Source organism: Empedobacter sp. GD03797 (assembly GCF_029842105.1).
Lineage (GTDB): Bacteria > Bacteroidota > Bacteroidia > Flavobacteriales > Weeksellaceae > Empedobacter > Empedobacter falsenii_C.
This window is the reverse complement of the sequence record NZ_JAOCFS010000003.1, coordinates 115344-172271: the sequence shown is the minus strand read 5'-3', so window position 1 is coordinate 172271 and position 56928 is coordinate 115344. Positions and strand designations below refer to the sequence as shown.

At 30.6% G+C, this 56928-nt stretch carries 63 protein-coding genes (2 of these 63 running past the window's edge); 12 read left to right on the top strand and 51 right to left on the bottom strand.

Features of this window, described 5'->3' with window-relative positions:
• The 9 genes from N5D90_RS04195 to N5D90_RS04155 form a co-directional block, all read right to left on the bottom strand.
• A protein-coding gene (locus N5D90_RS04195) for a hypothetical protein (protein WP_280061670.1) crosses the window boundary here: on the bottom strand, nucleotides 1–225 show its 5' portion. Its footprint begins 6 nt before the window's first position; the window shows 225 of its 231 coding nt (coding positions 1–225); the start codon lies at nucleotides 223–225; the stop codon falls past the left edge of the window.
• Between the two features lie 10 nt (nucleotides 226–235).
• Nucleotides 236–469: a hypothetical protein gene (locus N5D90_RS04190; protein WP_038332233.1), complete on the bottom strand. Its 234-nt coding sequence runs from the start codon at nucleotides 467–469 to the stop codon at nucleotides 236–238.
• Nucleotides 466–1221, bottom strand: a complete 756-nt coding sequence (locus tag N5D90_RS04185) for a prolipoprotein diacylglyceryl transferase (protein WP_280061669.1) — start codon at nucleotides 1219–1221, stop codon at nucleotides 466–468. The genes N5D90_RS04190 and N5D90_RS04185 overlap by 4 nt, the downstream gene beginning before the upstream one ends.
• Before the next feature lie 94 nt (nucleotides 1222–1315).
• A complete protein-coding gene (locus N5D90_RS04180; RefSeq protein ID WP_280061668.1) occupies nucleotides 1316–2149 on the bottom strand; it encodes a 1,4-dihydroxy-2-naphthoyl-CoA synthase in 834 nt (277 codons plus the stop codon).
• A 94-nt stretch (nucleotides 2150–2243) separates the two neighbouring features.
• The gene (locus N5D90_RS04175; RefSeq protein WP_280061667.1) at nucleotides 2244–3266 is read right to left on the bottom strand and encodes an isochorismate synthase; all 1023 of its coding nucleotides are present in this window, start codon (nucleotides 3264–3266) and stop codon (nucleotides 2244–2246) included.
• A complete protein-coding gene (locus tag N5D90_RS04170; protein WP_280061666.1) occupies nucleotides 3259–3681 on the bottom strand; it encodes a hotdog fold thioesterase in 423 nt (140 codons plus the stop codon). The genes N5D90_RS04175 and N5D90_RS04170 overlap by 8 nt, the downstream gene beginning before the upstream one ends.
• A gap of 3 nt (nucleotides 3682–3684) precedes the next feature.
• Nucleotides 3685–4245 carry a 1-acyl-sn-glycerol-3-phosphate acyltransferase gene (locus tag N5D90_RS04165; protein WP_038332240.1) on the bottom strand — a complete coding sequence of 187 codons (561 nt, stop codon included), beginning with the start codon at nucleotides 4243–4245 and terminating at the stop codon, nucleotides 3685–3687.
• 147 nt (nucleotides 4246–4392) lie between these two features.
• Entirely contained in the window at nucleotides 4393–6189 is a 1797-nt protein-coding gene (locus N5D90_RS04160; RefSeq protein WP_038332241.1) for a PspC domain-containing protein, read from the bottom strand.
• Entirely contained in the window at nucleotides 6182–6523 is a 342-nt protein-coding gene (locus N5D90_RS04155) for a PadR family transcriptional regulator (RefSeq protein ID WP_038332243.1), read from the bottom strand. The genes N5D90_RS04160 and N5D90_RS04155 overlap by 8 nt, the downstream gene beginning before the upstream one ends.
• A gap of 305 nt (nucleotides 6524–6828) precedes the next feature.
• Here N5D90_RS04155 and N5D90_RS04150 point away from each other — a divergent pair, with 305 nt between their 5' ends.
• From N5D90_RS04150 to N5D90_RS04135, 4 genes are all read left to right on the top strand, one after another.
• A complete protein-coding gene (locus N5D90_RS04150) occupies nucleotides 6829–7620 on the top strand; it encodes a S1/P1 nuclease (RefSeq protein WP_038332246.1) in 792 nt (263 codons plus the stop codon).
• A 170-nt stretch (nucleotides 7621–7790) separates the two neighbouring features.
• Complete coding sequence (locus tag N5D90_RS04145) at nucleotides 7791–8252, top strand: Hsp20/alpha crystallin family protein (protein WP_114999694.1); 462 nt, start codon at nucleotides 7791–7793, stop codon at nucleotides 8250–8252.
• Between the two features lie 242 nt (nucleotides 8253–8494).
• Nucleotides 8495–9526 carry a hypothetical protein gene (locus N5D90_RS04140; protein ID WP_280061665.1) on the top strand — a complete coding sequence of 344 codons (1032 nt, stop codon included), beginning with the start codon at nucleotides 8495–8497 and terminating at the stop codon, nucleotides 9524–9526.
• A 128-nt stretch (nucleotides 9527–9654) separates the two neighbouring features.
• Nucleotides 9655–11217, top strand: coding sequence for a M20/M25/M40 family metallo-hydrolase (locus tag N5D90_RS04135; protein WP_280061664.1), 1563 nt, complete (start codon nucleotides 9655–9657; stop codon nucleotides 11215–11217).
• A gap of 58 nt (nucleotides 11218–11275) precedes the next feature.
• Here N5D90_RS04135 and N5D90_RS04130 read toward each other — a convergent pair whose 3' ends face one another.
• The 31 genes from N5D90_RS04130 to hutH are packed head-to-tail and all read right to left on the bottom strand — an operon-like array spanning nucleotide 11276 to nucleotide 41486.
• Nucleotides 11276–12562 (bottom strand): Ig-like domain-containing protein, encoded by a 1287-nt coding sequence (locus N5D90_RS04130; protein ID WP_280061663.1) that lies wholly within the window; start codon nucleotides 12560–12562, stop codon nucleotides 11276–11278.
• Nucleotides 12563–12597: 35 nt separating this feature from the next.
• Nucleotides 12598–13902, bottom strand: coding sequence for a phenylacetate--CoA ligase family protein (locus N5D90_RS04125; protein WP_280061662.1), 1305 nt, complete (start codon nucleotides 13900–13902; stop codon nucleotides 12598–12600).
• Complete coding sequence (locus tag N5D90_RS04120) at nucleotides 13881–15542, bottom strand: C45 family autoproteolytic acyltransferase/hydolase (protein ID WP_280061661.1); 1662 nt, start codon at nucleotides 15540–15542, stop codon at nucleotides 13881–13883. The genes N5D90_RS04125 and N5D90_RS04120 overlap by 22 nt, the downstream gene beginning before the upstream one ends.
• Nucleotides 15529–17100, bottom strand: coding sequence for an NAD(P)/FAD-dependent oxidoreductase (locus tag N5D90_RS04115; protein WP_280061660.1), 1572 nt, complete (start codon nucleotides 17098–17100; stop codon nucleotides 15529–15531). The genes N5D90_RS04120 and N5D90_RS04115 overlap by 14 nt, the downstream gene beginning before the upstream one ends.
• Nucleotides 17075–20734 (bottom strand): 1-acyl-sn-glycerol-3-phosphate acyltransferase, encoded by a 3660-nt coding sequence (locus N5D90_RS04110; RefSeq protein ID WP_280061659.1) that lies wholly within the window; start codon nucleotides 20732–20734, stop codon nucleotides 17075–17077. Before N5D90_RS04110 ends, N5D90_RS04115 begins: the two co-directional genes overlap by 26 nt.
• Nucleotides 20727–21911, bottom strand: a complete 1185-nt coding sequence (locus tag N5D90_RS04105; RefSeq protein ID WP_280061658.1) for a DUF2062 domain-containing protein — start codon at nucleotides 21909–21911, stop codon at nucleotides 20727–20729. The genes N5D90_RS04110 and N5D90_RS04105 overlap by 8 nt, the downstream gene beginning before the upstream one ends.
• 3 nt (nucleotides 21912–21914) lie before the next feature.
• Nucleotides 21915–22397, bottom strand: a complete 483-nt coding sequence (locus tag N5D90_RS04100) for a hypothetical protein (protein ID WP_280061657.1) — start codon at nucleotides 22395–22397, stop codon at nucleotides 21915–21917.
• On the bottom strand, nucleotides 22397–22768 hold the full coding sequence (locus N5D90_RS04095) for a 3-hydroxyacyl-ACP dehydratase (protein ID WP_280061656.1): 372 nt from the start codon (nucleotides 22766–22768) through the stop codon (nucleotides 22397–22399). The genes N5D90_RS04100 and N5D90_RS04095 overlap by 1 nt, the downstream gene beginning before the upstream one ends.
• A 56-nt stretch (nucleotides 22769–22824) precedes the next feature.
• Nucleotides 22825–23448: a DUF3261 domain-containing protein gene (locus N5D90_RS04090; protein ID WP_114999676.1), complete on the bottom strand. Its 624-nt coding sequence runs from the start codon at nucleotides 23446–23448 to the stop codon at nucleotides 22825–22827.
• Nucleotides 23426–24052 carry an outer membrane lipoprotein carrier protein LolA gene (locus N5D90_RS04085; protein WP_375730943.1) on the bottom strand — a complete coding sequence of 209 codons (627 nt, stop codon included), beginning with the start codon at nucleotides 24050–24052 and terminating at the stop codon, nucleotides 23426–23428. The genes N5D90_RS04090 and N5D90_RS04085 overlap by 23 nt, the downstream gene beginning before the upstream one ends.
• Nucleotides 24042–24815 (bottom strand): polysaccharide deacetylase family protein, encoded by a 774-nt coding sequence (locus tag N5D90_RS04080; RefSeq protein ID WP_280061655.1) that lies wholly within the window; start codon nucleotides 24813–24815, stop codon nucleotides 24042–24044. Before N5D90_RS04080 ends, N5D90_RS04085 begins: the two co-directional genes overlap by 11 nt.
• On the bottom strand, nucleotides 24812–25801 hold the full coding sequence (locus tag N5D90_RS04075; RefSeq protein WP_114999670.1) for a beta-ketoacyl synthase chain length factor: 990 nt from the start codon (nucleotides 25799–25801) through the stop codon (nucleotides 24812–24814). The genes N5D90_RS04080 and N5D90_RS04075 overlap by 4 nt, the downstream gene beginning before the upstream one ends.
• Entirely contained in the window at nucleotides 25798–26994 is a 1197-nt protein-coding gene (locus N5D90_RS04070; protein ID WP_280061654.1) for a beta-ketoacyl-[acyl-carrier-protein] synthase family protein, read from the bottom strand. The genes N5D90_RS04075 and N5D90_RS04070 overlap by 4 nt, the downstream gene beginning before the upstream one ends.
• Nucleotides 26994–27251, bottom strand: a complete 258-nt coding sequence (locus N5D90_RS04065; RefSeq protein ID WP_114999667.1) for a phosphopantetheine-binding protein — start codon at nucleotides 27249–27251, stop codon at nucleotides 26994–26996. Before N5D90_RS04065 ends, N5D90_RS04070 begins: the two co-directional genes overlap by 1 nt.
• 30 nt (nucleotides 27252–27281) lie before the next feature.
• On the bottom strand, nucleotides 27282–27821 hold the full coding sequence (locus tag N5D90_RS04060) for a 3-oxoacyl-ACP synthase (protein WP_280061653.1): 540 nt from the start codon (nucleotides 27819–27821) through the stop codon (nucleotides 27282–27284).
• A complete protein-coding gene (locus N5D90_RS04055) occupies nucleotides 27814–28962 on the bottom strand; it encodes a beta-ketoacyl synthase (RefSeq protein WP_280061652.1) in 1149 nt (382 codons plus the stop codon). The genes N5D90_RS04060 and N5D90_RS04055 overlap by 8 nt, the downstream gene beginning before the upstream one ends.
• The gene (locus N5D90_RS04050) at nucleotides 28935–29372 is read right to left on the bottom strand and encodes an acyl-CoA thioesterase (RefSeq protein WP_280061651.1); all 438 of its coding nucleotides are present in this window, start codon (nucleotides 29370–29372) and stop codon (nucleotides 28935–28937) included. The genes N5D90_RS04055 and N5D90_RS04050 overlap by 28 nt, the downstream gene beginning before the upstream one ends.
• Nucleotides 29347–30624 (bottom strand): ABC transporter permease, encoded by a 1278-nt coding sequence (locus N5D90_RS04045; protein WP_280061650.1) that lies wholly within the window; start codon nucleotides 30622–30624, stop codon nucleotides 29347–29349. Before N5D90_RS04045 ends, N5D90_RS04050 begins: the two co-directional genes overlap by 26 nt.
• Before the next feature lies 1 nt (nucleotide 30625).
• On the bottom strand, nucleotides 30626–31351 hold the full coding sequence (locus N5D90_RS04040; protein WP_280061649.1) for an ABC transporter ATP-binding protein: 726 nt from the start codon (nucleotides 31349–31351) through the stop codon (nucleotides 30626–30628).
• A 6-nt stretch (nucleotides 31352–31357) separates the two neighbouring features.
• On the bottom strand, nucleotides 31358–32359 hold the full coding sequence (locus N5D90_RS04035) for a BtrH N-terminal domain-containing protein (protein ID WP_280061648.1): 1002 nt from the start codon (nucleotides 32357–32359) through the stop codon (nucleotides 31358–31360).
• Nucleotides 32343–32747, bottom strand: coding sequence for a hypothetical protein (locus tag N5D90_RS04030; protein ID WP_280061647.1), 405 nt, complete (start codon nucleotides 32745–32747; stop codon nucleotides 32343–32345). Before N5D90_RS04030 ends, N5D90_RS04035 begins: the two co-directional genes overlap by 17 nt.
• A complete protein-coding gene (locus tag N5D90_RS04025; protein ID WP_280061646.1) occupies nucleotides 32744–33199 on the bottom strand; it encodes a hypothetical protein in 456 nt (151 codons plus the stop codon). The genes N5D90_RS04030 and N5D90_RS04025 overlap by 4 nt, the downstream gene beginning before the upstream one ends.
• Nucleotides 33200–33203: 4 nt before the next feature.
• Complete coding sequence (locus N5D90_RS04020; RefSeq protein ID WP_280061645.1) at nucleotides 33204–33644, bottom strand: hypothetical protein; 441 nt, start codon at nucleotides 33642–33644, stop codon at nucleotides 33204–33206.
• Between the two features lie 2 nt (nucleotides 33645–33646).
• Nucleotides 33647–34786, bottom strand: coding sequence for a beta-ketoacyl-ACP synthase III (locus tag N5D90_RS04015; protein ID WP_280061644.1), 1140 nt, complete (start codon nucleotides 34784–34786; stop codon nucleotides 33647–33649).
• 1 nt (nucleotide 34787) lies between these two features.
• Complete coding sequence (locus N5D90_RS04010) at nucleotides 34788–35699, bottom strand: dialkylrecorsinol condensing enzyme DarA (protein ID WP_280061643.1); 912 nt, start codon at nucleotides 35697–35699, stop codon at nucleotides 34788–34790.
• Between the two features lie 50 nt (nucleotides 35700–35749).
• The gene (locus tag N5D90_RS04005; protein WP_280061642.1) at nucleotides 35750–36619 is read right to left on the bottom strand and encodes a lipid A biosynthesis acyltransferase; all 870 of its coding nucleotides are present in this window, start codon (nucleotides 36617–36619) and stop codon (nucleotides 35750–35752) included.
• A 5-nt stretch (nucleotides 36620–36624) separates the two neighbouring features.
• Complete coding sequence (locus N5D90_RS04000) at nucleotides 36625–36873, bottom strand: phosphopantetheine-binding protein (protein ID WP_114999643.1); 249 nt, start codon at nucleotides 36871–36873, stop codon at nucleotides 36625–36627.
• 1 nt (nucleotide 36874) lies between these two features.
• Nucleotides 36875–38101: a beta-ketoacyl-[acyl-carrier-protein] synthase family protein gene (locus tag N5D90_RS03995; RefSeq protein ID WP_280061641.1), complete on the bottom strand. Its 1227-nt coding sequence runs from the start codon at nucleotides 38099–38101 to the stop codon at nucleotides 36875–36877.
• 5 nt (nucleotides 38102–38106) lie between these two features.
• Nucleotides 38107–38838: a 3-oxoacyl-ACP reductase FabG gene (fabG, locus tag N5D90_RS03990; protein ID WP_280061640.1), complete on the bottom strand. Its 732-nt coding sequence runs from the start codon at nucleotides 38836–38838 to the stop codon at nucleotides 38107–38109.
• Nucleotides 38839–38857: 19 nt separating this feature from the next.
• The gene (locus N5D90_RS03985) at nucleotides 38858–39970 is read right to left on the bottom strand and encodes a WG repeat-containing protein (protein WP_114999639.1); all 1113 of its coding nucleotides are present in this window, start codon (nucleotides 39968–39970) and stop codon (nucleotides 38858–38860) included.
• Nucleotides 39971–39980: 10 nt separating this feature from the next.
• Complete coding sequence (gene hutH, locus N5D90_RS03980; protein ID WP_114999637.1) at nucleotides 39981–41486, bottom strand: histidine ammonia-lyase; 1506 nt, start codon at nucleotides 41484–41486, stop codon at nucleotides 39981–39983.
• Between the two features lie 88 nt (nucleotides 41487–41574).
• Between hutH and N5D90_RS03975 the strand changes: the two genes are divergently transcribed.
• Complete coding sequence (locus N5D90_RS03975; RefSeq protein WP_114999635.1) at nucleotides 41575–42816, top strand: NAD(P)/FAD-dependent oxidoreductase; 1242 nt, start codon at nucleotides 41575–41577, stop codon at nucleotides 42814–42816.
• An 84-nt stretch (nucleotides 42817–42900) separates the two neighbouring features.
• On the top strand, nucleotides 42901–43767 hold the full coding sequence (locus N5D90_RS03970; protein WP_038332299.1) for a cupin-like domain-containing protein: 867 nt from the start codon (nucleotides 42901–42903) through the stop codon (nucleotides 43765–43767).
• A 79-nt stretch (nucleotides 43768–43846) separates the two neighbouring features.
• Here N5D90_RS03970 and rplS read toward each other — a convergent pair whose 3' ends face one another.
• The 4 genes from rplS to ppk2 (N5D90_RS03950) form a co-directional block, all read right to left on the bottom strand.
• Nucleotides 43847–44197: a 50S ribosomal protein L19 gene (rplS, locus tag N5D90_RS03965; protein ID WP_019975296.1), complete on the bottom strand. Its 351-nt coding sequence runs from the start codon at nucleotides 44195–44197 to the stop codon at nucleotides 43847–43849.
• 115 nt (nucleotides 44198–44312) lie between these two features.
• Nucleotides 44313–45116, bottom strand: a complete 804-nt coding sequence (gene ppk2 / locus N5D90_RS03960) for a polyphosphate kinase 2 (RefSeq protein ID WP_280061639.1) — start codon at nucleotides 45114–45116, stop codon at nucleotides 44313–44315.
• Between the two features lie 17 nt (nucleotides 45117–45133).
• Nucleotides 45134–45952: a polyphosphate kinase 2 gene (gene ppk2 / locus N5D90_RS03955; RefSeq protein ID WP_280061638.1), complete on the bottom strand. Its 819-nt coding sequence runs from the start codon at nucleotides 45950–45952 to the stop codon at nucleotides 45134–45136.
• A gap of 17 nt (nucleotides 45953–45969) precedes the next feature.
• Nucleotides 45970–46776, bottom strand: coding sequence for a polyphosphate kinase 2 (gene ppk2 / locus N5D90_RS03950; RefSeq protein WP_407932333.1), 807 nt, complete (start codon nucleotides 46774–46776; stop codon nucleotides 45970–45972).
• A gap of 248 nt (nucleotides 46777–47024) precedes the next feature.
• On the opposite strand from ppk2 (N5D90_RS03950), the gene N5D90_RS03945 reads away from it, so the two are divergent.
• The 3 genes from N5D90_RS03945 to N5D90_RS03935 all read left to right on the top strand — a co-directional run bounded on the left by N5D90_RS03945 (nucleotide 47025) and on the right by N5D90_RS03935 (nucleotide 48350).
• On the top strand, nucleotides 47025–47336 hold the full coding sequence (locus N5D90_RS03945; protein WP_280061636.1) for a hypothetical protein: 312 nt from the start codon (nucleotides 47025–47027) through the stop codon (nucleotides 47334–47336).
• A 68-nt stretch (nucleotides 47337–47404) separates the two neighbouring features.
• Nucleotides 47405–47701: a YHS domain-containing protein gene (locus N5D90_RS03940; RefSeq protein WP_280061635.1), complete on the top strand. Its 297-nt coding sequence runs from the start codon at nucleotides 47405–47407 to the stop codon at nucleotides 47699–47701.
• A complete protein-coding gene (locus tag N5D90_RS03935; protein WP_280061634.1) occupies nucleotides 47694–48350 on the top strand; it encodes an SCO family protein in 657 nt (218 codons plus the stop codon). The genes N5D90_RS03940 and N5D90_RS03935 overlap by 8 nt, the downstream gene beginning before the upstream one ends.
• Nucleotides 48351–48388: 38 nt before the next feature.
• Here the strand turns inward: N5D90_RS03935 and N5D90_RS03930 are convergent, their stop codons facing one another.
• From N5D90_RS03930 to N5D90_RS03920, 3 genes are all read right to left on the bottom strand, one after another.
• A complete protein-coding gene (locus N5D90_RS03930) occupies nucleotides 48389–48904 on the bottom strand; it encodes an SH3 domain-containing protein (RefSeq protein ID WP_280061633.1) in 516 nt (171 codons plus the stop codon).
• Nucleotides 48904–49968, bottom strand: coding sequence for a type I restriction endonuclease (locus N5D90_RS03925; RefSeq protein WP_280061632.1), 1065 nt, complete (start codon nucleotides 49966–49968; stop codon nucleotides 48904–48906). Before N5D90_RS03925 ends, N5D90_RS03930 begins: the two co-directional genes overlap by 1 nt.
• 134 nt (nucleotides 49969–50102) lie before the next feature.
• Nucleotides 50103–50717: an NAD(P)H-dependent oxidoreductase gene (locus N5D90_RS03920; RefSeq protein ID WP_280061631.1), complete on the bottom strand. Its 615-nt coding sequence runs from the start codon at nucleotides 50715–50717 to the stop codon at nucleotides 50103–50105.
• Nucleotides 50718–50809: 92 nt separating this feature from the next.
• Between N5D90_RS03920 and N5D90_RS03915 the strand changes: the two genes are divergently transcribed.
• The gene (locus tag N5D90_RS03915) at nucleotides 50810–51196 is read left to right on the top strand and encodes a hypothetical protein (RefSeq protein ID WP_280061630.1); all 387 of its coding nucleotides are present in this window, start codon (nucleotides 50810–50812) and stop codon (nucleotides 51194–51196) included.
• A gap of 12 nt (nucleotides 51197–51208) precedes the next feature.
• Nucleotides 51209–52120 carry a LysR family transcriptional regulator gene (locus N5D90_RS03910; protein ID WP_038332317.1) on the top strand — a complete coding sequence of 304 codons (912 nt, stop codon included), beginning with the start codon at nucleotides 51209–51211 and terminating at the stop codon, nucleotides 52118–52120.
• Here the strand turns inward: N5D90_RS03910 and N5D90_RS03905 are convergent.
• The 3 genes from N5D90_RS03905 to N5D90_RS03895 form a co-directional block, all read right to left on the bottom strand.
• The gene (locus N5D90_RS03905) at nucleotides 52117–52782 is read right to left on the bottom strand and encodes a response regulator transcription factor (protein WP_125348814.1); all 666 of its coding nucleotides are present in this window, start codon (nucleotides 52780–52782) and stop codon (nucleotides 52117–52119) included. The two genes, N5D90_RS03910 and N5D90_RS03905, sit on opposite strands and share 4 nt — an antisense overlap.
• A gap of 14 nt (nucleotides 52783–52796) precedes the next feature.
• Nucleotides 52797–54482: a tetratricopeptide repeat-containing sensor histidine kinase gene (locus tag N5D90_RS03900; RefSeq protein WP_280061629.1), complete on the bottom strand. Its 1686-nt coding sequence runs from the start codon at nucleotides 54480–54482 to the stop codon at nucleotides 52797–52799.
• A 63-nt stretch (nucleotides 54483–54545) separates the two neighbouring features.
• The gene (locus tag N5D90_RS03895) at nucleotides 54546–54701 is read right to left on the bottom strand and encodes a hypothetical protein (RefSeq protein WP_280061628.1); all 156 of its coding nucleotides are present in this window, start codon (nucleotides 54699–54701) and stop codon (nucleotides 54546–54548) included.
• 356 nt (nucleotides 54702–55057) lie between these two features.
• Here N5D90_RS03895 and N5D90_RS03890 point away from each other — a divergent pair, with 356 nt between their 5' ends.
• Nucleotides 55058–55840: a hypothetical protein gene (locus tag N5D90_RS03890; RefSeq protein ID WP_280061627.1), complete on the top strand. Its 783-nt coding sequence runs from the start codon at nucleotides 55058–55060 to the stop codon at nucleotides 55838–55840.
• 58 nt (nucleotides 55841–55898) lie between these two features.
• Here N5D90_RS03890 and N5D90_RS03885 read toward each other — a convergent pair whose 3' ends face one another.
• On the bottom strand, nucleotides 55899–56928 hold the 3' portion of the coding sequence (locus N5D90_RS03885; protein ID WP_280035569.1) for a TSUP family transporter. 413 nt of this gene lie beyond the right edge of the window; only the last 1030 of its 1443 coding nucleotides appear in the window; its start codon lies beyond the right edge, outside the window; it ends in the stop codon at nucleotides 55899–55901.

Below are 56928 nucleotides of genomic sequence, written 5' to 3'. Positions count from 1 at the left end.
TCCATCAAAAATGAGATAGATTAAAGCTATAAATAATAAAAACAATCCTATAAGTGATCCAAAAAATAATATCACTAATCGTTGTATATTAATTTTCTTTTGAATTGATTGATAAATTAAACTAATAAGAGCAATAAGACTTGCTCCAATAAATGCTACAAATAATAAAAACATAACAATATCATCTGTATGAATAAATTGTTGCGCAAAAATAACTGCTAACATTGGCTAAGATTTACATTGAACCACAAACCATTCCCGAAATAATAAGTATTATCAAAGCACACATTCCGAAAACCATTAAATAATATTTTGTTTCTTTTTTATGTCCAGAAATTGAGTTAATAATTAGTGAAATTAATGTACCAACAGCACCACCAATAATCGCAATCACTAACAAAATCGCAATGATAATATAAATAAAATCACTTCCAAGACCGCCTTCTGCAAAAATAACTGCGTAGATCATTTTATGTATTTAGGTTTAGTTTGTAATAACTTAAAGATATAATAAATTATGACACAAACGCATGTTAATTGTATAGAACTTAAACCTAAAAATAATGGATGAATTGGTTTGATAAAATCTAAACAAAAACGAAATAAAAAATAAGCCAACATAAAGACTTGAAATAGATATCCGGAAGGATAAATATATTTTTTCTGAATAATCTTCAAAACTATCCAAAGCAAAAGAAGGTAAACAATTTCGTACAACGCAACGGGATGACGCATCAATCCATCGCCTAAATTCATTCCAAAAATTGAAGTTGTTTCTATACCATACGTTTGTTCGTAAACACCTGTTAAAAAGCAACCAATTCGACCAATTATCATTGCTAAAATTAATGGAAAAACAATCAAATCGCCCGTACTTTCTTTATGTTTAATTATTTTTTTGGTTAACTCAACACCGATTAAACCAAAGGTTAATCCGCCTATGATTGTATTACTCGTCCAAAAATAAAGAAAGGGATTTTTTGCCTCTAAAAAAGCTTGTAGATTTTCTAATGTTCCAATTATTTTAGACCCCAAAAGTGCTCCAATTAAAGCGCCAATAATAATCCCGAAAGATTGAATTGTAGACAAACTTGATTTGTTGCGTTTTCTTAGAAATGCATAATAACGCATCGCAATAAAAATTCCGACCGATTCGAGAATAGGATGAATTAAGACCGAATGTCCAAAAATTTCGATGGATACAGGAAAATCTATTGTCACAGATTAATTAGGTTTTGAGTAAATGTAATTGATTTTATAGAAATAAAAAAAGCGATGTTAAACATCGCTTTTAGTTTATATTTTGAAAATTTTCTTATCTAAATTTAGAAAAATCTCTCGGACGTTTTTCTAAGAACGCATTACGACCTTCTACAGCCTCTTCTGTTCCATATGCAAAACGCGTAGTTTCACCAGCAAAAATTTGTTGTCCAACTAAACCATCGTCCACTAAATTGAAAGCAAATTTCAACATTTTAATTGCTGTTGGCGATTTTGTTAAAATCTCTTGTGCCCAATCAAAAGCAACTTGTTCTAACTCATCATGCGGAACAACTAAATTTACCATTCCCATATCGTAAGCCTCTTGTGCAGAGTAATTCAATCCTAAGAAAAAGATTTCACGCGCACGTTTTTGACCAACCTGTTTCGCCAAATAAGCCGAACCGTAACCACCATCAAAAGAAGCTACATCAGCATCAGTTTGTTTGAAAATTGCGTGCTCTTTAGAAGCCAACGTCATATCACAAACCACGTGCAAAGAATGTCCTCCGCCTACTGCCCAACCGTTTACCACAGCCACAACAACTTTAGTCGAAAAACGAATCAAACGCTGAACTTCTAAAATATTCAAACGTCCAACACCATCTTGTCCTTCATAACCTTTTGCTCCACGAACGCGTTGATCTCCTCCTGAACAGAAAGCCCAACCACCGTCTTTTACAGATGGTCCTTCTCCTGTTAATAAAATTACACCAACTTCACGATCTTCTTCTGCTAATTGAAAAGCATCTAATAATTCGAAAACAGTTTTCGGACGAAATGCATTACGAACTTCAGGACGATTAAATGCAATACGCATTACACCATCACATTTCTTGAACGTGATATCTTCGTATTCCTTTACCGTTTGCCAATTGATTGTTGCCATTATATATTTTGTTTTTTGATTAAAAATTTAACTTTTCGAAATTAAGGCTTTTCTATTAATTAAGAATAAAGTTAATAAAACTATAGGTTATTTTTTAATTTGATTTCACCAACAACTCTCCTATTGTTTTTGACTTCAGCTCTGTTTCTCTCCATTCATTTTCAGGAATAGAATCAGGCATTATACCTCCTCCAACATATAAATTGACTTTATTAGAAAAGATTTTCGCACATCGAAGATTCACAAAATACTCTGATTCTGTTTTATTTTGAAAGCCCATAAAACCAGCATAAAAAGTACGATCATATCCTTCATTTTTTAAGATAAAATCTTTTGAAAGATCTTTTGGCATTCCTCCTACAGCAGGTGTTGGATGCAAGGCTTTCAACAAATCATATAGCTGCGATTTGTCTTTTAATTGAGCTGAAATAAATGATTTCAAATGTTCAAAAAAGCCAGCATTTACAGAAAATGGACCATCAACATCGATATAAGATGTATAAGGTTCTAAAGTTGACGAAATATAATCGGTTACCACTTCTTGTTCGTAATATTCTTTTTCCGTCCATTCATCTTCTTTTGCTTTTGTTCCAGCCAAAGAAACAGTTTGTATAAATTGGTTATTTTCTTTCAATAAAAGCTCTGGCGAAGCTCCAATCCAACAACCTTCTTCTATATCAAATCGCAAATACACATAGGCATTTGGATAATGTTGATGTAAATTTTTGAAAGTTTCAACCAAATTAATATTCGTTTCTGAAAGTGAATTGATTCGACTAATTACAATTTTTTTAGTTGGTGAATCACTTTGTAATTCTTGAACTGTTTTTTGAATTAAATCAATATAATTTTCATACGAAATCGCTTCATTTTGATCAGATTCTGGTAAAGAAAGATCGAAATTTGGTAATTCATCAATCGAAATTTCTATAACCTCACCGTCATTAAATTCAACCAATTTTGTATTATCGAAACTATTACAAATAAACTTGTTAGCCGATTCTAAACTTTTATTTTCCCACAACTCCACTTGTGTAGAATTTGGTTTTCTAAAAAGTAGAAATGGTTTTTGATTCTGAATTAATCTTTCAAGTTTATCTTGAAATTTTTTAAACATGTTTTTTAGAAATAATGGCGTTTGTTAAATGTGTATAACAGATTAATTTATCGTTTTCATCTTTGATTTCAATCTTAATCAAATGCGAAGTGCGACCTTGTTTTACAACTGTTGCATGCCCAAAAATTATTCCTTCCTTCTTTGGACGAAGATGATTTGCGTCAACATGTTGACCAACCGCCACAAAATCATCCGAATTTAGAATAATATTAGACAATGTGCTTCCCAACGTTTCTGCCAAAACGATAGAAGCGCCGCCGTGCAACAAACCAAAAGGCTGATGAACTTTAGGCGTTACAGGCATTTTTCCTGATAAAAAATCTTCTCCAACTGCCGTAAATTCTATATCTAAAGTTTCAAGTAATGTATTTTTCGACATTTCGTTGAATTTCTGTAAAATATCTTGTTCGTTCATGATTTAATGTATTTTTGGGTTATAAAGTGCTGGATGTTTCGCCGTAACATCTTTGTAAAAATCTTGAATTTCATCCATCACATCTTCTAAAGTTCTGTTTTCTGTATCCACAATTTTTGAAATTCCAGCTCGTTTTTTCTTGAAATCACAATAAGCCAAAACAATCGGAACATCTGCTTTTTGAGCGATATAGAAAAATCCATTTTTCCATTTTTCTGCACGAGAACGTGTTCCTTCTGGTGTATTGATTAAATATAATTTATCTGATTTTTTTAAAATATCCGAAGCAAAATCAACCATATTATGTCGTTGAGAACGATCAATTCCGATTCCGCCCATTTTCTTAATAAAATATCCATACCAAGGCTTTGTCCAAGCATCTTTGATAAACATTTTCATTGGAATTCCCATTTGCCAAAAAGCCAAAATAGTGTAGTAAAAATCCCAATTGGAAGTGTGCGGAGCGCAGACCAAAACGCATTTATCTACTTTCGATAAATCGAGATGATTATCTAATTTCCAACCTCCTAATGAGTACAAAAGTTTACCTAAAATTTTTTTCATAAAATGATGCTTTATGCATTTGCAAACATACAAAACTCGAAACGGATATTAGCGAATGTAACCAAAAATAAAAAGAGACATTCCGAAATGAAATGTCTCTTTTTGAATATTATTAATTAAAATACTTCTTAAGTCTATGCAAAGAAATCAACGATTATTTGAATGATTTCTGTAGTTAATGTTAATAGAATCTGTATCATCTTTATAGTGTATTTCTTGGTTTGATTTTTCTTTTTTGTTTTCAGTTCTTGGTAAATTTAGTCCTACTGAACCGTCTTTACTTTCGACACGAATACCATTTTTATCAATTCTAACTCTCGCCGAATCGTTTCCGTCATTTACATTTATGTTTAGATCCTCTGAATCAAGATTGATATCGTCCTCAGAATCTGAATCTTTTTGACAATTCAAACATACGAATTTTTTTCCATTATATCCAAAATAATTGTTATTCACATCGTTAATATAATCTGTATCATATTGTCCAGAACGCAGATTTACTGAGTTAGATTTTTTAACAAATACTACTTTATTTTTAGGAACATAAATTTTGATATCAACTGTTTGCTCTCTAAACTTACCATCTTTAGGAATTTTAACGAAATTATCTAAATTTAACTTGTTTCCATTCAATTGATAATTGTATTTAATCGACTCTAAATTACGCTTCGCTTCTTCCTTGCTTCCTCCTTTTGATGAGTAACGAATTTCTAAATGAATGTTATTATCATTGCTTTCTTCGATATCAAAAGTTTTATAAATCGGAATAACTAAATTTCCATTTTCATCAATCAATTGTTCTAATTTATTAAAACCGCTGTATTTGTAATTACCGTCTTCGTTATTTACAAATTGAATTTGAAGTGTATCTGATGGAATATTTAAAATTTTATCCTCAGTCATTTCAACATTACTTCTAAATTTACTTGCTGTACTTACCGAAATTCCAATGATTGCAAATAATGCAACAAACCAAAGAGCGATTGATCCAAAGATAACTGCTTTGCTTACTTTAACTTTATTCCAGAAACATTTTACACCTAAAATTGTCAATAAAACACCTGGAATTACCATTAATATTCCTCCAAATATTTTGGCTGCCATACTCATCCATTCTTCTTCAACAAGGTAACCGAATAATTCTGTTGGCATTTCTGTCCAAGTTGTAAAGAAGAAAAAGAATCCTCCAATGATTAATCCAATTCCTGAACTTAAAATGATAAATCCGATGAACCAAAGTAAAATTCGACCAAAAACGCCAAAGGCTCCACCTAATTTATTACTTAATTCTTTGCTTCCGCTTACTACAGCTTCACTGGCTTGTTCTACGTTTTTTTTTAATGTATCAATGTTTGCTGGTTGTCCGTACATCTGTAACTTCTCTGATGTAGTTTTTGCTTTTGGAACAAAAATTAACAAGATAAAGTAGCAAAACAAAACCAATAAAAATGATACACCAGCTGTGAAAATTCCTAAAATTCCCAGAACTAACCAAATAGAACGTACAAACCAAGGATCTACACCTATGTAATGCGCCAAACCAGAGGACAATCCTGTTACAATTGTATCATCTGGATCGCGGTACAAACGTTTCGCACCAGTTTGTTGTCCTCCATACGATTGATTATTTGACGAATAATTGTACGATGAATTTGTAGACGTTTTTTCGTTCTCTTCATCTTCTTCAACTTTGTATTGATCTGGATGTCCCATCGTAGCAATTACAAAATTGATATCATCTTCGTTTACGACTTCTCTAAATTTTAATCGCTCACGAAATAATTCAGAAATACGGATTTCTACATCTTCAATAATATCTTCTACACCTTCCGTTCCTCTCAACGAAGTTTTTACATCTTGTAAATAGGTCTTTAATTTATTATAGGCGATTTCGTCTAACACGAAAGAAAATCCTCCTATACTTATTGATACTGTTTTATCCATTTTTGTGCGTTTCTGTGGTTACTTTATTCACGGCTTCAATTAACTGTTCCCAAGTTTCAGCTAATTCTTTTAAAAAATTTTCACCTAACTCTGTAAGTGCATAATATTTGCGAGGTGGTCCTGACGTTGATTCTTCCCAGCGATACTGTAAAAGGTCATCATTTTTAAGTCTTGTCAAAAGCGGATATAATGTTCCTTCAACAACAATCATCTCTGCTTTTTTCAATTCGTCTATGATATCAGATGCATACGCATCTCCTTTTTTGATAATGCTGAGAATACAATATTCCAGTACACCTTTTCGCATCTGAACTTTTGTTTTCTCTATATTCATAAGAACGGCTTGTTTTATTTTGTTATACAAATATATATAAAAGTTTTAGTATTATGTAAAACAAAGTACTGAATTATTTTTAGTATTATAAATAAAAAACACAACAATCGGTCTGTTTATCAAGGTTGTTGAATTAATATTTTTTAAAAGTTTTTTAAGAATCTTTTAAAATCGATATTTTTTTGATGAAAAAGAGCCTTATTTTATTTTGAAAATTATTAACTATCATTTAAAAATCACCTTCAAAAATCACTCATTCTACTTGAATTAGTTTTATTACCTTTGTCAAAAATCGAGCTCACACAATGAAAAAAATTATAGGAAGTGCAATGCTTTTAGGTGCATTTTTAGCTTCAGAAAGTGCTTTAGCTTGGGGATTAACAGGTCACCGAGTGGTTTCTCAGATTGCAGAACAACACATTAGCAAGAAAACTCGTAAAGAAATTACAAAAATTATTGGTCCACAAAAGTTAGCTTATTGGGCAAACTGGCCAGATTTTATCAAGTCTGATGATTCTTGGAAACATGCAGATTCTTATCACTATGTTAACATTCCTGGAGATTTAAATCGTCAACAATTTGATGCTGCTTTAGAGCAAACTTCAGATGAAAACATGTACAAAAAAGGTTTGTTTTTAATGAATGAATTAAAAAACAATAAAAACCTTACAATCGAGCAAAAACAACACGATTTATATTTCTTGATTCACATTCTTGGAGATGCACATCAACCACTTCACGTTGGTCGTCCAGATGATTTGGGAGGAAATCGTATCAAAGTTGAATGGTTCCGTGATAAAGTAAATATCCACACCGTTTGGGATTCTAAATTGGTAGATTACGAAAACTATTCGTACACAGAATATTCTAATTTATTGGATATTGCGTCAAAAGAACGTCAAAAAGCAATGAAAGAAGGGACTTATGCTGATTGGATTTATGGTTCGTACATTCTTGCAAACAATATCTATGCAGGAGTAAAAATGGACGATAAATTAGGTTATCGTTACCATTTTGATAATAAATTTATCATCGAAGATCAACTGTTAAAAGGAGGAATTCGTTTAGCAAAAGTTTTAGACGATGTATTCAAATAAAATAGATTTTTAGATCATTCTAAAATAAATTCAAATCCTGAAAAGTCAATTTTTCAGGATTTTTTATGCGTTAAATTTAATACTTCGGACTTTTTGACATTAAGCAAACTACAAAACAAGTCATTTTGTCCGGTAAAATCATTTTGCATGTAATTTGAAAAGAAGTAAGCATGAACAATGAAATCAAAAATTTAAACATACAAGACATGAATACAGTTAGAAAAAACAGAGCAAATTATTTTCCTTTTGGATTTGAAAATGCAATGCGTCCAAAATTTGAAACTTTTGTAAATTCTCAAAATCAATTTCCAGCAGTAAATATCAAAGAAAACGAAGATAGTTTCGAGATTTTATTAGCTGCACCAGGTTTAAACAAAGAAGACTTTTCAATTGAAATTGATGAAAATATTTTGAAAATTTCATCAGAATTTAAACAAAATGAAGAAGTAAAAGATGAAAAATTTTCGAGAAGAGAATTTAATTTTTCAAGTTTCAAAAGAGCATTTACATTGCCAGAAACCATAAACGAAGACAAAATAGAAGCTTCTTATGTAAACGGAATTTTACAATTAGTTTTACCTAAAAAAGAAGAAGCTTTACCAAAAGAAAAACGTAGCATACAAATTTCATAGATATAGTTAATTTTAGTTGGTTATTAAATCCTCAATTCTTCGGAGTTGAGGATTTTTGTTTAAATCAAATTTATAATTTTATCATTTCCTCAAAAACAATGTTCAAAAAAGTAACTATTTTATCGAAAACGGAATGAAAAAGTTCTTAACAAAAACACTTAATAATTTTTAGAAAAAAGTGCTTTTTAGTGAAAATTATTAAAAACTAATCTTTTACATTTACAAAAGACTAAAATTCAACTATGCACAAAAACATTTTATCTACAATAACTTATGTTGTAAAAACACGTTTTTGCACAAGCTCAAAAGAATTTCAAATAACTGAATTTAATTCGGATAATGGATTAAAAAACAGGTTGGATGCTTTTAGTTTTCTTGAAAATTACATCGAAATTATTTCAAATGAAGGTTTGCTACAAATTGAAAGTAATTTTATTCAACCAAAAGCAATTGATCGAATAAATACTGAAATCAATTATCCTAACGGAAATAATTACAAACGTTTAAAACTAGTTAATCAAGAAGCTATTTTTATCACTCCAAATGAAACTATTTTTCCTTACGGAATTAGTTTGTCTTTTGTTTTAAATGAAGATTTCGATACTTTAAAAAAAGACAACGAATATGAAATTTATTCTTTAAAAAATTTTGAACAAATTAATTATTCTGAACAACTTAATCATTTAATAATCGAATATAAATTACTGAAAAACTTAGGTTTTGAAGAACAAATAGATGCAATAAAATTAAATAAATATCTATTCTCAAATTTTGATATTGAAGATAATCATTTTGAAATTTTAGACACACCTTTTTTGTGGAATAACCCAACAAGACAATTTTTTATAAATAATATTTCGAACCGCGAATTTATTCTAGATTGTCTTTACGATCATCTTTTTCATTATCAAGATTTTGATTATGTTCAGTTTTTAGAAAAGAATTGTCCGAAAGAAATTGAAAAAAATATTTATGCAATGCTGCATGGTCAGGGAGGTTTATTATTTGTTGGTTATCATCCAGAAAATTTAACCGAAAGTATTATGAGCGATATCGAATTAATTAATTATTACAATTTACTTGATGCAAATTTTTCTCAGGACGAATATTTGTATAAAAATATTAATTTACAAATATTTAGTTTCAATGATTTTCCTGTTTTAGCAATTACGGTTTTTCCATTAAATGAAGAATCAAAAAAGAGTCATGCGTATAACCCTGATAAAATATTTGTACTGCAAAATAATCGATTCATTAAGATGAAAGATAATTAAAAAACAATATTATATTTTCAAAAAAACACAAATACATGAAAGACATCTACGGATGTCTTTTTTTATTTCACAAAATATTCTATTTTAGACCTAATTTGTAAAATTTATCACACGAAATTACTTTAGTTATGAAATTGATTAACACATTAACCTACTCTACAATCGTATTATCGTCTATTGCAGTGCATGCGCAAGCACAAGAGAAATTAGATCCAACTGTACAAAGTTTTGTAACCGAAATTCAAAATAATTCGCAGTTGAAGAAAATTTCGCACGAATTATTAGATGGAATCGGACCTCGTTTAGTAGGAACTCCGCAAATGGATCAAGCAGGAGAATGGGCAATTAAAACGTTGAAATCTTGGGGAATTGATGCACGCCGTGAAGATTATGGAACATGGAAAGCATGGGAGCGCGGAATAACGCATGTTGATATGACGTATCCAAGAGCAAAATCTATCGAAGCTACGCAATTAGCATGGTCACCATCAACTAAAAAAGCTGTGAATGCAGATGCTATTGCAATGCCAGTTTTCAAAACAAAAGCCGAATTTGATGCGTGGTTACCTTCTGTAAAAGGAAAAGTTGTTTTGATGTCTCAAAACCAATCATATGGACGTTCTGATTATCAATACAAAGATTTTGGTTTAGAGGATTTGTATAAAAAAGTTACTGAAACAAGAAAAGCTGAAGCTGAAGCTTGGGCAAATTCTATCAAAGTAACAGGTTACAACAACAATACACTTCCAGAAGTTTTTGAGAAAAATGGAGCTGCAGCAGTTGCAATTTCTTATTGGACAGGAATTATGGGTGCAAATAGAATTTTTGGTGCAAAAACGAAAACGATCCCAATGTTAGATATTTCTAATGAAGATTACGGAATGTTATATCGTTTAGCTGAAAATGGAACTGCTCCGAAATTGACTGTTAATGCACAATCTAAACACAATGGAGTTGCGAAAACATTCAATATTATTGGAGAAATTAAAGGAAAAGAAAAACCAAACGAGTACATTATTCTTTCTGCTCACTTCGATTCTTGGGATGGTGCGCAAGGTGCGACAGACAACGGAACTGGTACTATCACAATGATGGAAACGATTCGTACAATCAAAAAATTATATCCAAATAACAAACGTACAATTTTGATTTGTTTATGGGGAAGTGAAGAACAAGGATTGAATGGTTCTCGTGCTTTTGTAGAAGATCATCCAGAAATTATTAAAAACACTCAAGCTGTATTTAATCAAGATAATGGAACTGGACGTGTAGTAAACATCAACGGTTCTGGATACGAAAAATCATACGAATATATGACGCGTTGGTTACAAGCTGTTCCTAATTTTATTACGAAAGAAATCAAGACAGATTTCCCTGGAATGCCAAGTGGTGGAGGTTCGGATCATGCATCTTTTATCGCTGCAGGAGCGCCAGCTTTCGGACTTAGTTCGTTAAATTGGGGTTACGGTACGTATACTTGGCACACAAACAAAGATACGTATGATAAAATCGTTTTTGAAGAAGTACAAACAAATGCAATTTTGAGTGCAACTTTAACGATGATGGCAGATCAAGAAAAAGATTTAGTAAGTCGTGAGCGCCGTGTTTTACCTACTGGTAGAGATGGAAAACAGCAAGAATGGCCAGAGGTTAAAAGCCCTGCAAGAAATTCTGATGCTTACATGAAATAAGATATTTTTCAAAATAAAAAGTCCACTGAAAGTGGACTTTTTTGATTTTACTCTAAATTTATTCTTTTGTTTTAAACTCTATTTTATATTCTTCTTCTATAAAAGGATAACCATCTAATGATCTAGTCGAACGATTAGTGATATAAAAATCATATAAAGTATTTTCTTGTAAATTAACCGTTTCTAATATTAAAATTGTCTTATCAGCATTTAATCCAACAATTTTATTTAATGGAAAATGGTCCTTACCATTTTTAGAAAAATTGATTGAAACTTTATCATTCAAAGGCTTTGAGAAAACAATTTGTATTTGCTTTAATGTTGTATCAACATTTTGCGCTCCATTTTCAAACTCAATAATTTTTACTATGCGAGGTTGATTCTTTTCATAGTTTGATTTCAATTCTTCTATATTCAGTACTTCTGAATAATATTTTGATTGATTTAATACTTCAAATACAGCTTTTTCATCTTCATAATTCAGTTCAATCAAGTCTTTTATCGCCTGTTTCTTATTCTTCGAATTCGCATAATAATTCTTAGAAATTGCATAACCTACAAAATATCCCAAATCAGGATGTTCGTTTGTTTCGCTATTATAAAACCAATTTTGAAAATTTTGACTGAATAGTTGATTTTTGAATTGATTTCTTACTAAATCATAATTCTTAAAACCATAATCTAAATAATGTGAATTATACTTTTCTTTAAGAGCTAATTCTGCTATAAAATCTGCCGAACCTTCTTTTACAGCTTTCGCAAGCACATTTACTTCACTACCTTTCTGAAAAGTATGGATAAACTCGTGTACACTTACAAAACCTAACAACGAAGGATTAGAAAACTGAAACATATTCTGTAAAGTCTTATTCTCAAATTCAGATGTATTAGTTGTTTTATCTCCAACGACTTTCTCTAAGCCTACAATTAAATCCTCTCCATTTGGCATTCCTCCAGAACGTAAAGCTCCAATTGTATAATAAATATTTCCTTTCGATTCGTTAGGATAAAGTTTTCTAAATTCTTTTAGAGCTTTCTTCGTTTTTTGAATTTGTTCACTTGAAACAAGTGTATTTTTTCGAATACTTTTCCAAAATTCAGGATATTTCTCAAAAGCTGTTACATAATTAGTTTCATTAAAATCTTTGTTTTTCGCAAAATCTTTCAATCCTATTGTACCATTATCTAAATACATTTTTTTAAACGTTGAAGCTTTTTCATTACTCATTTTATTGATACTATCATAAGCGTTCCAAAAATTATCAATATCAGTTGTAATAATTTGTTGAGCATTTATCTTTATCGATAAAACAATCAACAAAGTTAATTTTAGTAATTTATTCATGTAGTGTTTTAATTATTAGAAATATATTAAAATAATTATTCTCTATAATCAACAAATGTAATTGGCTTTCTACTTTCTGGTTTGAAAACAATTGATTGTAATTCTTCGAAAGTTTCAAATTTTATAGAAGGCGTTACGCGTAATTTTGCTCTGAAATAATCTTTTATTTTCGCTAAAAAATCATCGGTTTCGTCTGTCGAAACTAATCGAATTAAGATTTCATCTGTACCAAATTCGTTCGAATAAATTTCGATTAAATGTAATTTGATTTCATCAAAATGATTCAAAATATCATGTAAAGCTGGCGGATACAAAGTTGTCCCTTTGTACTTTATCATATGTTGTTTTCGTCCTTCAACTGGTCCTAATCGATACGAATTACTCCCGCATTTACATTTATCGGAATGTTTTCTTAACAAATCACCTGTTTTGAAACGCAATAAAGGCATTCCTTCTATTCCTAAAGTTGTAATTGTCAATTCTCCTAATTCACCATCTTGTACAACTTCATTATTCTCATCTAAAATTTCTGTGATAATCAAATCTGGCTGATGATGCCCTCCAACCGATTCATTACATTCTGTAAACGCAGTTCCCATCTCGGTTGAAGCATAAGTCGAAAAAAGTTGAATATCCCATTTCGATTTTATTTTTTGAGTTAACAAAGACGGATTCAAATCTTTATCACGCAAAGATTCACCAATACACAAAACCGATTTTACGGATGAATTTTGATAATCGATGTTATTTTTCTCTGCGTAATCTAACATTTTTAGCAAAAAAGATGGAACAGCAACCAAAAATTTAGGTTGATATTTTAGAATAGAATCCCATTGCAATTGCGGAACACCAGCGCCAACACGAATAATGCCCGCGCCTATTTTTCTCAAACCAAGAAAATACGCCAAACCAGCCATAAAACGACGATCAATCGTTGTCATCAATTGTACAACATCACCTTTTTGAACACCAATTCGTTGAAAAGAATTCATTTCATTTGTTGCTAAACGATCCAAATCCTTATCCGTCAAACCAAAGGTTACAGGATCACCTAACGTTCCAGAAGTTGTGGAATAATCAATGATTTCAGTTGGCGGAACACATAAAAAATCAAAATTACATTGCTGCAAATCATTCTTTGTTGTAACAGGAATTAATTTTAAATCTTCTGTTGTTTGAATAGATTGCCAATCAATTTGATATTTTTTGAATAAATCTTGATAAAATTTGGAATGCGTCGCAAGATATTTAATCTGTTCTTGAAGTTTCTGATTTTGAAATTCTTTAATCTCTTCTATAGATTGAAGTTCTATGGATGTTAACGCGTTTTTCGAGAACATTTGGATAATTTTTTCTGAATTTTATTTCGATCAGGAACTGTAGTCACCTCCTTTGTCAATGCTAATTTATAATAAAAACTCGCTTGTTGATAATCTTTCTGCTGAAAATAATAATCACCAACTTTGTCATAAACCAACCAAAAATCAGGATTATTCTGAATATAACTTGTTAAAAAAGTTTCCTCAATCTTCTTATTTTCTTTTATCAACTTGTTAATTTCATGTGTTTGCTTACGATATTTTTCATAATTAGAATAATTATCAGATAAGACAAACGCATCTTTTTCAATTCTCAAACTATCTACATTTAACGTATAATTTGAAATAGAATCATTAAAAATTTTATTCAAATCATAAGCTGTAAATTCGCCTAATTGATATGGATTTGACGAAACCCAAACCAATCGTTTATCTGGTTGAAAAACAACTGCGTGATGCGCTAATAATTGATTCAAAGCCTTTTCATTTCCGTAACCTAATTTGGTATTTTTCAAACCATTTGTATCTCGTAATAATTCAACCATTTTAGTTGGATTCAGTTTATTTTCATTCGAAAGATGCTCTTCAATTTTTTCAAAACGATAAACTGAATGACTTTCCTCTTTCTGCGTATTATTTCGCTTATCATCCGAATAAACATCACTCTGAAAATGATTCGTGCAAGCTAAATAAGGCTGATTTTGAACCTCATAAACACCAAACTTTTTAGGAGAAATTTCTATCAACACCACACGATGATCTTTTGCACTACCAATCATCATACTCTCAGAAACGAAAACCTTTTTAGTTTTTGCTATTTCAATCGCTTTATCAATCGTTGAGGCATATTGTAAAACCTCTAAAGCAACGAGAGAAATGGGCGTTTTTGCTTTAAGTGGAATAGAAGATTTTCCCGCATTTATCGTTACTGTAAGACCTTCCAGATTCATTCCAGACGAAACACCAATCATTCCGCCCCAAGTTACAGACATGTATGGATAACCAGAATTTGGCTTGACAAACGAAATTATTTTATTCTTGGCAAAATCATCATTTGCATAAAAATCAAAATTGCGACCAATCAACAAGCCTCCATCTTCAGATTTATTATCCCAAACAGCCAAAGATGAACAACCAACCAACATCAAATCATGCATAGCATGTCCTATATCGTGCGCACCATGTAAAAAAAGATTACGATTATATTTGTCTATTAACGAATCGTAGCGACTATTTGCAGACTCAGAAAGTCCATAAATTTGTGCTTTATATTCATTGTTGACATATTTATGTAAATCTCGATTATAATATTTGAGTACTTTAAAAAGAAATTTTCTACGCTTTTCGGAAGGAATAAAATCAGTTATCAAATTCATAAAAGATTGCTCTTGAAAAGCATATAATTCTTTCGTTAAAACACCTGTTTTTTGACCAATTTCTAACGGATCTCCAGAAACAAAAAGTTCCCAATTCTGGGTTTTAGTTTTCTTTAAAAAATTATTATCAATGTAAAAAAGTGAATCATTGATTTCATATCTACTGTACTGTTTTGATCGAAAAGTAGACAAATCAGGACGATTTTCTAAACTTTTTCTAACACCACAAGATATAAGCGTAAAAAAAATAAGCGTAAAAAAGTAAATGGTTTTATTCATTCGCATTTAGTTTTATTTCACGATGAACTTTGTTCATTAGATAGTCAGCGCCAAGGATTTCACAACAGGTTACAAATGCACCAACCGTTACACCCAAAACTCCATGAACACGGACATTTTGGCCAGTAAAAAACACATTTTTCACTTTAGATCTTGGTGAAATAAATGTTTTCATCGGATGATTACTATCTTTCAAATACCCATACATATTTCCTTTTTCAGAACCTATAAAATCGCGATAAGATAAAGGCGTAGAAGTATGAATTGAAGAAATTTTTTCTCTAAAATTAGGAAATTTTCTCTCTAATTTACGAATGATTAATTCCGTTTTCTGACGTTTAAATTCTTCATATTCCTCTCCTCTTTTCCCATAATTATCGTTAGCCTCAACATTATACGATTCTTCCCATTTTTGTACTTCATCAAACGTCATATACGTCATAACCGTCATACTTTCTGAATATTCTTCATCTTTTTGATCCATACTAAATGTTGCAATATATGTATTTGGCCAATCATTTGTAGGTTTTTCGTAGCTATCCCACACATCATTTATTGAGTTAAAATGATAAATATTATGATTGATATAGGAAAAACTTTTTGGCTTAAAAACAATATAAATAGTAAATGCAGATGGCGTTACTTCTAAGCTTTTGACACGTCGAGAAAATGGTTTACCAAACTTACGCTCGCCTAACATGTCTATTGTTTTTTTTATGTCAATATTCGAAATGAATAAATCACCAAAGAAACGTTTTCCTTTTATTGTTTCACAACCAATTAATTCTTCATTTTCGTTCTGAACAAATGATTTTATTTCTTGGTATTTATAAATTTCACCGCCATATTTCTTCAATTCTTTGATCAAAAGTTTTGCAATTTGACTTCCTCCATTTACACATCGCCAAGCCGAATGTATATAAGAGTTAACCGAAAGCGCATGAATATACAAAGGTGTTTTCTCTGATTGCCCTACATAAAGAAAATTATTTCCCACCAAAACCGCTTTCAAACGCTCATCTGCGAAAACAGAATCGATGTATTCTTTCGCATTAATCGACAAAAAATCTTCTTCATCAGCAAAGGTTCCAATATTCAAATTATACATTGGAAAAGCAGAACAAATTTCCTCTAATTTTTTGCTATATTGGATTAAATTTTCTCGTTCTTTAGGAAAAAAAACAGCTAGTTGATCAACAAAATTCTGATACGTTTGCGCTATTGGATATTCTTGAGAATCATCATCAAACGAAATCATATCAAAACCATTTTTATCCAACTGACGCAACTTCAATTTGTCGGATATATTCAAATAACTGAAATAGTTATACAAATTTTCTCCTTTATCTAAACCTCCAATATAATGAACACCAGTATCAAAAATAGTTTTATTTCGAACAAAAGTTTGTAAGTTTCCTCCAAACTGATTGTTCTTTTCCAACACCACAACTTTTTTTCCTTCTTTTGCCAAAATAAGCGCAGAAACAAGTCCACCCAAACCGCTACCAATCACGACTACATCGTAATGAGGTTCTGAATTATTTTGTGTAAACTGTGTATTCATTCGTTTCTGTTTGTTGGGCAAAACTTGTAAAAAGTGATTCGTCAATATTTCTATTCTTTAAAACAACAATTTTCTCAAATTGATTTATTGTTTCTTGATAAATATTTTCAATATCAGTTGAAATTAAAAGCGTCTTATATTCATCTATAACGTCAAAGTTAGGACGATATTCTAACGAACGGATTTTTGTAATGTAATTTGTTCCAGCAACCTCTCGCTTTTCCTCCTCTTTTACAAACGTTATTATTTTTCGGTTGACTTGTTGCATCAATAATAAAAAATCAATTTGTCCAAAATCATTCGAAAAATGAACAATTTTTTCATCTTTTGTAAATGCATTATTAAGTTGATGATAAACAAATTTATTCAACCTAAAATCCTTTTTTACAGCTTGAATAATTTCAGATTCTTTGTATAAAAAGCTTAAAAATAATTTCTGTTTCCAATAATTTTCATCTTCATATTGATTTCGAATTTCTTGAAAATTAGCTTTAAATTCTTTACTAATTTTTTTCGTTCGCTCAGAATAATTCAAACCATAATTTTCATCGTTCCAAGCAATTCTTTTACCTATTATTGAATAAATATGTCCATCAAAAATTAAAAATTCTCCTTTCGGAATAATTTCAGAATTTCCATGAATATAAATTGGTAAAATATCAAGTTCCAATTTCTCCGCCAAATAAAATGCACCTTTGTGAAAACGATTGATATTATTTGTTCGAGAACGCGTTCCTTCAGGAAAAATCATCAACGAAAACTCATTCCCAATTCGAGTTTTAATCTCTTTAATATTATTTTCAACACCATTCGAAACAGGATAAAAACCAGCTATTTTCACAGCACGACCAAAAATCGGCGATTTGTAAACCCAATCGTTCACTAAGAACACAATTTTAGGCGTACACATTCCAATCGCTAACGTATCCAAGAACGAAGTGTGATTCGCGATTATGATTGACTGTTTCTTGAAATCTTCTTGATTTGGATTAATAATTTTCTTGACAACCGTTGGCTTTAACATCAACACAGATTTCATAAAAGTTGACATTCCCCAACCAAAAAGTTTATATTTTTTTTCTTTCGAGATTGGTAAAATAAGCATCAAAAATCGAAGGATTAATGAAGTTATTGTACCAAATAATCCAAAATAAATGAAGAAAATCCCACTTTGTATTGCCAACCACAACGTCATTGGACTTTTACCTTGTTTTGGTCGATTCGAGATGAAAAATCGAAATAAAATTGGGTAGAAAATAAATGTAATCACTAGTGCTGCTACAACTCCAACCAAAGAAACTGATGCAATTGATTTCAACGCTGGATGTTTAGCAAAAATAAGTGCTCCAATAGCTAAAATTGTCGTGATAACTGCTAACAAAATCGAAGTTCGATAAGTAGGCATTTCATCTTTTCCAGTCGTATATTCTTTTTGTAAAGCACTCGTCATAAAAATACTAAAATCTACACCATGACCAAAAACCAACGTACAAACAATACTACTAAAAATATTGAATTTAATATCAAAAAGTCCCATCAATCCAGCTGTCACCAAACCTGATAATGCGATAGGAATCGCACTAATAATAACCAATTCGATACGACGAAAGAAATACCACAATATCAATAAAACAGCAATAAACGAATAGTTGACAAGATTATTAAAATCAGTAACTAAATTTCCTAAAAAATTTTCGTTTAACTGTTTTCGATCAATTACAATTGTTTCTTTATTATGATATTGTTTGATAAAGTTTTCTCGGCTTTCTTCCTTTAATTTTACTAAAGTCGAAATCGTATAAAAACCATTTTTTTGCGAAACAAATTCTTCAAAAAGCGATGGATTAAATGCGCGATAATCTTCTAATTTTAAAGGTTGATATGCTTTATCAAAAATTGAAAAAAAATGATTATAAATTTCTTCTTTAAAACCATATTTTTTTCCATCCTTGATAAATTCATTCTTTACAAAATTCACTTTTTCTGAATTCCAGAAATTTTCCCAATCTTTTATTTTTTCTAGTTGAACAGAAGTTGGCAAAACCAACGATTGAATGGAATTATAACTTAAAATTTCATCCTTATTTTCTGCTTGCTCGAGCTTATTTGTTAACGCAATATTTTGACTCAAAACATCTTCTACATTATTTCCATAATTGACTACATACAACGATTTTGAGATAGAATTTGAAGAAGTTTCTAACTTTTGTTCCGCTATTTTTTGATCGGTTGGAACGTAATTTAATTTAGATAAATCTTTATCAAAATTCACATTATTAAACGTAAAACAACTTACTAAAATCAAAAGAACACAAGCACCAATCAATATCTTGTTATTATGAAATGAAAAGAACGCTAACTTCTCGATTATTGAAGAATTATTTTCAACAGCATCTTCTTTCGGATGATACAAATGTGGAATAATCAATAATGAAAAAACACCAGAAACAATAACTGTTATTCCAGCAAAAATCCCTAAATCTTTCAACACATCCGATTTCACAAAAAGTAAACACAAAAATGCAATCGCTGTAGTTGTACAGCTCATAATAAGCGGTTTCGTAATCTCTCTAAACAATGTTTTAGAATCGCTATTGTGCTTATAATGCGTCATGATATGCAACGAATAATCAATCGTTATTCCTAATAAAACTGCTCCAATACTCAAAGAAATTGCAGAAATTGTACCTTGAATAAAATACAAAAGTGCCAAAGCAAAGAAAAAACCAAAAACGGAAGGAATAAAAATAATTATCGGAATGTAAATTTTTCGATAAAATACAATTAAAATGACCATTAATGTAATCATCGAAATCAAAACAGTTGTAATAATATCTTGTTTAATTTGCTCTGCATTTGCTACCGCAATAAAACTTGAACCGAAATAACTTAATGTTGATTTTCCGCTATATTCAGGATTTAAATGCTGTTGAATTTCCTCTAATCGATTGACAAATTCGGTATTATGTTCTGTTTCACTTCCTGAAAATTTAGGATTGATAAAAAGAAATAATTTCGAATGATCTTTCGTTACAATAAATCCATTGTAAACCTCGAAATCATCCGTCAAATTCTTTTCTTTTAAACGATTTAACGCAACAAAAGTCAATCCAAGCGGATCTTTCAACATAAACTCTTTCGAAACTATTCCAGTCGGCGTAATTAAGCTTTTGTAATTACTTTCAACAATAGAAGCTATCGAATCTTTAGACAATTTTTGCTCTAACGTTTTATAATCTTCTTTCTCTAAAAAAAGCGGTAAATTTTGATGAACAAAATCAAAAGTAGAAGCAAAATTATCTAAATCATATTGCCCCTGAATATCATTATAATAGTTATTTAACGGTTGAATACTATCTAAAAAATCAGTTGCCTGTGCCGTCATATCATCAAGCGTTCCAGCTTTATCTTTTTCGATAATCACCGCAACTTTATCCGTAAATTTTAATTGAGCAATAACCTTTGCCATTGCATCATTTTTCTCATCTTTCGGAATGATTCGCGTAATATCTTCTTCAAATTTTAGTCGATTTGCAAAAAATGCACAAGCAACTAAAAAGAGAATAAAAAACAATACACTCAACCATTTATTCGCTTTGATTTGTAAAAATATGTTATAGAAAAATTTATGCATTCTTAACCTTCTTTTGACTGAAATAAGTTAACAAAAAATAACTTACAATTCCACTAACAATACTACAAAAAGTTGCTAAAACTAGGCTTCCGACAATATAACGAAGCAGATTTTTTTTAATAATTTCGAAAGAAACTAAACTCAAATCTAAATGAAAATTGTCCTGCAAAATAAATCCACCTGTCAACAAAGAAAGATAAATAATTATCGGAATCATTGGCGGAATACTAATATTGGAACAAAAGAAACTGATCACTTTATTTAGGCGAAACATTGATGCTAAAAAAATGGATAAAAAAGTTTGAAAGCCCCAAAATGGTGCAATTCCAAGGAAAATCCCCAAAGCAATTGAAAGCGCTTTTACTTTATTACTATCATTACTTCCTAAGATATCCTCTTTAATGAATGTTCGAATATTTTTTTTTTTGAAACTGAAGAAAAAATTACGAGGTTTAATGTAAAAAATCGTCAAAAAAACCAGAAAAGTATTCAAAATACTAATTCGTGTAAAATCTTGAAATGGACGAAAATGAGATACGCGTTCGTTTGGATCGTACAAAATATCAATTGGAATATTCGTCACCTCAATTCCTTTCCAAGCTGTTCGCACAATGATTTCAATTTCAAATTCAAATTTATTTGTCCAAAACTTTTTCGGAATAAATTTCAACGGATACAAACGATAACCAGATTGCGTATCATTCAGCTTAATTCCTGTCTCAAACCAAAACCAAAAATTAGAAAACTTATTTCCAAAACTACTTTTCTTCGGAATGCCATCTTGCTCCATTTGACGACTTCCAATAATTAAAACAGGCTTATTTTTTTGCTCTAATTCTGTAATAAAATTTGGAATATCATGCGGAAAATGTTGACCATCCGAATCGATTGTCAATGCATAATGGTAGCCTTTTTCTCGCGCAGTTTTGAAACCAGTACGCAATGCATTTCCTTTTCCTTTGTTTTCGGGAAGTTCAACTACAATAAACTGATTATGGTAATCTTTTAAAATTTCGGAAGTAGAATCCGTCGATCCGTCATTTATAACTATAATTTGATTCGCGTACTCCAAAACTCCATCAATCACACGCTTCAATGTTTTATGATTGTTGTAAGTCGGAATAAGTACACAAACTTTTTGTTCGTCTATTTTATGTCGAATAATCGAAAAATCCATTGATTAATTTAGTTTTTTCAGCTGTTGCGCTGTAAAAGTATTGTATTTTTTGGCGTAAGATTTCACCAAAGTTTTTACTTCTTTTGGCGCAGAACTATAATTTTCGACAATAAATGTTTTATCTTCTTGTATATTTTGATTGTATTTGATAAATTTTGGAATATTCTCTTGCACAATCAATCGAATTAAACGATTTTCAACATCTTTCGAGTCTTTTTTTATCGAATTATTGATCAAAGTTGCACCATCTGTAAAATATTGTTTCTTCGTTTCCTTATCTTTTATATACCTTGCTTTCAGAATTTTAGACGCTCCTTTATAGGCAATAATTGTTTGATTATCACCTGAATAATCATCTAATTTATTATACAAAATAGATACATTATTTGATGATTTCGAAGCGTTTTCAAAATCTGTTCTCAATTCGGATAAAGTTAATCCAAAAAAAAATGAAGCCGATAAAAAGATAGATAATAGAGTTTTCATTAATCCAGAACTTTATAAATTGCACTAAATTTCAACGCATTTGTCGTTTCAAAAAATGAAGAATTTTTCACTTTCACTTCATTATTTTCACAAACAACATTCAAACTCAAATCCAAAATAGGATTGATAAACGGATTTATTGTCGCCATAAATTTCACATTCGAAACTTTGGACAAAAACAAATCTTTTAAAACAAAACCTTCTGTTACTTCCTTTATAATCTGCATCATGCAAACACCAGGTGTAATTGGATTATTTGGAAAATGACCTTCGAAAACTTGATGATTTGGATTCAATTCAATTTGAACTTTAAAATTATTTTCATCAATTTTCTCAGTATTTTTAATGGTATATAGATTAGGAATAAGCATTTGTAATAGTTTTGAATTACAAATATAATCTAAAAAAAGATGATTTGTACGTTAGTTTACTCTTCCTCTAATTGTATATTTACTTTTGTAAGTGTAATACTTAAATTGAAGTGATTATGTTTAATTGAAATCTGTTTTGGAAAATCTGTTAAATCTGTCGAAAATTGGTTAATTGTTTTTATTTTATTATTCTTTAAATGAACCAATTCATTGAAATAATTTGATTCTTTCTTAGCAAAAATTAAACTCACTTCTTTTGATTTTAAAATCGTTTGATTTGTCGTTTTTATACACTCATCAACTGGAAAATCATTTTTAAAAATAGCTTGTAAATCTTCTGCAAGAGTTTTTACAACCACTTTTTTATTCAAATCTGGCATCGCATAATTCAATGTATAATCGTGGTCCGTGACTGACAAATCGAATAACGTATTCCCAAAATCAGACGTCATCACCACACGATGCGAGTTGTAACCCAATTTTTTCACAACAAAATTACCTTTCATTTCCTTTTTCATGAACGTAATCTTGAAACGGTAACTATATTCTTTATCAATTGAACTAAAATATGGATTCAAAAACTCTCTTTCATCCTTTTGTTGTTCTTGTATATCAGCAATTTTGTAAGTCGTTCCACAAGAGGTTAAAATGAAAAAACTAAGGATTAAAAACAGACGCATTTATTGTTTTATTTAAAGATTTGTTGGTAAATAAAATTTTTGTGTAATCATCCGAAGGTTCAATTAATTTGACTTCCGTAACTGTCGATTGACCTGAATAAAACGTCAACTGAATTTCTTTAATGTACTTTTTTACATCCTTTATTTTTGGTTGTAATTTCGCAATTCGAGATTTATCTGTTTTTACATAAGTTATTACAAAATCGTTTGTATCAAACAAATTTCCACTTACACTTCCTACGATTAATTGATTTAATTTTTCAAATTTTTTATTTCCTTGTAAATCTACACTCGATTTTTTTCCTTCATCATTAATATAGATTTTTCCATTGTTAAAAATCACATTATAATCAATTGGTTGAGTATAATTCCAACGCATCGCTTTCGGATTTTGCAAGTACAATTTTCCTTTCGAAACAATTGGTTTATCCAAGAAACTCATTACTTTATATTGCGTAAAATCAGCCGTCAACGTCTGTATTTTCTTAGAATCAGCTATAATATCTTTTTTGAAATTTTCAATTTCAACATTACTCATTTTACTTTCTTGCGCAAATATTGTCAAGTGAAAAAAAGTAAATAAAATGAAGATTTTAGTTTTCATATACATCAATTTTCAAGAGTTCATTTAACGGAACTACTTTATAATTTTCCTTTTGTAAAAATACGAATAATTGCTCTAAAACATTCACCGTTTTGTCCGAAGTATCATGCATCAAAATAATCGAACCAGGCTTTATTTGACCAGTAATTCGATTCAATAATTTTTTTTCATCATTGATAACTGTATCCAAAGAACGAATGCTCCAACCAATTACATTATGTTGAGTTTTATTTAAAGCCTTTGCTATATGTGGATTCGTTACACCAAAAGGTGGTCTAAAAATTTTAGTTGTAACGTTTATTTTTTCTTTAATAAGTTGATTGGTAGAAACAATTTCTTCAACAATTTTTTCAGCAGAATAAAATCCATTTTTAGAAGAATGATGAAATGTATGATTTCCTATCAAATGCCCTGACTGATGAGTTTTTTGAAGAATTTCAGGATACTTTTCGATTTGTTTTCCAATGCAAAAAAAAGTTGCTTTTGCATTATTTTTTTCTAATATAGATAAAATTCTTGGCGTAAATTCTGTAGGTCCATCATCAAAAGTTAGAGAAATTATTTTCTCTGTATGATTATTTCCTCGATGATAAGCTTTCAAAAAATAGTTAAATCGAATTTCAAAAGCACCAAAAATCGTCAATGTTAACCATACAAAAAAAGGTTTCAATAAATAAAAAAAAGACAAACCTTTTGTAAAACAACCAATTGATAAGCAGATTAGTATAATTACAAAAAGGATTGTAGCAACTCTGAATTTCATATCGATTGAAGCAATACTAAACTTAAATCCTTGCCTTTATGCTCATTCACCAAAAGTACGTTTTTATAACTTTCAGCTTTTACATCATTCATTTTGAATTGATTTGGTAAAGTTTGATTTTTCAGCAATTCACATCCTAACACAAATCCGAAAGCAGAATAAGTTCCAAATTCTCCAATAAAATCTTTGTATTCAAATAACTCAATTTCATTTAAGTTATTAATATTCAATGAATTTTCACCAGAAATAATTGCATCAATATCGGTTAAATTTATATGATTCAATTGAATAAATTTTAGAATTTCGGAATATAAATCTTCATAGTAATTTAAAATAAAAACATCTAAAACTTTCGCGTAAGAGTTTTCTTTTCTCTCATTCGATAAAACACAAAAATGTGCGCCTTCACTATATTTAATTCCTTGATTATCTTTTGATTCAATCTCACCAATTAATTGTAACAACTGATATGTTCTTTCTCCAATTTCATCAATTCCACCAACCAAAACGTTGTTTACTTCTTGATTTTCTACTTGTAAAAACCCATCTAAAAGCGCATTTTCAAAGGAATTAAAACCATTTGTATACGTAAAATTGTATGCATTACAACCAAGATGCAAAGCTATTTGAGAGCCAACCGTATTATGTGTAGATTGAATAAAAGCTGTTGGTGTTAAAAACTCTTCTTTATTTTGAATAATATTCGTCAAAAACTTTTCAGAATCTACCAAACAACCTAAAGCCGTTCCTGTAATTATTGCCTCTAATTGTTTAATTCCTGCATCATTTAAAGCTTTTAGAGAAGAATAAATTCCCATTTTAACTCCCGAAGCCATTCTACGACTCATCGCTGCCGAAATCATATCTTTAAGAGAAGGAGATTTTGCCTTTGTTATTGAAGTTTCTAAAGGAAGAAAATCATTTGTAATTTCATCTATAAATTGCGCATTTACAAAACCTAATCCGTTTACAAATACTTCTTTCATGATTTAGAAAAAATTAAAGTTGAACAATTTCCTCCAAAACCAAACGAATTTGATAACACATATTCAATATTTTTCTTTTCCAATTTAGTAGTCGGAAAGATATTCAACTCTTCAATCGGAGATTGAAAATTAAGATTTGGATATACAAGATTATGTTGAAGACTCAACAAGCTAAAAACCGCTTCTACACTCGCAGCAGCAGCCAACGTATGACCAGTAAATGGTTTCGTAGAACTGAAATTAGGAACATTTTCTCCGTAAATCCTCTTCAAAGATCGACCTTCTGTTAAATCATTATTGTTCGTAGCAGTTCCATGAACATTGATATAATCAATTTCGGTTGGTTGAATAGCTGCTGTTTCTAATGCTTTTCTCATCGCCAAATACGCTCCTTCTCCATTTTCAGAAGAAGCTGTTTGATGAAATGCATCGTTCGAATTTCCTACACCAATCAAATAACCATGGACTTTTTTGTTTGATTTTTGAACAGATTCTTCCGACTCTAAAACCAAATAAGCAGCTGCTTCTCCAAGATTCAAACCTTTTCGATTTTTATCAAATGGTTGATTAAATTCATCACTCAAAATCATCAAACTTTTGAATCCATTAATGGTAAATTTTGACAAAGCATCCGTTCCGCCAACAATCACTCGATCCAATTTTCCTGAATTAATCAAGCGCGCGCCATACATAATCGCATTTGCAGCTGAAGAACAAGCCGTACTAATAGTCGATACAAAGCCTTTCAAACCAATTTCATTTGCAATTTGATTAGAAGAAGCACCAGCATCATGACTCGAAATATACTTTTGTTTTTCAGGCAGATTTTCATAATCCAAAAAGTAATTTTCTGTCCTATCCATTCCTCCTACACTTGTTGAAGAAATCAGTCCTGTTCTGACTTCATTTACATTTTCGATTCCTGCATTTTGCAGAGCTTCTTTCACAGCAATTAGTCCTAACATCGCTGTTCGAGAGAAATTATTATCCGGAGATAAATTTAAAAAAGTTGCTAATTCATCGTTCGATAATTTAATTTCTCCTACAAAAATTTCGTTTTTATGAATAGAATCAAAATTTTCGAGGCGTGACAAACCATGCTTTTGATGAATTAATGAATCGAAATTCTCTTCGACATTTTTACCAATTGCCGAAATAATTCCCATTCCTGTTATTGCAACTTTTTTATGCATTATTTTGTTCTATTTTTCTCAATATAATCTGCCATTACTTCAACCGATTGAAAGATCGTTTTTCCTTCTTTCGGATCTGTAATTTTGATTCCATATTCTTTATCCAATAAAACAATCAACTCCAAAGCATCGATTGAATCTAATCCCAAACCATCTCCAAATAAAGGATCATCATTTCTGATATCCTCTACTGATACATCTTCAAGATTTAAAATTTCAATGATTTTAACTTTCAAATCGTTAATTAAATTTTCCATAGTATTTTTTATTGTTAACTAATATTGTTTTTAATCTATTAAGTACATTTTCGCTTCGTAATCACCTTTTAAATAATCTACCCAAGCCAAAACAACTTTCTTTGCTTTATTTTTTTGAATTAAATAATTCGCATACTTTTTTAATTGTTCTTCATTAAAATTTTCCGAAATAAAAAAAGCATTTTCAGTCTTCAATCGATGACGAATACTCACCTCACCCAAACAAATATTTGCTAATGTGTAAACAAAAACTGCTGGACTCGGAAAAATTTCATCAGCAGATTGAATACTTTGTTGATGTTTCAAATCTGATTCTAAGCTCGAATTTCGATTCGCAAAAACCAATGCAATATCTTGATTTTCGTTCAATGTATTTTCATCTTTCAACAAAATTTCGGCAGCTAAAAAAGCTAATTTACTCTGATGATCCATTTTATAAAATTTTGGATAATCAATCTGGAAAGATTTGAAGAAATTTTTCGAAAATATACCAAAATCTCCTGAAGAATCTTCAAAATAAAGTTCATCATTCAACCAAACTTGTTCGTTTTTAATCTCAACTTTAGTCATTTTGAACTTTTTTTAGAATAATTACTGCATTACTTCCTCCAAAACCAGAAGAAGTTTTCAAAATAATATTGACTTCTTTTTGAAGATTTTTTTTCAAAATATTTAATGGAACTGATGTTCCTATTTCATCGAAATTATGACTTTTCAAAAGCAAATTTTCTTGTGCTTGCTTCATCGAAATAATCAATTCTAACAATCCAGAAGCTCCCAATGTATGTCCGTAAAAAGCTTTCAAACTATTTGTCGGAATCGATTCCAATTGTAAACGATTAAAAGCAATTGCCTCCATTTCATCATTATACAATGTAGCCGTTCCATGAGCCGAAATATAATCTATTTCATTTGATGAAATATTTGCCTCTTTCATTGCCGATTCTATACTCGATACCAAGCCTTCACCCGTTCGAGATGGTCCAGAAATATGATTTGCATCGTTGATTGAAGCTTCACCTAAAATCAGAAAACTATTTTCGTCTTTATTTTTTGAAAGATAAACACAAGCCGCAGCTTCGCCTAAATTTACACCTTTTCTATCTTTGTCAAATGGTTTACACAACTCAAAATCCATTGCCTGAAAAGAATTGAAACCTGTTAAAACAAAATCTGTCAATTCATCCAAAGCCAAAACATAAGCATCATCAAATTCATCCATTTCGATGAAACGTTTTGCAACATTAACTGCTAAAACTCCCGAAACACAAGCATTTGAAACAATAATTGGTTCTGTTTTAAACTCAAAATAGTTTGCAATCTTCTTTGCAAAATTTGGAATTGAAGCTTTTTCTAACGAATTAGAAAGTTGATCAATATTACCTTTTGTTGTTGAAATTATAAAAGCAGTACGTTGTGAAATTTTCGATTTATCAATAATAGATTGAAGAGCTAAAATCCCAAATAATTCTAATCGCGTATAAATCTGATTATCTTCAACTTGATCTTTTAAATTTAAGAAAATTTCATCATCAATTTTTCCAGCATAAAAATTCTTTAAATGTCCAAAAGAATCAATTTTAGAAACAGCAGAATTTCCTTTCACTAATTCATTCCAATTCGCTTGAATAGAATTTCCGAAAGGCGTGAAAATATTTGTACGATTAATGTAAACTTTTTCCATTACAACAATCCTACTTTTTTCTTCCATTCTTCAAAAAATGGCGGTAATGTTAACATTAAATCTCCTTCGTTGTCTAAAAAAACTTGAATCGTTTCTCCAATACAAACTAACTTTTCATCTTGATTAAAAATCTTGAATTTATATATCATTTTAGCCGCCAAAGTATTTTCAAAAATCGTTTCTATTCTACATATATCACCATATTTCAACGGAAATTTGTGTTCACAAACCGACTTAATAATTGGTGTTACAAATCCACTTTTCTGAATATCCAAATAACTAATCCCAAAATGACGTCCAAAAGCTTCCCTTCCATCTTCAAAATACGTAATATAATTCCCATGCCACACAATTCCCAACGGATCGGTTTCATTGAATCGTACTGCGAAATTGGAATTATGTACTAATGTTTTAATCTTCTCTTCTGAACTTATCATAATATATAGCGGCAAACAAGGTAATAATATAGAACAAAGTTAACAAAATAATATTCGGAACAATCTGAAGAAAAGATTGATTTCTCAGGATTAAACTATAATAGCCATCGAGTGCCCAATTCATCGGTGATATTTTCGCGAAATGTTGCATAAAATCTGACATCGCAAAAACTGGAATCCAAACACCGCCAATTGCGGCTAAAATCACGACCAAAGTCGCTCCAAAAGGTGCAGATTGTTCTTGGGTTTTCGCAATTGTACCAATTAAAAGTCCTAATCCAATTGCTGCTAAAGAAGCGAATAAAGTCAATCCGTAAATCGAAAATAATATGCCATCCGTTTTGAAACCTGGTAAATCAATCAATGGAAAAACTAATTTAGCGACACATAAAATCATAGTAAATTGTAGTAAACTTATGATTAAATACGTGATCGTTTTAGCGATAATTTGAACAGAATAAGGCATTGGACTTGTTAATAATCGAATGTGCGTACCTAAACTTTTCTCTTTTACAATATTGATTGACAGCGGAACTACGATAAAAAATATCGCAAATAATGTCCATGCAGGCACATTATGTTGTGTTACATTTGGTTTCAAAACTGATTTAGAGTCCTCAGGAACAACCTCTTGAAAATGAATAAACTTCTCATTTTGAAATCCTAAATCATTTGATCCCATTTCTTGCTGAAATGCTTTGTAAATACTTTTATTCTCAGTATCTGTAATTAATTTATCCAAAACATTCGATACATTTTCTTTGAAAGCAAGCGAAGTTGCAGGATCAAAGTATAATTTAATCGTTTTTGGATCGACTTGTTGATTATATTTCACTTGCGTGCTATCAAAAGCAAATTCGTTCAGAATTTTCTCAACATTTTGATTGATTTTATAATTCAAATCTTTTGATAATCGCACTGGTATTACAATTCCGACTTGATATTTACCTTTAAAAACTTCGGATTTCAGTTCATCTTCCGTTAATTTTTTTCCATTTAATTCAGTTACAATTTTTAAATTTCCTGAATGTGAAATATGTTTTTTTACAATTGCGGAAATACTATCCTGATCATGATCAATAAATAGAACAGGAATACTCGCTTCTGCAAAAGAATCGTAAGTACTTTTCTGAATTTTAGTCACCGTAATAACCAAAATCAAAGGCATAATAAAAAGAATTACCAATCCGCCAATATCGCGAATGAGTAATAAAATTTCTTTCTTAATACATGCTAAAAGTTGGCTCAACATATCACGATAATTTAGTTAGATTAACAAAAGCTTCCTCCAAATTATACGCATTCACTTGCTTGATTAATTCTTTCGGTTCGGCTGTTACAATCGATTTTCTTTGATTCATAATTGTAACTTGCGTACAAAAATCTTCGGCTTCTGCCATGTGATGCGAAGTGTAAACAATCGACATTCCTTGTTGATGCAATTCTTGTAAATAATCCAATAACGCAATTTTTGATTGTATATCAACACCAACGGTTGGCTCATCTAAAAAGAGGATTTCTGGCTGATGAAGAATTCCTGCCAATAAATTAATACGCCGTTTCATTCCGCCCGAAAAAGAATCAATTTTTTTATCCAAAAACTTACTCATTCCTACTTTTTCTGTCAAAAGTTGAATCTTTTCGTGTAATTCTTTTGAAGGAACTTTATAAATTTTTCCAAAAAATTCTAAATTTTCTCGCGCCGTCAAAGTTGGATACAAAGCATATTCTTGCGGAACAATTCCAATGATTTTCTGAATCTTTTTTAAATCCATTTTTTGATTTAAATTCTGAATCACAACATTACCAGAAGTTGGTTTAATCAATCCAGAAAGTATCGACATCAAGGTTGTTTTCCCTGCTCCATTTGGACCAAGTAAACCGTGAATTTCGTTCTGTTTTATCGTCAAAGAAAAATCTTCTAACGCAAAAACATCAGAATTTTTATATTTTTTATATAATTTTTCAATTTCAATCATCTGTTGCTAAATTGCTTTTCTTAAACGTTTAAAAAACGATTCTTCCAAATCGGCTAATTCCAACAATTGATTCGAAATCACATCGTAAATATCTTGCGCATTATTTCTTTTTTTATAAACTCTTGATGCATTTAGAGCAAAATCTCGCCATTTATCTCCTATTTCAGATATTTCTATAGCAAAATCATTCAAATTTGGTTGACTCAATTTTTGTGAAGCTTCTTGTAAAAAAGCAGCATAAATATATCGAAAACCACCACCTCCTGTTCCAATTTCTTCTTGCATTCGAATCATTTGCGCCAGAAAATAATTTGTCTTTGCGTTCCCAATTTTCTTGGGCATTTTTTTGATTCGTTTCGCAACCATTCTAATTCCACGAACACCAACAATCGGAACTGGCGCTAACATTTCACGACACGTTTTTTTAATTCCTTTTTTTATTGCTTTCTCAAAATCAATATTTTCTGGAATAAATTCAGGATAATATAAATGTCCTTTTGGTGCTAAAACTCCTTTCGAAAAACGAACTTTTTCTAACTCATTTTCAGTCAATTTTGTCGTTTCTTGCATAACAGGGTCACTGATTAAATACGTTTGATCTTGTTTTCCGAAAACAACTAAATTATGTCCGTTAAAATGAAACTTATATTCTTCTGGAAAATAAGTCAAATTGTACACACCAACCTGTAAACCGCAAGGTCGATTGGCTAAAAGTTGCTCATCTAAGAAAGTTTGGGCTGATTTTGTAGAGCGAAATTTATGACGTTTAACCATTATACCAAGATTTTTTGCTGCACAATTAAAAATCATTCCTGGCATTGGACGATAACTAATCGCAGGCGCATGATTGACTTTTAAGAAAGGTAAAAACACAAAGAAAAGACCAGAACCAATCCCAAAAATCATCGGTTCTGAAATATCAATTCCTTTATTTTTTAATAAGTTGGAAGCAACTCCATTTTCGCAATGTGCTGATTGAAAATGTTTAAAATCAGTTATGGTTTCCATCAAAGTTTTTTAATTCATCAACCGAAATTTCAAAAGCTTCGGCATATTTTTTTAGTGTTGATTCTTTTAATTTTGAGAAAACAGTTGGTTTTGCATGTCTTTTGACAAAAATCTTCCAAATTCCGACATAATTAGACAAAATTTCCCAATCCATACGTTTCAATTCCATGAAATATAAAATTGGACTTGCTTTTCCATCAATTACTTTTTGTCTTGCTTCCTCTGTGCGTTCATCCAAAATTTTTAAAGTTTCGGACTGAACAATATTCTTCGCTTCCCAACCCGCACTCAATGTTTGGGAAAATTCTCCCTGTTCATCAATTGCGTAATAAACTTCGTTGAAATCCTTGAGATGTCCTTTATCTTGTGGTACTTCTGATTGTTTCATTTTTTATGGTTTTGAAGCATCAAATTCATTGTAGCTGTCGCAATTATTTCGTCATTTAAAATAACTTTTGCTTGCATCAAACTAATTGTAAATTCATCGTAATCGAAAACTTCTAACAACGTTGCTTTTGTTGTAATGGTTTGATTAACTTTTGGTAATTGCATAATTTCGGCTTGTTTGATCGTGCTAATAAAGCCGATTACATCGCCTTTGTGTACATCAGAAAAATTGATAAAATAGTTTTGTCCAATAATTGTCGAACAAACTTGCGCCATATTTTCCAATAAACCCACTTCAGTAAAATATTCGTTCTGAATAAATAATTGATCCGATTTTATCGTAAATAAAGCTTCAACATAGGTTTTCTCAATCCAAGAAATCGTGTCTACAAAAAGCATTGGTTCACGATGCGGAAGAAATTGTTGAATATCAATTTGCTGATTTACTTTCATAAAATTATGTTTCTGCAATCACTGTTTTCATCTCTCCTTTTGCAATTACTTCTCCTTCAATCTTTGTTTCAATCGAAACCAAAGTCACTCCCATTACTTCGTGCAAAATAGTTGCTGTTGTTGTTAAATTTTCATTCACTTTTGGCAAACGATTAATCTCTATTGATTTCATCGAGCCAATATATCCAGTTGGAGCTGATTCATTTCGAATATAAAATTGATAACCTGTATACAAAGCAACTGTTTGTGCCATGTGTTCTAATATTCCAGATTCTCTCAATTGATTATTTTCGACAAAAATCGATTCGTTTTTGACTGTTAAGCTTCCAACAACTTTTCCTTCTTCATATTCAAAAATAGCATCTACCATTATAATTGGTTCGCGTTGTGGAATCAATTGTTTGATAAATTCTATCGTATGATTGGGTAATTGTATTTTATCCATTTTTAAACGACTGTTAAATAAGCGTACGAATACGAAAAACGTCCACTTTCTGGTACGCAAAGCATAATACGATCTCCTTTTTTAAGGTTTCCGTCTTGAAAAAGTTCGTCAAGCATCAAAAAAACAGACGCTGAACCCACATTTCCAACTTTGCTTAAATTCATAAACCATTTCTCTAACGGAATATGAATGTCTTTCTTACAAAATTCGTCATACAAACCTTGAACAAAATAATTTGACGACACATGCGGCAACAAATAATCAATTTCATTTGACGATAATTGATGTTTATCCATTGCAGCTTTCATGCTTTCTACGCCTTTTATCAAAATATTATCATTCAGAATTTTGACATCTTGTTTCAATGAAAAAACGGATTCTTTTAACCATTCTTCTGAAGAAAAATCGCTCCAAGGTTTCATTTCTCCATTTGATAATTTATCACCTCCGGCATACATACACGTTTCCAATTCGTGTGCGTAAGAATAGGATTCCATCCACTCAATTTTAAGTGAAATCGTATTTTCATTTGGTTGATTTTGCAATAAAAAAGCTGCAGCACCATCTGATAACATCCAACGTAAAAAATCTTTTTTAAATGCTATAATTGGTTGTTCTTCTAATTCTTTTAAATTCTCAACTTCATGCTCAAATTTTTCGGCTTTCATCCAAGTGGAAACTCGCTCAGATCCTGAACAAATTGCATTTTTAGAATTTCCTGATTTTACCGAAAGATAACCAAATTTTAACGCATTCATTCCTGAATTACAAACTCCTGATGAAGAATTTAACTCCACCGAAACATTATTTTGCAATAAACCATGTACCATCGCGGCATGAGAAGGCAACAACAAATCTGGCGTTGAAGTCCCACACGACAACACTTCTATCTCATTTTTTGAGAACTGTGCATCAAATAAATTTGTAATTGCATTACTCGTCAATTCGGCATTAGAATGTGTAACATTTCCAGTATTATCGAGAGCGTAATAACGCGTTTTGATTCCATTATTTCTTAAAACGATTCTTCGAGCTTTTGAAGGAATTTGATTAATTTTCCCTAAAAAATCTTCCATTTCATCATTCGAAATTGGTTGATTTGGCAAAAACTTCGACGTTTTCGTTATATATACATTTTGCATATTATTCTATTCCTTGAAAATATTTTATCTGTTTTTTGTATTTAAAATAGTTGAACGGATAAAATATAATATATAACAAATTTACTAGTGGAGATATTATCCAAATAGCTAAAATTAAATAATAATAAAAGAATTTCAAATACTTTTCTCGCTGTTTACCTTGTTTAGAATCAATAATTTTAGACCAAACTTTAAACATTCGATTCCCTTTTGTATCCACAGAAACTAAAAAAGGTTTAACCTCAACGGCTCCAGATTGAATTAAATTTTCTTGTAGATTAGAGTAATTATTATTTTGGATTGAATTTAGAATAATTTTACCAAATCTTCTACTTTCCTGAATAGTTTTTTCACTAATTCCTGGCAAAGGCAACAAATTGAACATTCGCTTTTTAACGCCCGAAAACATCCAATTTACAATTGTCATGGCGCTTACTAAATTTGGCGTATGATCGACCAATGCAATGTTTCCAACTAATTTTGCTTGGCGTTCTTTCAAGATTGTTTTGATTTTTTCTTGTGCTAAGAACCACATATTTCGTGAACCGCTAATTGTAATTATTTTAGAATTTTCTAAAATTTGCTGCGTTTGTTTATCCCTTAAAAAAGAATTTATTGGAATAGATGGCGATAAAAACCAAACTTGATAATACAGTAAAATCAAATCATATTTCTGATTCAAGATTTCTGTCGGAATTGGTTTAATCTTCTTTTCTTTTTGAAGAAAACTATCTGGAAAAGCATTAAAAAAAGAATAAAAATCCCACGGAAAAGGAAATTCCTCTTCCATTTCTATCTTATATTTCGTTAAATTAATATCTTGGTTTTGAACTAAATCATATGTTGTTTGATCGACAATTTCTTTTAACTGTCCTGACTGCGAGTAATAAACAACTAATACGTTGCATTTCATGTAAAGGTTTAGGTTTTTTAGTGGTTTGAAAATTCATATTGTGGTCTAATTTACTTCCAAAAATCGAAATAATTAAACCATTGATAAGGATATTTTTTTACAATGGTTTCTAGATTGACGCAAAACTCTTTCAAAAGTGCATTTGCATCACGATGTTTGAAATTTGCTTGACGCGCATATAAATGATAATGTAGATTCTTTTCCTTCATTACATACACAAAAGCAACGGGCACTTTCAAGCGAGAAGCGATAGAAAATGGTCCTGCAGGAAAATTAGCTTGTTTCCCAAGAAGCTCTTCTGACATCGTTTTATTTCCTTCAAAATAACGATCTCCAGTAAAACAAATTAATTCGTTTCGACTAAGCGCATTATTAATCTCAAAAATATGTGATAAATCTTCTTGAATCAAGATAAACTTTACCGAAGGTTTCATCGAAATACTTTCTAAATATTCTTTGATAACATTTCGTTCTAAATCTGTTGTAACTAAATTGATTTGACAATCAAAATCGATGTCTGCAAAAAAATGTTCAGCAACTTCGAAATTACCAACATGCGCACTAATTAAAATTCCACCTTGTTTTTGATCCAATAGATTTTTTAATAATTCTATTCCATCAAATTCGTACGAGTATTTGTTACGCAAACCTGCATTAATTGCTGTTTTATCAATCAAAGTTTGTCCAAAAGTATAATAACTTTTGTAAACACTTAAAATTGATTTGAAAACCGAAAAATTTAATCGATAACGAAAGTATTCGTAAATAGATTTATTACTGCTATAAGCCGTTATAAAATAATAAAAAGCTACAAAAATTAAGACTGAGTAAGCAGCCTTAATTCCGAGCTTTTTCATAACATTGACAAATATTTTGTATCCCAGGACCGTTCCTTTAGAACGACCATCCCATTGTTTCATATCTGTTATTTATTTTCTAACTTTTGTTCTACAATTGCGTAGAAATCTTCAAAAGTTATCATATTTTGAAAATCTTCTTTAATTAATTTCACACCGAAATTAGATTCAATGATTACCACTAAATCAACATAGTCCAAACTATCTAAATCTAAAGATTCTTTAATATTTTTTTCCTCTGAAATCACAGAAGGATCAACCTCAAATTCATCAATTAAGATAGCGTTTAATTTTTCAGCGATTTGACTTTTCACCATATTAGGAGTTAAATTTTTTAATTACTAAGGCAGAATTTGTTCCACCAAATCCAAAAGAATTCGACAAATATACATCAAATTCTTTATTTAAGGTTTCTTTAACAATGTTTAATTTAGCTGAATCTTCGTCTGCTTCTTCAAAATTAATATTTGGAGCAATAAAGTTATTCATCATCATTAAGTTAGAATAAATAATCTCACTTGCTCCTGCCATCCAACATTCGTGTCCCGTCATCGATTTTGTAGAACTTACAAAAGGCTTCGTTTTTCCAAAAACTTGGTCAATCGCTTTTGCTTCGTTTGCATCACCAACCGGCGTAGAAGTCGCATGTGCATTAATATATTGAATTTCATCTGCCGAAATTTTTGCTTGTTTCAGCGCTCTATTCATCGCTATTGCTGGTCCATCTACATTTGGCGTAGAAATATGTCCACCATTCGATGAAAAACCATAGCCCAAAACCTCAGCAATAATTGGTGCACCACGTTTTACAGCGGATTCATAACTTTCTAAAATCAATGTTGCTCCACCTCCACTCGGCACCAAACCATCACGATTTTTGTCGAAAGGACGACAAGCTTTTTCAGGATGCTCTTCATTTTCTGAAAAGACACCTAAACCATCGAAACTTGCCATTGCATATTTATTAATTTCTTGCGCTCCTCCACAAATAATCATCTCTTGCAAACCATCTTTGATCATCATATAACCTAATCCAATCGAATGCGAACCACTTGCACAAGCTGCACTAATTGTAAAATTGATTCCAGTCAACTCAAAAATTGTCGCAAGATTCATCGTTACAGTAGAATTCATGGATTTGAAAATAGCTCCAGAACCAATTAATTCTGTATCTTTTTTCTCGCGAACAATATCTATTGCATCTATAACCGCTTTCGAAACGCTATCGTTTCCATATATAATTCCGACTTCGTTAGTCTTGATATATTCTTCCGTCAAATTAGCATTTTTCAACGCTTCCAAAGTTGCCATATAAGCAAACTCTGTTTCTTGACCGATTGTAATTCGTTGTCTACGATTCAAAAAAGGTTTCAAATCTGGTGTTGGAACAGCTCCCGTCAAAGCAGATTTAAAGCCAAATTCTTTGCGTTCTTCATCAAAAATAATCCCTGATTTTCCTTGACGCAAAGATGCTGTTACTTCTTCTAATGATGTTCCCAAGCAAGAATAGATGCCCATTCCTGTTATTACGACTCTTTGGCTCATTTTATCTAAGAATAAATTCCTCCATTTATATTAATAACTTCTCCCGTGATATAACTCGATTTTTTAGAAACCAAAAAGCTTACCAAATCGGCAACTTCTTCGGCTTTTCCAAAACGATTGGCTGGAATCAGCTTCTTTAATTCTTGTTGATCCAATTCATCTGTCATATCCGTTTCGATAAAACCTGGTGCAACAGCATTCACCGTTACATTACGTTTTGCTATTTCTTGCGCCAATGCTTTCGTCGCTCCTATTACAGCAGCTTTTGCAGCAGAATAATTTGTTTGTCCTGGCGTTCCTTTCAAACCGGAAACTGAAACTATATTGACAATTCTTCCGAATCTATTTCTCAATAATGGATTAATAAAAAAGTGAGTTACGTTGTAAAAACCATTCAAGCTCGTATTAATCACATTTGACCAATCATCTTGCGAAATCCACATAAACAAATTTTCTTTCGTAATCCCTGCATTGTTTACAATAACTTCTACAATTGCATCTGTTTTTTTTTCTGACCATTCTGTTAAAACTTGTTGCGTTTGATTTGCGTCAGCCACATCAAATTTTAAAATTTCTCCTGTTCCACCTAACGCTTCCACTTCTTTCAAAGTCTCTAACGCAGCAGCTTCATTCGAATTATAATTTATTAAAAGATGATAATCGTGTTCTTCGGCAATTTTAAGACAAATTGCTTTTCCAATTCCACGAGAACCACCTGTTACAATTGCACATTTCATGCTTTATAAAATCTATTTTTTAATCATTAAAAAGTTCAGCATTATCAAACCATTGATCTGCTAATACATTTCCATTCTCATCAAGAAAAGCCCACTTCCCTTGCTTCTTTACACGAGCTAATTTACCATTGAACCCTTTATCTTTTTGTGAAAATCCGAAACTTACAGAGATGTCATACAAAGCTGGAATGACTAATTTACCATCTTTATTGACAAATCCCCATTTACTACCCTCTTTTACTGGAGCTAATCCTATTTCACTAAAAACTTCTGCATTATTATATTTTGGTCGAATAACGACTTCTCCTTGTTCATTAATAAATCCCCATTTCCCTTTATCCTCAATAGGAGCTAACCCATTAGAAAATGATTTTGCATTAGAAAAAATAGGTGTTATTATCCACTCTCCTTTTTTATTTATAAAACCAAACTTATGATTTTTTCGAGCAAAAGTGTATGAAGAAGAGTTAAAATTCCCAATAAAGTCTACTCCTTCAATAGCTATAAATTGATTGTTAGAAACAATTCCAAAATCAGTTCCCTTTTTTGCCCAAACAACATCTTGATTAAATTCTCCAACATCATCATATTCCAAGTTGACAATCAAATTTCCTTTTGTATCAATTACACCCCACTTTTTGTTTAAAGCTACTTTCGCATATCCATTTATAAAAGTTCTGATAACATGATATGTTGGCTCAATAAGTACATTTCCATTATAGTCAATTAAACCGACCAAATCTCCTTTTCTGATAAATGCAACTCCTTCATTAAAGTCATATACTTTATCAGTTAAAGGATAATTTTGTTGTTCACCTTTTGTATTAATGTATGTCCATTTTTTATCAATCTCAACCATTGCTATTCCGGAATTAAACTTCTTTGCATTGGAATATTGAGGTTCTATTACCCACTGATTTTCTTTATTAATAAATCCCCAAAAATTTCCTTTTTTAATTGCAGCAAGTCCTTCTGAAAAATCCTTTGCATCAGAATATTGAGGTTCTATTAAATATTGTCCGTATTCACCAATAAATCCAATTTTATTTTTTGTTTTTACTAATGCTAATTTCTGTGCAGATAATATTCCAAAAAAGACAGTTAAAAATGATAATAAAAGATATTTTCTCATCAATATATTTTTAAAATTTCAGTAAACAATTTTTCACTTCCTTAAGATAAGGATAAATCACCTCATCTTCTTTAAACGCAGGAACAATTTTACGAATCGAATCATAAAAAGCTTTTCCTTTCGAAGATAGTTTATCTTGTATTTGTAGAAATTCTATCGCTTGCGTTACAGCCAAACTCTGAACCGTCAACACTTCGAACGTATTATCAATCACTTTTGCGCAAATCGTTGCCGCATTTGTTCCCATACTCACAATATCTTGATTATCGTTATTGTTTGGAATACTATGCACATACATCGACGTAGAAAGTGTTTGATTTTCTGCCGTTGTAGAAGTCGCTGTAAATTGAGCAGCCTGCAAACCAAAATTAAAACCAAGCCTTCCTAAATTGACAAAAGGAGGTAAAATATTATTGATTTTTGGATTGACTAAATAATTTAATTGACGCTCACTCAGCATTGACAGACGAGTTACAGCTAATTTCAATTTATCCAATTCTAATGAAACATAATCGCCATGAAAATTCCCTCCATGATGAACAGTTTCATTTTCGACATCAATAATTGGATTGTCACTTGCCGAATTTATTTCATTTTCTAACACTTCTTTCGCGGCATTCCATGTATCATAAATTGGTCCTAAAATCTGAGGAACACAACGCAACGAATAATATTCTTGTACTTTTTCTTCAAAAATTTTTTCGGTACGCTCTTGATATAGTTCATCAGCACGTTTTTTGACTAATTTACTGTCATTCAAAAAATCGGTCATTTTATTCGCTATATAACGTTGACCAGCATGTTGTTTAGCTTCATTCAATGGTTTTGAATAATGATCATCAAAAGATTGTACAATCTCATTCATCATCGAGCTTAACGTAATCGAAAGATTGATTAATTGATTAACCTTTATCAAATTTACCATTCCAATACCCGTCATTACCGAAGTTCCATTCATAATTGATAAACCTTCACGAATATGAACTTCTATTGGTTGAAGATTTTCAAGTTCAAAAACTTCTTTCGTCGATTTGATATCTCCTTTATAAAAAACTTCACCTTCTCCAATTAATGTCAAAGCTAAATGCGCCAATTGAACCAAATCTCCACTCGCACCAACACTTCCATGTTGATAAATGACAGGTAAAATATCACGGTTCACTAATTCTTGCATCAATACTAAAACTGAAGGATGTATCCCAGAATATCCCAATGAAAGCGTATTAAAACGTGCAATAACAGCAGCTTTTGTTTGATCTAACGTCAACGGTTCTCCAATTCCTGTACAGTGACTTCTGATTAAATTATATTGAAGTTGAATTGTATTTTCGTCTTCAATACGATATTGTGCCATTGGTCCAAAACCTGTATTTACGCCGTAAATTATTTTATTTTTTGAAAATTCTTTTAGGAATTTAAAACTATTCTCCACACGATCAAGTGTTAATTTATCGAGCAATAATTTTTTATTCTCAAAAAGTATGTTTTCTATAGTGTCAATTGTTAATTTTGTCATGTTATTGATTAGGTAAAAGATTTATCGATTTTGGTTATTTACTCCCTCAATCAGTTGCAAAAATAATTAAAAAACTATACAAAAAGTCATGATTGAAAATACAGATGTTTTAATCATCGGTGCAGGACCTTCGGGATCGGTTGCAGCAGCCTATTTAAGAGAAAAAAACATTAAAGTTATTGTTTTAGAAAAAACTCAATTTCCGAGAATTGTTGTAGGTGAAAGTTTAATCCCTCGCTCTATGGATCATTTCGAAGAAGCTGGATTGTTACCATATTTAGAGAAACAAAATTTCGAAGTAAAACCTGGTGCGAGATTTATTCGAGGTGAACAGATTTGTATTTTCGATTTTAGTAAAAAATTTGGGAAAGGACAAGATTGGACTTGGCAAGTTCCGCGCGCTGATTTTGACATGACTTTAGCTGATGCAATTATAGACAAAGGAGCAGATTTACGTTTTAATGAAGAAGTAATTGATGTTCAATTTGAAGGAAAAAAATCGATTACAACTGTTAAAAAACAAAATGGAGAAACCTATCAAATCAATGCTAAATTTTTGATTGATGCAAGCGGATATGGTCGTGTTTTACCACGATTATTAAATATTGATAGTCCATCAAAACTAAATCCTCATTCAGCAATTTTCACACATATTGATGATGTTCGTCGCCCTGAAGGTCGAGAAGGAACGCAGATTTCTTTTGATATTATCGAAACGAAAGTTTGGTTGTGGGTAATTCCTTTTTCGAATGGAAAAACAAGTGTCGGAATCGTTGGACCAACAGATTATATTAATCAATTATCAACCAATCAAGATACAACGGAAGCTTTGCAAAATGCAATTCAAAAATCTGATTTTTACGTCAATCGTTTTGGTAATTTACCATTTGAATTTAATCCAATTTGGTTAAAAAATTATTCCGCAGCGGTGACTAAAATGTTTGGAGATGGTTATGTTTTGACAGGAAATAGTACCGAGTTTTTAGATCCCGTTTTTTCTTCTGGTGTTTGTTTCGCAACAGAAAGTGGTTTAAAAGCTGCTAAACTTGCTATTAAAGAAATAAATGGTGAAAAAGTAGACTGGCAGACAGATTACGAAGATTATATGAAAGAAGGTATAGATGTTTTCACCACTTATGTGCAAGAATGGTATACCGGAAATTTGCAAGAATTATTTTTCCATCAACCTGAAAATCCTGATGTCAAAGAAAAAATTTGTGCTGTTTTAGCGGGATATGTATGGAACAAAGAAAATCCATTTGTTAAAAAACATTATAGCGTCATCCGGAATATGGCGCATCTGATTCGAATGGTTAAAGAAATAGAATAAATGAAAAGTCAACAATATGTTGGCTTTTTTATTTTTAATTCAGATAGATTCTCTATTTTTGAGTAATCCAATACTTTAAGACGCATGCAATTTCAAGCTATTGATACAGTTGAATCAATTTCAAAAGAAGATTTCATCAAAAATTATCTCAAAAAAAGAAAACCTTTGTTATTGAAAGGTTATGCAAAGAATTGGAAGGATTTTGACAAATGGAATCTCGATTATATCAAAGAAAAAGCCGGCGAACAAGTTGTGCCTTTATACGATAGTAAACCTGCTGATGCTAACAAAAGTTCGGACACTCCTGCTACACATATGAAGTTTAATGAATATGTGGATTTGATCAAAAAAGAGCCTTCTGATTTGAGAATTTTTTTCTTTATTATCAAAGATAAAATTCCCGAATTACTCAAAAATTTTGCTTATCCTGATCTTGGTTTAAAATATTTTGAACGTTTGCCTACCTTATTTTTTGGAGGAAGTGAAGCTAAAGTTTTGATGCATTATGATGTCGATATGACGGATTTTATTCATTTTCAGTTTCAAGGAGATAAACGAATTTTGTTGTTTGATCCAAAACAATCCAAAGCTTTATATAAAGTCCCTCTTTCGGTACATACGATTTACGAAATCGATTATGATCATCCCGATTACGAAAAATTTCCTGCTTTGAAACACGCAAAAGGTTTTGATTTTGTAATGAATCATGGTGATGCGCTATTTATTCCGCGAGGTTATTGGCATTATAATCGTTATTTAGAAGCTGGATTTTCGATGTCTTTACGCGCTTTCCCTAATGAATTTTTCCAAGTGATGAATACCGTTTATCATGTTTTTATTATGCGTTACACCGATAAATTAATGCGTAAATTATTTCAATCGAAATGGATTAATTTTAAAGAAAAATGGGCAATAAAGAAAAGTCATCGTTATTATGGAATTGAGAAATAAGATTTGAAAAAATTATTAAAAATAAAAAAATCCGTTCGATAGTCGAACGGATTTTATATTTTTCCTAAAAAAGCAGTTTTTAGTAAGCAGCGTCTTTGATACGAGCTTTTTTACCACGTAATGCTCTGAAGTAGAAGATACGAGCTCTACGAACTTTACCTTTTTTGTTTACTTCAATTTTTTGTAACGCTGGCATGTTAACTGGGAAGATACGCTCTACACCAACATCTCCAGACATTTTACGGATTGTGAAAGTTTCTGTAGTTCCTTGTCCTCTTCTTTGGATAACAACCCCTTTAAAGAACTGAACACGAGTTTTTCCACCCTCTGTAATTTCTTGATAAACTGTAATAGTATCACCTGCTGCGAAAGCTGGGAACTCTTTTTTAGCTACGTATTTCTCTTGTACGTATTTTACTAAATTTTCCATTATTATAATTTCAATTTATTTGAATTGAGCAACTTAAACGTCTTTCGTCAGAGGTTGAACAATGTGGGTGCAAAATTAATCAAAAATCTTGATTATACAAATGATTCTCTTACTTTTATGAATGAATTTTTATTACATCATCTTCAAAAGTTTGATTTTCTAATTTAGCAATGATTGATTTCATCGCTAAAAGTCGAGCCGCTTTTTTATCATCGGTCTCAATTTCTATCCAAAGCGAATTTGCAGTTCCTGTTTGTTGAAACATTTTATCAATATAATTGGTATAAACATCCCACAATTCTTGCGCTTTTTGATCCAACGAACCTAATTTCCATTGCTTCAATTCATCATCTTTTCGGTCTTGTAATCGTTCTGCTTGTTCTTCCTTCGAAATTGAAAGAAAAATTTTAATCAGAATAATTCCATCATCTTGTAAAAGTTGTTCTACTTCTACAGCTTGTTTCATAAATTTTGAATACTGATCTTCCGTACAAAACCCAAAAACTGGCTCTACAACAGCCCTATTGTACCAAGAACGATCAAAGAATACAATTTCACCTGCATTTGGTAATTCTTTAAAATATCGTTGAAAATACCATTGTCCTTGTTCTATTTCGGTCGGCTTTGGTAATGCTTCAACGCGATATTTTTTTGGATTTAGAAATTCTGTCACACGAGAAATTGTTCCTCCTTTTCCAGCCGCATCTCGACCTTCTAAAATGATTAATACACGTTTATTACCTTGAATAACTTTAGATTGTATTTCTAACAATTTTTCTTGAAGTTCCTTCAGTTCTTTCTCATAAGCAAGTTGTTCTTTGAACTTCTTTTCTTTTATAATATCATGTTTAACCAAAAAATCAATGATTTCTTGTTTATTATTTATTTTCTCTAAATCGTTTAAATCAAATTCGGCCATAATTATAGATTTGATGATTAATTTTCTTCTTCTAAGTTTTGATGTTTCAAAATACGTTTATTTTTATCATCATAAGGTATTTTAGACAAAATATATTCCATCGCTTCTACTCTAGCTTTGTACTTTTTGTTGGCATCAATGATTTTCCAAGGAGCAACATCTGTATTTGTTTTCTCAAACATTACATCTTTATAAGCGGAATAAACATCAAATAAATCTTGCGCTTTTTGATCAACAGAGCTATACTTCCATCGTTTGGTTGGTGAATTTACAATATCTGCAAAACGTTTTGCTTGTTGTTCTTTTGTAATCGAAAAATAAATTTTAATCAAATATATACCTGAATTAATCCACATTTTTTCGACATCATTTACTTCGTTCATAAACGTTTCATATTCATCATTAGAACAAAAGCCATTTACAGGCTCTACAACAGCTCTATTGTACCAACTTCTATCAAAAAAGACTATTTCTCCTTCACGAGGAAGTTGACGAACATATCGCTGAAAATACCATTGTCCACGTTCTACTTCATTAGGTTTTGGTAGCGCTATAATTCTATGCTCACGAGGATTTAGATGTTCTACAATTCGACGAATTGCACCACCTTTTCCAGCTGCATCTCGACCTTCAAAAACAATCACTACTTTCCGTTTATTTTCGGCTATCCAAGTTTGTAATTTTATCAATTCTTCTTGTAATTGCTCTATCCTATTTTCATATTTTACAGTACGCAAGGCTTTCGCAAAATTCAATTTCCCATGATCAGATTGCAAAAGTCCAACAAGACCTTTTTTGGTTTCGATTAATTTTAAATCTTTCGGTTTTAACTCCATTTTCTTACTATTTAAAATTAATGATTCAGTTCTTTTACCATTCGATAATAACGCTCAATCACATTTGGATCCACCATCAAATTTACTTCAGCATCCTCTTTTCCTTTATAATTAAACAAAGAAAGCACATAACGAATAGATTCTAATCTTGCCGCATTTTTATCATTTGCATTGACAATAATCCAAGGCGAAAAAGAGTTGTGTGTCCGCGTAAACATTTGATTGATATAATGCGAAAATTCGTCCCAAAGTTCCTGTCCTTTTGCATCAACTGGACTATATTTCCATTTTTTAAGCGGATTATTTAACCTCGAATCAAAACGTGCTTGCTGCTCCTCTTTCGTCACAGAAAACCACAATTTGATAATATATGTCCCAGATTCGTACAACATATGTTCAAATTCCGAAACTTGCACCATAAATTGCTCATATTGTTGCTCTGTACAAAACCCCATAACTGGCTCTACAACCGCCCTGTTGTACCAACTTCTATCAAAAAAAACAATTTCCCCAGCATTTGGTAATTCTTTGATATAACGATTGAAGTACCATTGATTTTGCTCGACTTCTGTAGGTTTATTCAATGCAACAACACGCATAGAACGCGGATTAAGATGCTCGCGAAAACGGCGAATTGTTCCTCCTTTCCCTGAAGCATCTCGTCCTTCGAAAATAATTGCAACTTTTTTCTTTTCTGTCGAAATCCAATTTTGAAGATTTACTAATTCTGATTGCAGTTTTAATAATTCATTTTCGTATTCAAATTTCTTGAGAACATTTTTATATAAAGGATTTTCTTCTTGATTTTCAACTAAAAAGCTCATCAATTCTTCGGTTGTTGTAAAATCTAAAATCTTACTTTTTTTCATAAATATTTATAGATTGTAAAATCTTTTTTAAGGTAAAAATTTTACAGAACATAAAAGTGAAGATTATGATAAATCTTTCTTTTAAAATCATAAATTTTATCATATTCAACCTCAATCAATTTGGTTAAATTTGTCACTAAATTAGTTTTTTGCGCATATTATTTTTCATATCACTCATATTTTCTATCGCATTTCGTCCTTTAATGCCGGTGATAGATTATGTTTTGAATTATGAAGAAATCGCAAATGAACTTTGTGAAAATCGAGAAAAACCTGAATTACTTTGTAATGGTTTTTGCTATTTGAAAGAAGAAGTTTCGAAAAGTGAAAAAAATCAACCTGAAAATCATTTTGTAAAAAATTCGGTCAAAATTTTAGATGCGATTGTTCCTCAAAAACAAATTATTTCTCCAAAAAAATATTTTACGCAAAAAAATAAATTATCAACTGATTATTATCTAGATATTAATTCTAACTATATTATTCGTTTAATTTTTCATCCACCAATTGTTTAGTTTTTCTTTTATAAACCTGAATTACAGAATAAGATAACAATTAATTAAAAACAAATAAACAATATAAAATGAAAAACTTAAAAAATATATTCGCTTTAATCGTAGTAGGATTTGCATTATTTTCTTGTAACAAAAAGCAACCAAAACAAGAGAATTTTGAAGTAAAACATGTTTCTCACCAAGAAATGAAAGCAGCAACGAAATTGGATGTTGCGGTTGTGAACGAAGCTGATCCAATTTGTGGAATGAAAACTGCTGAACATTTAAGTGATACAGCTAATTACCAAGGAAAAACGTATGGTTTTTGTTCGACAATGTGCAAGGAAGAATTTCTAAAAAATCCAGAAAAACATATTCATGAATAAACAATTAATAGCCGTTATTGTTATCATTTTAGGCGTTATAGGAACTGTTTTTTGGTTAAAAAATAAGCCAAAAGATGAATTATACAATGTGATGAAAGTTCCAGAATTTTCGATGACGAATCAAAATAATCAAACGATTACAAATCGTGATATGTTAGGAAAAGTGTACGTTGTAGAATTTTTCTTTACAAGTTGTCCAACGATTTGTCCTGTGATGAGCCATAATTTACGTTCGATAGAAGATGAAATAAATGATACAAACCTTGGTTTTATTTCAGTTACGATTGATCCAAAACGTGATAATCCTGCTCGTTTGTTAGAATATGCGAAACAAATTGGTGTAAAATCGCCGAATTGGCATTATTTGACGGCTGATAGAGAAAATATTGAGCAACTTTCGGACAAATTCAATATTTATGTTGGAAAAGACGAAACAACTGCCGAAGGTCTGAATCACAGCGGAAAACTTGCGTTGGTTGATAAACAAGGAAATATCAGAAGTCGATATGACAAAATGGGCGTTCCAATATTGTTTTATTCGGGATTGAATTACAAAGATCCTGAAGGAAAAGAACCTTCATTGGGCGGAAAATATCATCCTGAAATAGAATTTTTAAAAGAAGATATTAAAAAACTTCTTGCAGAATAAAAACAAAATCCCGCCTAGTTTTTAAGCGGGGTTTTTCATTATTTCACACTCTGCTTATATACATAACCTTCTGTTCCTGTATTGTAAACTTTTACTTTATACCAATTTCCTTCCTCTGTTAAATAAATCAATTTCGTATTTAATTTTACACTTTCCAAAATTGAATAATTTGTTCCAGGACCTTTTCTAATATTGACTGTTTTATAAATCGTATATAGAAAATTGTTTTCCCTTAAAGTCGAATTTCCATTATAATATTTAACAGCAACTTTGTTTGTTTTAGTTGAATATGAATTACTCGATTTACTCTTTTTAGATTTCTTTTTTGAAGAGTTAGAAGAATAACTTTTTTTACTTGTAAAACTTGTACTACATACGCCACAACTCCCTCCAGAATTACAATGACCACATCCAGAACAATTAGAACAAGCTGTACAATAAGCTGAACCTGTGCAACCTCTATTATGTATACTTTTATCTTCTTTCCCGAATAAGAATAAAGTTGGAATAACAATTCCTAATCCTAATAAAATTATATAGATATTTCTTTTCATTAATTATAGTTTTCAATTGTTTGATGCAACGAATCGCGATGATGATAAATTTCTTCTAAAGAATTTATATTGATTTTTTCACCAGAATCCTTTCCATTATGGAATAATTCAATCAAATTTCGTGTTGCTCCAAAATGAAAACGACAAATTGGTTTTCTATTATTATCATCTAATAAAACCCCAAAATAGGATTGTGTGTCACGATAAGCAATACGATCAGCTTCTATCTTCTCTCTCAAAATCGCCTTTACAATCTGAAAAGCTTCCAATTCTTCTTCTGTTGTTACGATTTTAGAAACTTCGATATTATCATCAATTGTAGACGTTTTAGAATCATCAACTTGAATTGTTTCATTAATTTCTAACGCAGATTTTAATCTTGAACTAATAGATTCTGAAATAGTTGTTTTTAAAGCTCTCTTTGTATATTCTTTAAATGCAGCCATTCGATTAGCTGTTAATGGTCTGTCATAAAATTTACTTACCAATAATTTAACTAATTCATCAGAAGGATTTTCGATTTCTTTTTCAAATTCTTTTCGAATTGCCTTGATATATTTTAGTGTTTCAGCAGAATCAAGAATTGATTCTAAATTATAATCATTCTTTGAAAAACTTTCTAAAACTTTGAGCGAACTATCTTTTAGATCTTCAAGATTAATTGTCAAAAAAGGTTTATCATCCATAATATTTGGTTGCTCCAAATCGGTATAAAAATTATATACAATTCCATTAGTCAAAACACCAAATCTTGCTTTAGAAACATGATAATAACGATGAAGTTGAGAATTATGTGCATCTGCATTCTCACGCCAATGTTTACACTCTATAATCAAAATTGGTTCATCATCTCTTTTGATTAAATAATCTACTTTCTCCCCTTTTTTCGTTCCGATATCAGCAATATATTCTGGAATAACCTCTGTTGGATTGAAAATATCGTAACCTAAAATCTGAATAAAAGGCATCACAAAAGCATTTTTTGTCGCTTCCTCAGTCATTATTTGATCTTTCAGACCATTTACACGCTGATGTAATTGTTCTAATTTTAACTTTAACTCCATAACTTTTTATTTACATTCATATAGTTGAGTAAAATTAAATAACATAAATAATTAAAAATTACGGTTTTACGTAAAACTAAGAATCCTCTTCCTTAATAATTAAGAAAGAGGATAATTTTGGAATATTATTAAGATTAAATCACAGCAAACTCTTGCTCTATTTCAGCTTTCAAAAATGATTTGTATTCATTTTGATAAGCATCTATCCGCTCTGGCGTTGCATTTTTCTCGATATCATGAAAGTGAAAACTATTCAATCTTGTCATTCCTGTAAATTCATTCATTTTATGGAATCCAAATAAAACACCTTCATCAACAGATTTTTGCTCAAAAAACTCACCTTCTAACGTAAAAGCTTCTTCTGGCGCGTTCCAAGTACTTGTTACCATATATTTTTTTCCGTGCATCAATCCACCTTTTCCGTAATTAATTGCAGGATTTATTCGCGAACGGCCATCACTAGCGTACATTCCATTATTGTGTCCTGCTGTAAAAACATCATCTATGTAAAACTTTAATCGAAAAGGAACTTGAAACCACCAAATTGGCACATGATAAATAATCAAATCTGCCCATTTAAAATTCTCAACTTCTTCTTTTGGATCAAATTCATCATTAATATCTGTTATTCGAATATCTAATCCTAAATCTTTTAAAATTTCTTCTGACCAATTTGTAATAGAATGATTTAGCTTTCCGCCTGAATGTGCATATTTAAGACCGCCGTTTATTATAAAAACATTTTTCATTGTATTTTCTTTTTTGATGAGACAAAATTCCAACAAGTTTTTCTATTATTAAAATAACTTAAATTATATATTTGTATCATAATTATTATAGAATGAGAAAACAATATCATTTCAGAAAAATTGATAACAAACTATACGCATGGGATGTAGACAATTTAATTTTTCTAACAAAGGAATTAGAAATCGAAAATATTGATTTGTCTAAAATAAATGAGTTTGAAGAAACCTATTGGTATAATGAAGAAGGAGATTCGCCGACATGCCGTTCTATCACGCAACATATAAAATTAGTAAATGATTCAGACTTAAATTATCCAATTATTGTTTGTCCTGATGGAAAATTGATGGACGGAATGCATCGTGTTGTAAAAGCAAATTTATTGGAGTTGAAAACGATAAAAGCGTATCGACTTTCGACTTTACCAAAACCCGATTATATTGATGTAAATCCTGACGATTTACCTTATGACGAAAATTAAAATTTAGAAATTATGCAATCAAATTTTGAATGGTTCAGAACGTTTAAAGCAATTTACGAAACAGGAACTTTATCAGCCGCAGCGCAACAATTATTTATTTCACAACCTGGTGTTAGCTTACATCTCAATTCGTTGGAAGCCTATACGGGTTACAAATTATTTGATCGATCGGCGCGAAAAATGGTACCGACTGAAAAAGGAAAAATTTTGTATAATTTTATTTTAGAACCGATTCAAAAATTAGCTGCTGCAGAGCAACATTTTCATAAACGAGCTGATAAAGATCGTGCAACAATCAGCATAGGAATGTGTTTTGAAACTTTTCAATATACATTAGAGGAACATGTTTCTGATTTAGATTTTAACTTAATTATCAAATTTGGAGATTATAAAATCATGCACCAAGATTTGGATAATGGTTTATTGGATTTGGTTATTACTCCTCAAAAAAGTACTCACAAAAATCTTTGTTATCATCCTTTTTCGAAAGAAAAAATCGTTTTGATTGCAGGAAACAATACAGATTTAACTTCAATCGAAAAAAGTTTAAACCATAAAGATTATAAAGCTTTAAAAAATGAATTAAAAAATAATCTTTGGTATAGCACAGCCGCTGATATGGAACATTTAAAACATTTTTGGTTAGAAAACTTTAAGGAGCATCCAGATTTCAAACCAAATTATATCGTTCCAAATATCAGTTCTATTATTCGTTGTTTGAGTGATGGAAATGGTTTTTCTATTGTTCCTGATTTTTTATGCCAAGAAGCAATAAATTCTGGTAAAATAAAATTGGTTTGGCAAGGTGAAAAACCATTGGAAAATACACTCTATTTTGGTTCCCGAAAAAATACGATTTACGAAAAAGAAATTGCGCAATTACAACAGATTTTCGAGAATAAATGGTGTAAAGATTTGGGTTAAATGCTTCCCAAATCTTTAAAAAATGCAACCAATTGATGATTACTTGTAATTTGTAGCGACTCTTTTAATGAGCCCAATCTCTTTTCTACACTGCTTTGACTTGCTGGCTTGATATTATTTTGTTTTAAGTGATTTGGAATATCTTTTAACAAAATTCCATTCGAAAGTAACGAAACTAATGTGACATCATATGAAGTAATTTCATACGTATTTTTTTGTTTTATACTACGTTTCATGTCCAATTCCAAATGCATTCCATCCGCAAAAACAGTTTGTATCGCTTTTTTCAATTCTTTCGAGTCTTCTCTTCCTTTCGCCACAAACCCATCTATATGGTATTCTTTGAAAAGATTATCCACCATATCCGCTTTCTTTTCTACCGAAAAAACAATCACTTTCAAATTTGGCTGAATCGCTTTTACTGCTTCAATTAAATCTCTTCCCCCTTTCAAGTTTTGCTCGCGATGATCTTCTTCAAAAGACAAATCAGAAATCAATAAATCATAAGGTTGATCGTCGTGCAGTGCTTTTTTCACTTTCAAGAATGCATCATCACAATAAAAAGCATAATCAGGATTTTCAACTTGTAAATCTTTTAAAACTTTCTGAACCGAAATATTAAAACTCTCAAAATCTTCTGCAATTAATACTTTTTTAAACATACTTTTTATTTAGGTTATTGAATTGGAAATATGATCTTAATTTTTAGACCATTCACATTTTCAGTTTCAAAAATAACATCTCCGTTTAGATTAGAAATACGTGAAACCGTATTTTGCAAACCATTTTTAGGTTTTAAATCCGAAATTCCAATTCCGTCATCCGAATAATTGATAATAATTTGCTGATTTTCTTCTTTAAAATTTAATATAACTCGTGAAGCTTCGCTATGTTTTTTCATGTTCGTCAACAATTCTTGCATCACCAAAAAAACCTCTGTTTTAGCATAATCTTGTACATTCCTCCAAAGTTCTTTATCATTTCCAATCAAATATATTTTGACTTGTTCCGAATCATAAGAACTTATCAACTGTGCTAATTTTTCGGCAAAATTTTCTTGTTGATTTTCATCGATTTTGTCATAAGAAATATCGCGCGAAATTTCATAAACAACTTCCAATTTATCTAGGATTTCATCACGATTAAATTCTGATTTATTCTCAATATCAGACATCACATGATAAATTCCGTTCGCCACTTTATCGTGTACTTTTTTAGAATATTTCAGTTCCGTTTTCTTAACTTCCAAAACCTTTTCTTGCTCTAATTTTTGCTTTCTTTTTCTGTACAAAAAATATCCAAAAACAAACAGAACGATCAATAAACCGATTAGAATATAAAGTTTTAAAATATCATTTTTCTTCTTTTCGTTTTCTGCTTCAGCTTTCAAAAAATCTGCACGATTTTTCTCCGAATCATAACGCACCAACGCAAATTGATTTTTCGCTCTGTTACGTTCTAACTGAATACTATCATTTAGCTTTTGATAAGCTTCAAAATATTGTTTTGCATTTGTTGGATTTTCTAATAAAATAAGTTGCTGATAAACTTCTAATTTATCGTCTACACTCTTATTCTCAAACGCAATTTGTTTTCTTTTATAAGCGTAATCCAATGCTTTTTTATGATCTAAATTTGAAAAATAATCTGTTAAATGCGCATAACTTGCATTTTGTCCCCACAAATCATTTTCCTTTAATCTAATATTTAATGCTTTATTTAATTCATTTACAACATTCGATTTATTGTCTTTTAACCATTTGGTATATGCTAAATTATCAGTAATTCGCGCATATTCTTTTGGATTTTCAATTGTAGTCTTATCTTTTAATAATTCCTGGTAAATATTTATCGCTTCATCATACTGCTTATCGTAACGATAACTATTTGCAATATTATTTTGATTGATAATATAAACATCTTTTTCTGTAGAAAAATCAATTGCTTTTTTATAATAATTTATAGCTTCTTTATAAATTCCTAATTCATGTGTACTTTGTCCTAAAATATTATACGCACTAGAAAGAGTTTCTCTTTCATCTTTTATTCGAGGATTTAATAATTTTATTGAAGAAATAATCAATTCTTGACTTCCAAACCAATCTCCTTGATCTTTAGATACAAAAGCCATATTAATCAAACATTTTGCTGCTTGATGTTTATTTTTATTATTATTTTTTATTAACTCTGAATATGCTTTATTGAAATAAATATAAGCACTATCGTTTTTTTGTTTTTCATAAAAATCCCATGCAATATCGTAAGCTTTATTATCTAAGTTACTTTGCTTAAACTCTTTGTTTTTAGTTTGTTGACACGAAACTATTAAAATTATTAAACCAAAAAATAAAATTTTTCTCAAATCATCATATTTACAATCTAAAGCTAAATAAAAAACGGATAGATTACTCTATCCGTCTATAATTTATTTTTTTGGTGGATTATGACCATTTTCTCCATTTGTATCACCGTCTATACTATCGATTGAAGTTTGTACAATTGGATGTTGATCTTGTGAAATTGTGTTTGCATTTTGGTTTGGAAAAAAGAATCCCAATAAAGCGAATAATAATTGTAACATAGCTTAAATTTTTAATTTTTTGATATACGTGCTCTTCCTCGCAAAACAGATTGCAAGTAGTGTACACGAGAAAAAAAGAAGCGCTTCTTTAGTGGGAAGTTTTTTGTAGTCTTGAGAACAATTCAGGAAAAATGCTTCCCTTCAAATCACCTCAACTATTTTCGAGACTACGTTTTCAGAAATCAAGTTGTTTTGTTTTTGTTTTGATTTCTATTGCAAAGTAAATACAAAACACAAAGTCGCTGTTAGACAAACAATAGACAAGTTTTGGACAATTATTGGACAGCCCGTTTTACGGGAAACCGTAATTTATTTTGTCCAAAATTTGTCTACTTTGTAAAAGAATTAAAAGTGAAATGTCTACGAAAAAAGATCTATTCGAAAAAGTTTTTGAGAAAGCAAAAAATGAATGTGGGAGTTCAAGTAAAAATGCATTATCAACTTATCTAAATACAATTTTTATTGATGATTATAATTTCCCGATTAGCACAAAAACGATTTCGAGATATTATGAAGCATTCGAGAAAAATGAAATTAATGATAAGAATATTTCTATTGATGTATTAAATATTCTTGCTCATTATATCGGTTATGAAAGTTTTGGAGATTTTAATCAAAAAAATCAGCTGATAAAAAGTGATGAAAAAGAAGTTAATGTAGAAGAAATCGTATCGGTAAAACCAATAATAGATGATAATATTCCTGAAGAGGAATCAATAATTAATCTTCCATCAAAAAAGAATAATTTCTTTGAGAAAATAAAACTTCAACGAAATAAAGTAATTGCTGGAAGTGGCATTGCAACTATTTTGGCTAGCGGAGGATTATTTCTTAATTCAATCAATCAAAATTCGTCTTGTATGATTTGGAAAGAAAATCATTATGAAGAAATAGAATGCGAAGAAACTTCGCCTCAAATGAATGCTGTTCCATATAACGAAACTGTTTTTCAATTGAAGAAAATCACAAAACCTGATACTTTAAATTTTGAAAATGCACTTGATAAAGTTTGGTATACAAAGAAAAATGGTGAAGTAGAATTTTATACAAATTACGGTTTACATCCCGAAAATGGCAAAACATTGAAACCTGTCACAAAATATATTTTAACTAAATATGTCTTAAATAATGAACAATAAAAAACACTCAACATACGAGATGAAGAGTGTTTTGATTGTTAGAAATGATATATAAAATTTAGAAAATTTTAAAAAGAATACGAATACTAAATGTGATCACTAAAAAAGCTACAGCCAAAATAGCTACTTTCTGAGGTATTTTGCCTGCTAATTTCGCTGCAATTGGCGCTGCTAAAGCTCCTCCAATTATTAAACCTGCAATGATAAAACCATGACTTACGCCCAAAGCTGCAAAAAAAGTCAACGATGCAGAAAGTGTCACAAAAAACTCGGCTAAACTAACTGTTCCTACTACTAAGTTTGATTTTTTTCCTTTTGCTAATAAAGTTGATGTCACGACAGGTCCCCAACCTCCACCACCAAAAGCATCTAAAAAACCTCCGGCAAATCCTAAAAACCCAACTCGTTTTACTTTTTTGCGTTCGATTTTTTTTCTGAATGCTAAAATAATTAATCGAATTCCGATGATTAAGGTGTACGAAGCCAATATTCCGTAAGTAATGGTTTCGTATTTGTTTCCCAAATAAACCAATAATAATGATCCCGAAACTGCTCCAATAACGCCTGGAATAGCCAAAGCAACCAATAATTTTTTGTTTACATTTCCAAATCTATAATGCGAAAAACCACTAATTCCGCTCGAAAACATTTCGGCAGTATGAATACTACCACTTATTGAAGGCAGATTAACGCCAAACAACATCATACTTGTGGAACACGTTACACCATATCCCAAACCAACGGCTCCGTCGACCATTTGAGCGAAAAAACCAACAGCCAACATAATGTAAAAAACATTTGGAATGTGAATCACAAAATCTTTCGCTTCCGAAAAACTTACGATTGATGACAAAGCATATCCTAAGAATAATGCAAAAAATATCAATGTAATTTCGGTTACTAAACGTTTGTATTTTTTAGTCGATTTTTTTCCTTCAAATGAAGAAGTTAAATGATTCAAATCGGTTAGTTTTTGATTAAAATCTCCTTTGTGATTATTTCTAATTTTATTTAAACTTTCAATGTTTTCATCAATTGAATCTGGAATAACATCAGAAAAATATTCTCTCAAACGTTTTGCCATAACA

What these genes read in the sequence shown, in the direction of transcription:
- N5D90_RS04190 (WP_038332233.1), bottom strand. Translation starts at nt 469, where the DNA reads ATGATCTACGCAGTTATTTTTGCAGAAGGCGGTCTTGGAAGTGATTTT.
- N5D90_RS04180 (WP_280061668.1), bottom strand. Translation starts at nt 2,149, where the DNA reads ATGGCAACAATCAATTGGCAAACGGTAAAGGAATACGAAGATATCACG.
- N5D90_RS04175 (WP_280061667.1), bottom strand. Translation starts at nt 3,266, where the DNA reads ATGTTTAAAAAATTTCAAGATAAACTTGAAAGATTAATTCAGAATCAA.
- N5D90_RS04170 (WP_280061666.1), bottom strand. Translation starts at nt 3,681, where the DNA reads ATGAACGAACAAGATATTTTACAGAAATTCAACGAAATGTCGAAAAAT.
- N5D90_RS04165 (WP_038332240.1), bottom strand. Translation starts at nt 4,245, where the DNA reads ATGAAAAAAATTTTAGGTAAACTTTTGTACTCATTAGGAGGTTGGAAA.
- N5D90_RS04160 (WP_038332241.1), bottom strand. Translation starts at nt 6,189, where the DNA reads ATGGATAAAACAGTATCAATAAGTATAGGAGGATTTTCTTTCGTGTTA.
- N5D90_RS04155 (WP_038332243.1), bottom strand. Translation starts at nt 6,523, where the DNA reads ATGAATATAGAGAAAACAAAAGTTCAGATGCGAAAAGGTGTACTGGAA.
- N5D90_RS04150 (WP_038332246.1), top strand. Translation starts at nt 6,829, where the DNA reads ATGAAAAAAATTATAGGAAGTGCAATGCTTTTAGGTGCATTTTTAGCT.
- N5D90_RS04145 (WP_114999694.1), top strand. Translation starts at nt 7,791, where the DNA reads ATGAACAATGAAATCAAAAATTTAAACATACAAGACATGAATACAGTT.
- N5D90_RS04140 (WP_280061665.1), top strand. Translation starts at nt 8,495, where the DNA reads ATGCACAAAAACATTTTATCTACAATAACTTATGTTGTAAAAACACGT.
- N5D90_RS04135 (WP_280061664.1), top strand. Translation starts at nt 9,655, where the DNA reads ATGAAATTGATTAACACATTAACCTACTCTACAATCGTATTATCGTCT.
- N5D90_RS04130 (WP_280061663.1), bottom strand. Translation starts at nt 12,562, where the DNA reads ATGAATAAATTACTAAAATTAACTTTGTTGATTGTTTTATCGATAAAG.
- N5D90_RS04125 (WP_280061662.1), bottom strand. Translation starts at nt 13,902, where the DNA reads ATGTTCTCGAAAAACGCGTTAACATCCATAGAACTTCAATCTATAGAA.
- N5D90_RS04120 (WP_280061661.1), bottom strand. Translation starts at nt 15,542, where the DNA reads ATGCGAATGAATAAAACCATTTACTTTTTTACGCTTATTTTTTTTACG.
- N5D90_RS04115 (WP_280061660.1), bottom strand. Translation starts at nt 17,100, where the DNA reads ATGAATACACAGTTTACACAAAATAATTCAGAACCTCATTACGATGTA.
- N5D90_RS04110 (WP_280061659.1), bottom strand. Translation starts at nt 20,734, where the DNA reads ATGCATAAATTTTTCTATAACATATTTTTACAAATCAAAGCGAATAAA.
- N5D90_RS04105 (WP_280061658.1), bottom strand. Translation starts at nt 21,911, where the DNA reads ATGGATTTTTCGATTATTCGACATAAAATAGACGAACAAAAAGTTTGT.
- N5D90_RS04100 (WP_280061657.1), bottom strand. Translation starts at nt 22,397, where the DNA reads ATGAAAACTCTATTATCTATCTTTTTATCGGCTTCATTTTTTTTTGGA.
- N5D90_RS04095 (WP_280061656.1), bottom strand. Translation starts at nt 22,768, where the DNA reads ATGCTTATTCCTAATCTATATACCATTAAAAATACTGAGAAAATTGAT.
- N5D90_RS04090 (WP_114999676.1), bottom strand. Translation starts at nt 23,448, where the DNA reads ATGCGTCTGTTTTTAATCCTTAGTTTTTTCATTTTAACCTCTTGTGGA.
- N5D90_RS04085 (WP_375730943.1), bottom strand. Translation starts at nt 24,052, where the DNA reads ATGAAAACTAAAATCTTCATTTTATTTACTTTTTTTCACTTGACAATA.
- N5D90_RS04080 (WP_280061655.1), bottom strand. Translation starts at nt 24,815, where the DNA reads ATGAAATTCAGAGTTGCTACAATCCTTTTTGTAATTATACTAATCTGC.
- N5D90_RS04075 (WP_114999670.1), bottom strand. Translation starts at nt 25,801, where the DNA reads ATGAAAGAAGTATTTGTAAACGGATTAGGTTTTGTAAATGCGCAATTT.
- N5D90_RS04070 (WP_280061654.1), bottom strand. Translation starts at nt 26,994, where the DNA reads ATGCATAAAAAAGTTGCAATAACAGGAATGGGAATTATTTCGGCAATT.
- N5D90_RS04065 (WP_114999667.1), bottom strand. Translation starts at nt 27,251, where the DNA reads ATGGAAAATTTAATTAACGATTTGAAAGTTAAAATCATTGAAATTTTA.
- N5D90_RS04060 (WP_280061653.1), bottom strand. Translation starts at nt 27,821, where the DNA reads ATGACTAAAGTTGAGATTAAAAACGAACAAGTTTGGTTGAATGATGAA.
- N5D90_RS04055 (WP_280061652.1), bottom strand. Translation starts at nt 28,962, where the DNA reads ATGGAAGAAAAAAGTAGGATTGTTGTAATGGAAAAAGTTTACATTAAT.
- N5D90_RS04050 (WP_280061651.1), bottom strand. Translation starts at nt 29,372, where the DNA reads ATGATAAGTTCAGAAGAGAAGATTAAAACATTAGTACATAATTCCAAT.
- N5D90_RS04045 (WP_280061650.1), bottom strand. Translation starts at nt 30,624, where the DNA reads ATGTTGAGCCAACTTTTAGCATGTATTAAGAAAGAAATTTTATTACTC.
- N5D90_RS04040 (WP_280061649.1), bottom strand. Translation starts at nt 31,351, where the DNA reads ATGATTGAAATTGAAAAATTATATAAAAAATATAAAAATTCTGATGTT.
- N5D90_RS04035 (WP_280061648.1), bottom strand. Translation starts at nt 32,359, where the DNA reads ATGGAAACCATAACTGATTTTAAACATTTTCAATCAGCACATTGCGAA.
- N5D90_RS04030 (WP_280061647.1), bottom strand. Translation starts at nt 32,747, where the DNA reads ATGAAACAATCAGAAGTACCACAAGATAAAGGACATCTCAAGGATTTC.
- N5D90_RS04025 (WP_280061646.1), bottom strand. Translation starts at nt 33,199, where the DNA reads ATGAAAGTAAATCAGCAAATTGATATTCAACAATTTCTTCCGCATCGT.
- N5D90_RS04020 (WP_280061645.1), bottom strand. Translation starts at nt 33,644, where the DNA reads ATGGATAAAATACAATTACCCAATCATACGATAGAATTTATCAAACAA.
- N5D90_RS04015 (WP_280061644.1), bottom strand. Translation starts at nt 34,786, where the DNA reads ATGCAAAATGTATATATAACGAAAACGTCGAAGTTTTTGCCAAATCAA.
- N5D90_RS04010 (WP_280061643.1), bottom strand. Translation starts at nt 35,699, where the DNA reads ATGAAATGCAACGTATTAGTTGTTTATTACTCGCAGTCAGGACAGTTA.
- N5D90_RS04005 (WP_280061642.1), bottom strand. Translation starts at nt 36,619, where the DNA reads ATGAAACAATGGGATGGTCGTTCTAAAGGAACGGTCCTGGGATACAAA.
- N5D90_RS04000 (WP_114999643.1), bottom strand. Translation starts at nt 36,873, where the DNA reads ATGGTGAAAAGTCAAATCGCTGAAAAATTAAACGCTATCTTAATTGAT.
- N5D90_RS03995 (WP_280061641.1), bottom strand. Translation starts at nt 38,101, where the DNA reads ATGAGCCAAAGAGTCGTAATAACAGGAATGGGCATCTATTCTTGCTTG.
- fabG (WP_280061640.1), bottom strand. Translation starts at nt 38,838, where the DNA reads ATGAAATGTGCAATTGTAACAGGTGGTTCTCGTGGAATTGGAAAAGCA.
- N5D90_RS03985 (WP_114999639.1), bottom strand. Translation starts at nt 39,970, where the DNA reads ATGAGAAAATATCTTTTATTATCATTTTTAACTGTCTTTTTTGGAATA.
- hutH (WP_114999637.1), bottom strand. Translation starts at nt 41,486, where the DNA reads ATGACAAAATTAACAATTGACACTATAGAAAACATACTTTTTGAGAAT.
- N5D90_RS03975 (WP_114999635.1), top strand. Translation starts at nt 41,575, where the DNA reads ATGATTGAAAATACAGATGTTTTAATCATCGGTGCAGGACCTTCGGGA.
- N5D90_RS03970 (WP_038332299.1), top strand. Translation starts at nt 42,901, where the DNA reads ATGCAATTTCAAGCTATTGATACAGTTGAATCAATTTCAAAAGAAGAT.
- rplS (WP_019975296.1), bottom strand. Translation starts at nt 44,197, where the DNA reads ATGGAAAATTTAGTAAAATACGTACAAGAGAAATACGTAGCTAAAAAA.
- ppk2 (WP_280061639.1), bottom strand. Translation starts at nt 45,116, where the DNA reads ATGGCCGAATTTGATTTAAACGATTTAGAGAAAATAAATAATAAACAA.
- ppk2 (WP_280061638.1), bottom strand. Translation starts at nt 45,952, where the DNA reads ATGGAGTTAAAACCGAAAGATTTAAAATTAATCGAAACCAAAAAAGGT.
- ppk2 (WP_407932333.1), bottom strand. Translation starts at nt 46,776, where the DNA reads ATGAGCTTTTTAGTTGAAAATCAAGAAGAAAATCCTTTATATAAAAAT.
- N5D90_RS03945 (WP_280061636.1), top strand. Translation starts at nt 47,025, where the DNA reads ATGCCGGTGATAGATTATGTTTTGAATTATGAAGAAATCGCAAATGAA.
- N5D90_RS03940 (WP_280061635.1), top strand. Translation starts at nt 47,405, where the DNA reads ATGAAAAACTTAAAAAATATATTCGCTTTAATCGTAGTAGGATTTGCA.
- N5D90_RS03935 (WP_280061634.1), top strand. Translation starts at nt 47,694, where the DNA reads ATGAATAAACAATTAATAGCCGTTATTGTTATCATTTTAGGCGTTATA.
- N5D90_RS03930 (WP_280061633.1), bottom strand. Translation starts at nt 48,904, where the DNA reads ATGAAAAGAAATATCTATATAATTTTATTAGGATTAGGAATTGTTATT.
- N5D90_RS03925 (WP_280061632.1), bottom strand. Translation starts at nt 49,968, where the DNA reads ATGGAGTTAAAGTTAAAATTAGAACAATTACATCAGCGTGTAAATGGT.
- N5D90_RS03920 (WP_280061631.1), bottom strand. Translation starts at nt 50,717, where the DNA reads ATGAAAAATGTTTTTATAATAAACGGCGGTCTTAAATATGCACATTCA.
- N5D90_RS03915 (WP_280061630.1), top strand. Translation starts at nt 50,810, where the DNA reads ATGAGAAAACAATATCATTTCAGAAAAATTGATAACAAACTATACGCA.
- N5D90_RS03910 (WP_038332317.1), top strand. Translation starts at nt 51,209, where the DNA reads ATGCAATCAAATTTTGAATGGTTCAGAACGTTTAAAGCAATTTACGAA.
- N5D90_RS03905 (WP_125348814.1), bottom strand. Translation starts at nt 52,782, where the DNA reads ATGTTTAAAAAAGTATTAATTGCAGAAGATTTTGAGAGTTTTAATATT.
- N5D90_RS03895 (WP_280061628.1), bottom strand. Translation starts at nt 54,701, where the DNA reads ATGTTACAATTATTATTCGCTTTATTGGGATTCTTTTTTCCAAACCAA.
- N5D90_RS03890 (WP_280061627.1), top strand. Translation starts at nt 55,058, where the DNA reads ATGTCTACGAAAAAAGATCTATTCGAAAAAGTTTTTGAGAAAGCAAAA.